Annotated in this window: 55 protein-coding genes, 1 pseudogene, 1 riboswitch and 1 other annotated feature (2 of these 58 running past the window's edge); of the genes and pseudogenes, 19 read left to right on the top strand and 37 right to left on the bottom strand. The window is 42.7% G+C overall.

The window, feature by feature from the left end; all coding sequences use genetic code 11:
• Window positions 1-538 carry the 5' portion of an ABC transporter ATP-binding protein gene (locus tag JK635_RS11795; protein WP_202654126.1) on the bottom strand. Its footprint begins 155 nt before the window's first position, so the window shows 538 of its 693 coding nt (coding positions 1-538); the start codon lies at window positions 536-538; its stop codon lies beyond the left edge, outside the window.
• A 184-nt stretch (window positions 539-722) separates the two neighbouring features.
• Between JK635_RS11795 and JK635_RS11790 the strand changes: the two genes are divergently transcribed.
• Entirely contained in the window at window positions 723-2,825 is a 2,103-nt protein-coding gene (locus JK635_RS11790) for a transglycosylase domain-containing protein (RefSeq protein WP_202654125.1), read from the top strand.
• Between the two features lie 55 nt (window positions 2,826-2,880).
• On the opposite strand, the gene JK635_RS11785 is transcribed toward JK635_RS11790, so the two are convergent.
• From JK635_RS11785 to JK635_RS11695, 19 genes and pseudogenes are all read right to left on the bottom strand, one after another.
• Entirely contained in the window at window positions 2,881-3,597 is a 717-nt protein-coding gene (locus tag JK635_RS11785) for a serpin family protein (protein WP_202654124.1), read from the bottom strand.
• Window positions 3,594-4,100 carry an ECF transporter S component gene (locus JK635_RS11780; RefSeq protein WP_202654123.1) on the bottom strand — a complete coding sequence of 169 codons (507 nt, stop codon included), beginning with the start codon at window positions 4,098-4,100 and terminating at the stop codon, window positions 3,594-3,596. Before JK635_RS11780 ends, JK635_RS11785 begins: the two co-directional genes overlap by 4 nt.
• 33 nt (window positions 4,101-4,133) lie before the next feature.
• The gene (locus JK635_RS11775; RefSeq protein WP_202654122.1) at window positions 4,134-4,559 is read right to left on the bottom strand and encodes a bifunctional adenosylcobinamide kinase/adenosylcobinamide-phosphate guanylyltransferase; all 426 of its coding nucleotides are present in this window, start codon (window positions 4,557-4,559) and stop codon (window positions 4,134-4,136) included.
• The gene (locus tag JK635_RS11770; RefSeq protein WP_202654121.1) at window positions 4,511-5,122 is read right to left on the bottom strand and encodes a histidine phosphatase family protein; all 612 of its coding nucleotides are present in this window, start codon (window positions 5,120-5,122) and stop codon (window positions 4,511-4,513) included. Before JK635_RS11770 ends, JK635_RS11775 begins: the two co-directional genes overlap by 49 nt.
• A complete protein-coding gene (cobS, locus tag JK635_RS11765) occupies window positions 5,080-5,847 on the bottom strand; it encodes an adenosylcobinamide-GDP ribazoletransferase (protein WP_202654346.1) in 768 nt (255 codons plus the stop codon). Before cobS ends, JK635_RS11770 begins: the two co-directional genes overlap by 43 nt.
• Window positions 5,848-5,958: 111 nt before the next feature.
• Complete coding sequence (locus tag JK635_RS11760; RefSeq protein ID WP_202654120.1) at window positions 5,959-6,546, bottom strand: bifunctional adenosylcobinamide kinase/adenosylcobinamide-phosphate guanylyltransferase; 588 nt, start codon at window positions 6,544-6,546, stop codon at window positions 5,959-5,961.
• Window positions 6,527-7,486 carry an adenosylcobinamide-phosphate synthase CbiB gene (gene cbiB / locus JK635_RS11755; RefSeq protein WP_202654119.1) on the bottom strand — a complete coding sequence of 320 codons (960 nt, stop codon included), beginning with the start codon at window positions 7,484-7,486 and terminating at the stop codon, window positions 6,527-6,529. The genes JK635_RS11760 and cbiB overlap by 20 nt, the downstream gene beginning before the upstream one ends.
• Complete coding sequence (locus JK635_RS11750) at window positions 7,468-8,949, bottom strand: adenosylcobinamide amidohydrolase (protein WP_202654345.1); 1,482 nt, start codon at window positions 8,947-8,949, stop codon at window positions 7,468-7,470. Before JK635_RS11750 ends, cbiB begins: the two co-directional genes overlap by 19 nt.
• Window positions 8,942-10,015 carry a FecCD family ABC transporter permease gene (locus tag JK635_RS11745; RefSeq protein ID WP_202654118.1) on the bottom strand — a complete coding sequence of 358 codons (1,074 nt, stop codon included), beginning with the start codon at window positions 10,013-10,015 and terminating at the stop codon, window positions 8,942-8,944. The genes JK635_RS11750 and JK635_RS11745 overlap by 8 nt, the downstream gene beginning before the upstream one ends.
• Window positions 9,981-10,946: an ABC transporter substrate-binding protein gene (locus JK635_RS11740; RefSeq protein ID WP_202654117.1), complete on the bottom strand. Its 966-nt coding sequence runs from the start codon at window positions 10,944-10,946 to the stop codon at window positions 9,981-9,983. Before JK635_RS11740 ends, JK635_RS11745 begins: the two co-directional genes overlap by 35 nt.
• Before the next feature lie 187 nt (window positions 10,947-11,133).
• Window positions 11,134-11,327, bottom strand: a riboswitch (cobalamin riboswitch).
• Between the two features lie 141 nt (window positions 11,328-11,468).
• Window positions 11,469-11,933 (bottom strand): GyrI-like domain-containing protein, encoded by a 465-nt coding sequence (locus JK635_RS11735; protein ID WP_202654116.1) that lies wholly within the window; start codon window positions 11,931-11,933, stop codon window positions 11,469-11,471.
• 241 nt (window positions 11,934-12,174) lie between these two features.
• Window positions 12,175-13,389: a CapA family protein gene (locus JK635_RS11730; protein WP_202654115.1), complete on the bottom strand. Its 1,215-nt coding sequence runs from the start codon at window positions 13,387-13,389 to the stop codon at window positions 12,175-12,177.
• A 71-nt stretch (window positions 13,390-13,460) separates the two neighbouring features.
• Window positions 13,461-14,314, bottom strand: a pseudogene (locus JK635_RS11725) (oxidoreductase).
• On the bottom strand, window positions 14,311-15,057 hold the full coding sequence (locus JK635_RS11720; RefSeq protein WP_202654114.1) for a Cof-type HAD-IIB family hydrolase: 747 nt from the start codon (window positions 15,055-15,057) through the stop codon (window positions 14,311-14,313). Before JK635_RS11720 ends, JK635_RS11725 begins: the two are co-directional and overlap by 4 nt.
• 170 nt (window positions 15,058-15,227) lie before the next feature.
• Window positions 15,228-15,530 carry an iron-sulfur cluster assembly accessory protein gene (locus tag JK635_RS11715; protein ID WP_202654113.1) on the bottom strand — a complete coding sequence of 101 codons (303 nt, stop codon included), beginning with the start codon at window positions 15,528-15,530 and terminating at the stop codon, window positions 15,228-15,230.
• Window positions 15,531-15,576: 46 nt separating this feature from the next.
• Window positions 15,577-16,278 carry a CDP-diacylglycerol--serine O-phosphatidyltransferase gene (gene pssA, locus JK635_RS11710; protein WP_202654112.1) on the bottom strand — a complete coding sequence of 234 codons (702 nt, stop codon included), beginning with the start codon at window positions 16,276-16,278 and terminating at the stop codon, window positions 15,577-15,579.
• Between the two features lie 7 nt (window positions 16,279-16,285).
• Complete coding sequence (locus JK635_RS11705) at window positions 16,286-16,966, bottom strand: phosphatase PAP2 family protein (RefSeq protein WP_202654111.1); 681 nt, start codon at window positions 16,964-16,966, stop codon at window positions 16,286-16,288.
• A gap of 274 nt (window positions 16,967-17,240) precedes the next feature.
• On the bottom strand, window positions 17,241-18,026 hold the full coding sequence (locus JK635_RS11700; RefSeq protein ID WP_202654110.1) for a TerC family protein: 786 nt from the start codon (window positions 18,024-18,026) through the stop codon (window positions 17,241-17,243).
• 269 nt (window positions 18,027-18,295) lie between these two features.
• Complete coding sequence (locus JK635_RS11695) at window positions 18,296-19,828, bottom strand: carboxypeptidase M32 (RefSeq protein WP_202654109.1); 1,533 nt, start codon at window positions 19,826-19,828, stop codon at window positions 18,296-18,298.
• A gap of 196 nt (window positions 19,829-20,024) precedes the next feature.
• On the opposite strand from JK635_RS11695, the gene JK635_RS11690 reads away from it, so the two are divergent.
• The 3 genes from JK635_RS11690 to JK635_RS11680 are packed head-to-tail and all read left to right on the top strand — an operon-like array spanning window position 20,025 to window position 23,682.
• Window positions 20,025-22,370, top strand: coding sequence for a xanthine dehydrogenase family protein molybdopterin-binding subunit (locus JK635_RS11690; RefSeq protein ID WP_202654108.1), 2,346 nt, complete (start codon window positions 20,025-20,027; stop codon window positions 22,368-22,370).
• Window positions 22,367-23,206 (top strand): FAD binding domain-containing protein, encoded by an 840-nt coding sequence (locus JK635_RS11685; RefSeq protein ID WP_202654107.1) that lies wholly within the window; start codon window positions 22,367-22,369, stop codon window positions 23,204-23,206. The genes JK635_RS11690 and JK635_RS11685 overlap by 4 nt, the downstream gene beginning before the upstream one ends.
• Window positions 23,203-23,682, top strand: a complete 480-nt coding sequence (locus tag JK635_RS11680) for a (2Fe-2S)-binding protein (protein ID WP_202654106.1) — start codon at window positions 23,203-23,205, stop codon at window positions 23,680-23,682. The genes JK635_RS11685 and JK635_RS11680 overlap by 4 nt, the downstream gene beginning before the upstream one ends.
• Before the next feature lie 65 nt (window positions 23,683-23,747).
• Here the strand turns inward: JK635_RS11680 and JK635_RS11675 are convergent, their stop codons facing one another.
• Entirely contained in the window at window positions 23,748-24,155 is a 408-nt protein-coding gene (locus JK635_RS11675; RefSeq protein WP_235888026.1) for a hypothetical protein, read from the bottom strand.
• A gap of 111 nt (window positions 24,156-24,266) precedes the next feature.
• On the opposite strand from JK635_RS11675, the gene JK635_RS11670 reads away from it, so the two are divergent.
• Window positions 24,267-26,342, top strand: coding sequence for a peptidoglycan D,D-transpeptidase FtsI family protein (locus JK635_RS11670; RefSeq protein ID WP_202654105.1), 2,076 nt, complete (start codon window positions 24,267-24,269; stop codon window positions 26,340-26,342).
• A 20-nt stretch (window positions 26,343-26,362) separates the two neighbouring features.
• Here JK635_RS11670 and JK635_RS11665 read toward each other — a convergent pair whose 3' ends face one another.
• Genes JK635_RS11665 through JK635_RS11655 form a run of 3 tightly spaced genes read right to left on the bottom strand, consistent with a single transcriptional unit; the run spans window position 26,363 to window position 30,006 of the window.
• A complete protein-coding gene (locus tag JK635_RS11665; RefSeq protein WP_202654343.1) occupies window positions 26,363-26,812 on the bottom strand; it encodes a (2Fe-2S)-binding protein in 450 nt (149 codons plus the stop codon).
• 37 nt (window positions 26,813-26,849) lie between these two features.
• On the bottom strand, window positions 26,850-27,689 hold the full coding sequence (locus tag JK635_RS11660) for an FAD binding domain-containing protein (protein WP_202654104.1): 840 nt from the start codon (window positions 27,687-27,689) through the stop codon (window positions 26,850-26,852).
• Complete coding sequence (locus tag JK635_RS11655) at window positions 27,676-30,006, bottom strand: xanthine dehydrogenase family protein molybdopterin-binding subunit (protein ID WP_202654103.1); 2,331 nt, start codon at window positions 30,004-30,006, stop codon at window positions 27,676-27,678. The genes JK635_RS11660 and JK635_RS11655 overlap by 14 nt, the downstream gene beginning before the upstream one ends.
• Window positions 30,007-30,368: 362 nt before the next feature.
• On the opposite strand from JK635_RS11655, the gene JK635_RS11650 reads away from it, so the two are divergent.
• Window positions 30,369-30,719, top strand: a complete 351-nt coding sequence (locus JK635_RS11650) for a hypothetical protein (protein WP_202654102.1) — start codon at window positions 30,369-30,371, stop codon at window positions 30,717-30,719.
• Here JK635_RS11650 and JK635_RS11645 read toward each other — a convergent pair.
• Window positions 30,712-31,335, bottom strand: coding sequence for a TVP38/TMEM64 family protein (locus JK635_RS11645; protein WP_202654101.1), 624 nt, complete (start codon window positions 31,333-31,335; stop codon window positions 30,712-30,714). The genes JK635_RS11650 and JK635_RS11645 overlap by 8 nt on opposite strands.
• Before the next feature lie 145 nt (window positions 31,336-31,480).
• Here JK635_RS11645 and JK635_RS11640 point away from each other — a divergent pair, with 145 nt between their 5' ends.
• Complete coding sequence (locus tag JK635_RS11640; protein ID WP_374049155.1) at window positions 31,481-32,644, top strand: TIGR04053 family radical SAM/SPASM domain-containing protein; 1,164 nt, start codon at window positions 31,481-31,483, stop codon at window positions 32,642-32,644.
• A gap of 222 nt (window positions 32,645-32,866) precedes the next feature.
• Here the strand turns inward: JK635_RS11640 and JK635_RS11635 are convergent, their stop codons facing one another.
• The 3 genes from JK635_RS11635 to JK635_RS11625 are packed head-to-tail and all read right to left on the bottom strand — an operon-like array spanning window position 32,867 to window position 36,392.
• Window positions 32,867-33,967 (bottom strand): Ger(x)C family spore germination protein, encoded by a 1,101-nt coding sequence (locus JK635_RS11635; protein WP_202654100.1) that lies wholly within the window; start codon window positions 33,965-33,967, stop codon window positions 32,867-32,869.
• Window positions 33,964-35,037: a GerAB/ArcD/ProY family transporter gene (locus tag JK635_RS11630; protein WP_202654099.1), complete on the bottom strand. Its 1,074-nt coding sequence runs from the start codon at window positions 35,035-35,037 to the stop codon at window positions 33,964-33,966. Before JK635_RS11630 ends, JK635_RS11635 begins: the two co-directional genes overlap by 4 nt.
• Before the next feature lie 20 nt (window positions 35,038-35,057).
• Complete coding sequence (locus tag JK635_RS11625; RefSeq protein ID WP_202654098.1) at window positions 35,058-36,392, bottom strand: spore germination protein; 1,335 nt, start codon at window positions 36,390-36,392, stop codon at window positions 35,058-35,060.
• Window positions 36,393-36,550: 158 nt separating this feature from the next.
• Between JK635_RS11625 and corA the strand changes: the two genes are divergently transcribed.
• Window positions 36,551-37,501: a magnesium/cobalt transporter CorA gene (corA, locus tag JK635_RS11620; RefSeq protein ID WP_202654097.1), complete on the top strand. Its 951-nt coding sequence runs from the start codon at window positions 36,551-36,553 to the stop codon at window positions 37,499-37,501.
• A 44-nt stretch (window positions 37,502-37,545) separates the two neighbouring features.
• Here corA and JK635_RS11615 read toward each other — a convergent pair whose 3' ends face one another.
• Entirely contained in the window at window positions 37,546-37,866 is a 321-nt protein-coding gene (locus JK635_RS11615) for a hypothetical protein (RefSeq protein ID WP_202654096.1), read from the bottom strand.
• A 228-nt stretch (window positions 37,867-38,094) separates the two neighbouring features.
• On the opposite strand from JK635_RS11615, the gene JK635_RS11610 reads away from it, so the two are divergent.
• From JK635_RS11610 to tatA, 7 genes are all read left to right on the top strand, one after another.
• Entirely contained in the window at window positions 38,095-39,144 is a 1,050-nt protein-coding gene (locus JK635_RS11610) for a M42 family metallopeptidase (protein WP_202654095.1), read from the top strand.
• Window positions 39,145-39,371: 227 nt separating this feature from the next.
• The gene (dltX, locus tag JK635_RS11605) at window positions 39,372-39,521 is read left to right on the top strand and encodes a teichoic acid D-Ala incorporation-associated protein DltX (RefSeq protein WP_202654094.1); all 150 of its coding nucleotides are present in this window, start codon (window positions 39,372-39,374) and stop codon (window positions 39,519-39,521) included.
• 15 nt (window positions 39,522-39,536) lie between these two features.
• Complete coding sequence (gene dltA / locus JK635_RS11600) at window positions 39,537-41,054, top strand: D-alanine--poly(phosphoribitol) ligase subunit DltA (RefSeq protein WP_202654093.1); 1,518 nt, start codon at window positions 39,537-39,539, stop codon at window positions 41,052-41,054.
• Window positions 41,051-42,217 carry a D-alanyl-lipoteichoic acid biosynthesis protein DltB gene (gene dltB, locus JK635_RS11595; RefSeq protein ID WP_202654092.1) on the top strand — a complete coding sequence of 389 codons (1,167 nt, stop codon included), beginning with the start codon at window positions 41,051-41,053 and terminating at the stop codon, window positions 42,215-42,217. The genes dltA and dltB overlap by 4 nt, the downstream gene beginning before the upstream one ends.
• A 5-nt stretch (window positions 42,218-42,222) precedes the next feature.
• A complete protein-coding gene (gene dltC / locus JK635_RS11590; protein WP_202654091.1) occupies window positions 42,223-42,459 on the top strand; it encodes a D-alanine--poly(phosphoribitol) ligase subunit 2 in 237 nt (78 codons plus the stop codon).
• Window positions 42,456-43,703: a D-alanyl-lipoteichoic acid biosynthesis protein DltD gene (dltD, locus tag JK635_RS11585; protein ID WP_202654090.1), complete on the top strand. Its 1,248-nt coding sequence runs from the start codon at window positions 42,456-42,458 to the stop codon at window positions 43,701-43,703. Before dltC ends, dltD begins: the two co-directional genes overlap by 4 nt.
• 120 nt (window positions 43,704-43,823) lie before the next feature.
• Window positions 43,824-44,039, top strand: coding sequence for a twin-arginine translocase TatA/TatE family subunit (gene tatA / locus JK635_RS11580; RefSeq protein WP_202654089.1), 216 nt, complete (start codon window positions 43,824-43,826; stop codon window positions 44,037-44,039).
• 49 nt (window positions 44,040-44,088) lie between these two features.
• Here the strand turns inward: tatA and JK635_RS24710 are convergent, their stop codons facing one another.
• From JK635_RS24710 to JK635_RS11560, 5 genes are all read right to left on the bottom strand, one after another.
• Window positions 44,089-44,214 (bottom strand): hypothetical protein, encoded by a 126-nt coding sequence (locus tag JK635_RS24710; RefSeq protein WP_306792938.1) that lies wholly within the window; start codon window positions 44,212-44,214, stop codon window positions 44,089-44,091.
• Window positions 44,215-44,321: 107 nt separating this feature from the next.
• The gene (locus JK635_RS11575; RefSeq protein WP_202654088.1) at window positions 44,322-44,840 is read right to left on the bottom strand and encodes a hypothetical protein; all 519 of its coding nucleotides are present in this window, start codon (window positions 44,838-44,840) and stop codon (window positions 44,322-44,324) included.
• Between the two features lie 133 nt (window positions 44,841-44,973).
• Window positions 44,974-45,954 carry an ABC transporter permease gene (locus JK635_RS11570; RefSeq protein ID WP_202654087.1) on the bottom strand — a complete coding sequence of 327 codons (981 nt, stop codon included), beginning with the start codon at window positions 45,952-45,954 and terminating at the stop codon, window positions 44,974-44,976.
• Window positions 45,947-46,861, bottom strand: a complete 915-nt coding sequence (locus JK635_RS11565; RefSeq protein ID WP_202654086.1) for an ABC transporter ATP-binding protein — start codon at window positions 46,859-46,861, stop codon at window positions 45,947-45,949. Before JK635_RS11565 ends, JK635_RS11570 begins: the two co-directional genes overlap by 8 nt.
• Window positions 46,862-46,874: 13 nt before the next feature.
• A complete protein-coding gene (locus JK635_RS11560; RefSeq protein WP_202654085.1) occupies window positions 46,875-47,651 on the bottom strand; it encodes an SGNH/GDSL hydrolase family protein in 777 nt (258 codons plus the stop codon).
• A 171-nt stretch (window positions 47,652-47,822) separates the two neighbouring features.
• Here JK635_RS11560 and JK635_RS11555 point away from each other — a divergent pair, with 171 nt between their 5' ends.
• The gene (locus JK635_RS11555) at window positions 47,823-48,407 is read left to right on the top strand and encodes a YdcF family protein (protein ID WP_202654084.1); all 585 of its coding nucleotides are present in this window, start codon (window positions 47,823-47,825) and stop codon (window positions 48,405-48,407) included.
• A 175-nt stretch (window positions 48,408-48,582) separates the two neighbouring features.
• Here JK635_RS11555 and proS read toward each other — a convergent pair whose 3' ends face one another.
• On the bottom strand, window positions 48,583-50,013 hold the full coding sequence (proS, locus tag JK635_RS11550; RefSeq protein ID WP_202654083.1) for a proline--tRNA ligase: 1,431 nt from the start codon (window positions 50,011-50,013) through the stop codon (window positions 48,583-48,585).
• A gap of 91 nt (window positions 50,014-50,104) precedes the next feature.
• Window positions 50,105-50,321: a binding site (T-box leader), on the bottom strand.
• Between the two features lie 222 nt (window positions 50,322-50,543).
• On the opposite strand from proS, the gene JK635_RS11545 reads away from it, so the two are divergent.
• Entirely contained in the window at window positions 50,544-51,005 is a 462-nt protein-coding gene (locus JK635_RS11545) for a MarR family winged helix-turn-helix transcriptional regulator (RefSeq protein ID WP_235888025.1), read from the top strand.
• A 3-nt stretch (window positions 51,006-51,008) separates the two neighbouring features.
• Window positions 51,009-54,197 carry an MMPL family transporter gene (locus tag JK635_RS11540; protein WP_202654081.1) on the top strand — a complete coding sequence of 1,063 codons (3,189 nt, stop codon included), beginning with the start codon at window positions 51,009-51,011 and terminating at the stop codon, window positions 54,195-54,197.
• Window positions 54,198-54,253: 56 nt separating this feature from the next.
• Here JK635_RS11540 and JK635_RS11535 read toward each other — a convergent pair whose 3' ends face one another.
• On the bottom strand, window positions 54,254-55,174 hold the full coding sequence (locus tag JK635_RS11535; protein ID WP_202654080.1) for a S66 peptidase family protein: 921 nt from the start codon (window positions 55,172-55,174) through the stop codon (window positions 54,254-54,256).
• Window positions 55,175-55,365: 191 nt separating this feature from the next.
• On the opposite strand from JK635_RS11535, the gene JK635_RS11530 reads away from it, so the two are divergent.
• Window positions 55,366-56,850 (top strand): TerD family protein, encoded by a 1,485-nt coding sequence (locus JK635_RS11530; RefSeq protein WP_202654079.1) that lies wholly within the window; start codon window positions 55,366-55,368, stop codon window positions 56,848-56,850.
• Window positions 56,851-56,898: 48 nt separating this feature from the next.
• Here the strand turns inward: JK635_RS11530 and selB are convergent, their stop codons facing one another.
• Window positions 56,899-57,671 carry the final stretch of a selenocysteine-specific translation elongation factor gene (gene selB, locus JK635_RS11525; RefSeq protein ID WP_202654078.1) on the bottom strand. The gene runs 1,108 nt beyond the window's last position, so only the last 773 of its 1,881 coding nucleotides appear in the window; its start codon lies beyond the right edge, outside the window — the gene reads right to left on this strand; its stop codon occupies window positions 56,899-56,901.

The raw sequence follows: 57,671 nt of genomic DNA, 5'->3' as shown, positions 1-57,671 counted from the left end.
TTTCACTATCGAGGCTGCCTGTCGGCTCGTCGGCAAGGATGATGGGCGGATTAACAATTAAAGCCCGGGCGATACTGACCCGCTGCTGCTGTCCACCCGAAAGTTCCCCCGGATAGTGATCCTGATAATCCAACAACCCAACTCTTTCCAGCATTTCCTCAGTTTGCTGCCTACGGTTTCGTTCGCTGACTCCTTTTAATAGTAACGGCAGCTCCACATTTTGAAAGGCCGTCATACTAGGTATTAATTGAAAGCTTTGAAAAATAAAGCCGAGATGATGAATCCGGAAATCAGCAAATTTAGCCTCATTTAAGTCGGAAACCTTCACGCCGTTCATCCAGATTTCCCCTTCTTTAGGACGAATAAACCCACTAATGAGGTTGAGCAGCGTCGATTTTCCCGAACCGCTGCGGCCGACAATCGTAACGATTTCCCCTTCATTTACGGTAAATGAAATATTTTTTAAAACTGGAATAATCGTTTGTCTTCCTTTCTTCCCAATAACAAATTCATGACTTAAATTTTTAATTGTAATCATGTCTACCTCCTGATTTTTCCTGATACACCCTTTTAGACGATCATAACCGCCATTTCACCTCCAGCTTTTTTGAAAATTTTCCTCAATGCCGTTTTGGTTTTGAAAGATGGTTTTGATTGGTCTTTTTCGTAAAGAAAATTTATAATATAGAAAGCAAAAATCCGTCTTAAGGTAAGGAGATACAATGGAAAAATTACGTCCGATATGGGAATTCATTGTTCGTTTTTGGAAAAAACGACATTTAACACAGATTCTATTATTAATTGTTCTGGTTGTTGTCTTAGTGACCATTCTTTATTTTGCCTGGCTGGCAACACGCGCCAATGTGCAATCATTAAAACAAGGCTTAAGCCAGCCCACGGTCATTTATGATAAAGACGGCGACGTCGCCACCAATGTTGCCACCAACAGAACGAAAGGCGTTAATATCGACAAACTGCCAAAATATATTCCTAATGCCGTTGTGGCCATCGAGGATGAGCGGTTCTACCAACATAATGGGTTTGATATCAAGGGAATGGCCCGTGCCTTTTTCGGAAACTTGTTTGCCGGTAGAATAACCGGCGGCGGCAGTACGATTACCCAGCAGTTGACAAAAAATGCTCTGTTATCACCGGAACGCACGTATAAACGGAAAGCGGAAGAATTATTTTTGGCGGTAAAAATTGAGAAGGTCTATAAAAAGAATGAAATTCTGCAAATGTATTTAAATCAGGTATATTTTGGCGGCGGTGCTTGGGGGATCGCCAATGCTTCAAAGAAATATTTTGATAAAGATATTCAAGATGTGACCATTAGTGAAGCAGCAATGCTAGCCGGCCTATTACACTCGCCAAACTATCTGAACCCTTATAATAACTATGATTTGGCAATGAAGCGCAGAAATGTCGTGCTGGCCAAAATGAAAGAGCTGGGCATGATTACAAATGCGCAATATAAAGAAGCCAAAAGCGAAAAAATCCGCTTAAAAGATGGTGGCGGCAGCTATATTAAACGCAAATATCCATACTATACAGATGCCGTTTTAAATGAGGCCATTTACAAATATGGACTGACCCAGGAGGAAATTTTAACACGCGGGTATCGGATTTACACAGAAATGGACCAAAACCTGCAGGCTGGTCTCGAAAATGTCTTCGCGAATAATTATTTATTCCCACGTGGAATGGGGGGACAAATTGTTCAGGGCGGTGCTGTCCTAATGGATCCTGCTACAGGAGGCGCACGTGCCCTTGTCGGCGGACGCGGTGACCATATATTCCGCGGCTTTAATCGGGCGACACAATTGCGGGCCCAGCCAGGCTCATCGATAAAACCGCTGGTTGTCTATACGGCGGCATTAGAAAATGGCTATAAATATTCGTCGATGCTTGAGGATAAGTCGATGACATTCGGTAAGTACAAGCCGGAAAACTTCTCAAGGACCTACCAAGGAAAGGTGCCGATGTACAAGGCGCTTGAGGAATCACTTAATATTCCGGCCGTTTGGCTGCTTGACCAGGTTGGCCTTAATAAAGGTCTTGCCAAATTGGATAAGTTCGGCATCCCAGTGGAAAAAAACGATAAAAACCTGGCAATTGCCCTCGGCGGCATGAGCAAAGGGGTATCTCCGATGCAAATGGCCAATGCCTTTTCTGTCTTTCCGAATGGCGGCGAACGACAGGAAAGCCATTTGATTACCAAAATTGTTGGACCGACAGGCAATGTGATTGCCGAACGGAAGCCTGTTACCACAAAGGTTACATCAACAAAAGTAGCAAATGAAATGACCTCAATGCTCCTGAATGTCGTGGAATCCGGGACCGGAAGACGGGCCCAAATTCCCGGCATCCAGCTTGCCGGAAAAACAGGCTCAACACAGCTGCCTTTTAGCGGCGTAACAGGAACAAAGGATCAATGGATGGTTGGCTACACCCCTAATCTTGTCGGAGCCATTTGGATTGGCTTCGATCAGACGGACCGCCAGCACTATTTGCCCAGTTCAAGTTCGGCAAACGTGGTGCCGATTTTTCGAGAAATCATGCGGACTTCCTCCGCCTATTTACCCAAGAAAGATTTTGATGTTGTCTCTGTTAATGCCCAGCTTGCCGGAAAAACAAATCAGGCCAACAGTTTTCAGAATCAGGCAAAAAAAATCAGCCAAGAATTAAATAAGAATGCCCAAGAGCTCGGAAACACGATTAAAGAACAAGCGCCAAAATGGAAGAAAGGGTTAGATAAAATAGTCTATACCATTGGCGAAGCTGTCGATTCCGTCGTGGAAAAAGTGAAGCAATTAAGCAAATAGCACGCCCAAAGGCGTGCTATTTCGTTTATTTTACCAAACTTTTTAAAAGATGGAATCAAGCCTCGTTAATGGTTATCGGATGGAGATAGTTTCCCGCAAGCTTTGCAAGTTCTTCAGCCTGTCCATCCCGATATGCAGCGAGAAAACATGTAGCCGGACCGGATGATTTATGCACATCAATAGCGGTTTTGACCCTTTCCGCTGTCAAACCAAGGTCGGGTAACATTTGCTGCAGCTCATAAAGGATCCCTTTGGAGCCGACCGGCCAGGTGATAACTCTATTTAGCTTACTTACCTTTTGAAAAATGGATAAAGGAACGACCTGATCTTCCTGTTCGATCACTTCATGACCAACTAAAGGAATCCCCACAACCGCCAAATTTACCCCCTCAGAATCGATTTCGTTACCTTTTTGAGTCATCCTTTTTCCTACCACCATTAGTCCGATTGCTGATTGGAGTAAGGAAAAGTTACTTTCCGTGCTGCCGGTAATCGAAACATCCTGTAGTCCCAGTTCTTCAAGGCCTTTGTTAATTCCTTTCACCAGTTGCTCCCAAGCTTCATTGCCGCAAAAATTTTGGAGCACAACCGAAATGACCTCGCCGCCGGCACTGATACATTCCATTGCGGCGACACGAAAAGAATAATAGGATACCGTTTCATATGGCACACGAACATGGTCATTTGCTTTCATCCCAATGGCACCGCTATTATCGCTGGCAATAATCAAGGTCGTCTGTTTATCCACGGGAATGGCGAGCGCATTTCTCATCGTCTTGCTTCTCCTTTAGTAAATCCGTGAGCCACAAACGGTACGAGACGCGGGATCAAAATCAGGGCAATCGCAGCATTCAAAATAGAACCAACCGCAAGCGATGGCAACATCGAAATATAAAATGCCTTACTAATAAGAAAAATAAATGGAAACGGAGCTGCAAACGTATTCAAAAGCACAAAAACAACACCCGCCAGAAGCTTATGGTTTTTGCCATACATACCCCCAAACAGCCAGCATAAAATCGCCATTTCTATGGCAATCACAAAGTGCAGCGGTCCTAATGGAAATCCGCCTAATAACGCAGATAATAAATGCCCCAATGCCCCAACGATTGCTCCAGGGACACCGCCCAACAATGCCGCGGCTAATAACGCCGGAAAAGCATCAAGAGCGACACTGCCAATAATTGCTGGAATCTTAATCGAAGCCCCAACCGCAGATAAAGCAATAAACATAGCGATCCAGCTGAGAAATTTCACAGTAAGCTTCTCTTTCATTTTTTGTTCCTCCAAACGAAACGTTGACCGTTTCTATTTAATAGTTTGATTGATACCGCACCAGATGACATCTACCGTTTTTGCCATGATAGCCAAATCCTGATAGGCCCAGCCTGTTACGTCACGCCAGCGCCTGTTTTCCTCTTCCATGGGAACGATCCCTTTTGTGATATCGGTACCAATGATGATTAATTGACGTTGGGAATTTGCTCTTTCCCAGGATTCCCATTGGGCCAATGTGTGCCGCCAAATATCGCGGCAAATGGCAGGATCAGATTGTGATGATAATTCCTTAAGCCACATCTCGATCCCCTCCAAAACGAGCAATTCGCTGTTAATATCAGTTAAATTAGTTGGCAATTGGGCATTTTCATAGGCGGACAGCCAGCAGGCATTCGCAAATCTCTCCTTTACCCATGACCTTTTACCGTTAAAGGCACCTCCTGTAACAAAGTGCATCGTTCACCCCTCCTTAACGCCTGTTTTGAAAAAATGAATTTAAACGCGACATCATGCGGTGTCTTCCAATTCCAAAATTCCTGTTGCTGCGGGGCATAATGAGCTAATAGATATTTAATAACGCCACCATGGGTCATGACCGCACAACTGTGAATACGATTGTTCAGGAGAAACTCAACAATCTTCTTCCAACCGGCTTCAATTCTATCGGCAAACTGCTGAAAAGACTCACCCTTTGGCGGGCTGGAATGATAGGGATTTGACAGCCATTGTTGATACAATCGATTATCATGCAACTGTTCATACGTCCTACCTTGCCATTCACCGAAGTTCATTTCTCTTAGTTCTTGAAGGAGGATGGGTGTCTTATCTGGAAATAATTGTTTTGCCATGGCGATACATCTGCCCAAATCACTGGAAAAATAAGCATCATATTCTTCATGTACCGCGCTCTCTTTCGCCTCCGCCGCTAATGGCGAATCATTCCATCCCAAGTAAGCCCTTCGTTTATTTTCTTCGGTTATACCGTGACGAAATAATGCAATAACCACACGGTCAGCCATAGAATCAACTCCGTCCCTTCCACCGTTGCGCCTAATACATCACCAGTAATCCCGCCAAACCATTTGCCGACCTTTAACCGTGCAAACAAATAACAGGCTGTCGCAGGCACAATTAGGATGGCAGCACGTGGAAACAAAATAGCTGCAGCCAATAAATAAACAGGATAAAGCCACAACGCTTTGGCAGTAGCAGCCTTTTGAAAAAGATACCCGAGACCTTCTGCTCTTGCCGGCCTGACGGTCAGCAGCAGAACACCCATTATGGTTTTACTTAAAAAAGGAATGATAGCAATCAATACATAAGTTAACAAGTGAGGGTTCAAGGTGATCTCATAAATAAACAAAAACCTGCAGCTTAATAGAATCATGACGGAAATAACACCAAAAGCTCCGATTCGCGGGTCCTTCATTATTTCAAGTCTTCTGGCTTGATCCTGATAGGAAAAATAGGCATCGCTGACATCCATCCAGGCATCGAGATGGATGCCACCTGTCAAAATAATCGTTACCAACCATAACAGGAAAGCAGCAGCCAAATGGGAAAAAGGTGTATTTTCAATCAGTATATATAATAGGAAGGAATAGATCATTCCCTGCCCTAATCCAAGCAGTGGAAAAGCTTGAATCGTTCGTTTCAGGTGGTCTTCATCCATCGGAAATTGTTTGCTGATTGGAATCGCTGTAAAAAATTGAACGCCTATCAAAAAGCCTCTGATAAATTTCATCATATCTTGCCTCACTAATCGGTGTTTGGTTCATTCACTAAGGTTACTTGATGTTGTTGCAACGACCACTCCAAGCGAATCTTTTAAGCTGCTCGTAAAGCATTGATCGATTCATTGTCGTACCGCTGATTTCATAATCAGCGGTACCCCTGCCTCAATTAAATAGGCCTGATCAGCAAGCTGAACTAATTGTTGGTGAATTTGCCCCAGCAAGTGCCCATATGTAAAAACAAGTTCGTTCGCAGAATACGGTTCGTATAATACTTCATTGCTGACGACAATCATCGCTTTTGCCCGGTTTTTTATCGCGCAGATCCCGCTGACAATCCTATCTTTTACCGTTGCTAAAAAAGCAGCATCCCAGGCTTGGTTTTTATAAAATAATTCATTATTCAAGAGGGTCGTTACACAATCCAACAGGATAATATCATGATCGTTTACTGACGAAGCAACGTCCCCAATATGGATAGCTTGCTCCAGCGTTTTCCATGGAAGTTCCGCTGTTTCGCGATCTCGTTGATGCTTGGTAATCCTGGCTGCCATTTCGGGATCGGTAGCGATGCCAGTGGCAAGATAGGTAAGCTGCCCGCCTGTTTCTACTGCCACTTTTTCGGCAAGTCTTTCGGCAAAGCTGCTTTTGCCGCTCCTTACTCCGCCAGTGATGAATATTAGTGAAGTATCAGGAAATAAAAAATTCAATGCTGCCACCTCCAAGCCATAATACTAGGATGAATAACAGAGCGGTTTTAGCCAGTATCGCATTTACCTTTAAAATATGATCGGCCTTAATCGGGGATAGTGGTTCCCCCATTTTTGCCCGATCTGACGCGTAACCCTTATAATAATTCTTTCCACCGAGCTGAATACCTAAGATGACGGCAACAGCCGCCTCCAGCCAGCCGCTGTTGGGACTTGGGTGTCTTTTGGCATCACGAAATAAAATCGACCACGCTTTCTTGTAACTCATGCTCTCGGGACGGTTGCCCAGCAGCATGATCATTCCAGTTAAACGGCTGGGAATCCAATTGAGAAGATCATCCCATTTCGCTGACGCCCAACCGAACTCTTTATAGCGCTCATTCATATGTCCCACCATGGAATCACATGTATTAGCCGCCCGGTAAACCATCGCCAGCGGGGCACCGCCAATCAACGCCCAAAATAACGGGGCTGTGACACCATCACTTGTATTTTCCGCAACCGTTTCGATCGCTCCCCTGGCGATTTCCGCTTCGTTCAGGTTGTCTGTATCCCGGCCGACAATATAGGAAAGTTTTTTCCGAGCTTCCGTGAGGTCGCCTGCTGTTAACGGCTGATACACCTCAATTGAGGCCTCCTTTAAGCTTTTTTCGGCAATAGTGGTGGCAATGATGACGGCTTCGACGATCATCCCGACAAGCGGATGGATTGTATAAGCGGCCAAAACCACAGATAAAGTAATGGTAAAACTTATCAATAAAACGCTACCAAGCATGGCTACACCTTTGCTTTTTTTCGCACGGCCCCGATTCCATCGTTTCTCCAAAAATGCAATCAATGTCCCCATCCAGCGGACCGGATGCGGCCAATTTGGAGGGTCACCAATCAGCTTGTCAATAACATAAGCAATCGTAATCGAAATTAGATGATAGCCGAACATGCTTTTTTCCTCTTTTGCGATTTTTGAATGGCTTTTATTGTACACTGATAAACTGCTTTACTAATCATTTTCCCTAAAGGGGTGATCGTTCCGGCAAAATCTAGTGCCATGCCGGTTTGCGTTGCTGCCACAAGAATGCTGTCGGTGGATGTGCCGGTTGCAATCGTTCCCGTCACTTCATCGACTACCTGTAAATCATGCAGTGCCTTCACTTTCGCTTCGGTTGCCGTCATAATACTTTGAATAAACGCTTCCTCGCTCAGGTCACCATTGACAAAAACCCATGTATTAATCGTCCCGGGCACGATTTCAAATGTGTGCAGCTCGCTTTTGGAGGCATCAACGGCATTTCCAACACCGGCGGTCACGACGGCAAAGAGAGAAAAGCCATCAGTTTCGAAAACTTGATATTCGACATCTTCAAGCGTTACGGCAGTCATCATTCCAACTGTTTCAGATGGTTCAAATCCGTTTTTCCGTAGGAAATCGGCCATATCTTGGCGAAAATCACTGCAGTTATAATCTTTATCAACATGACGGTTAACAAAAGCCTGATACCAGCCAGTTCCCGAACCAATCACACCTGAGGACATCGTTCTTAACGGCACAGGGGACTTCAAGAAGATTAATTCATCAGCTTGCTGTAACATACCTTCTTGAATGACAACCAGTTGTGCTGATTTTTGCCGTTCTGGCAGCAGCGCCATTTGTGGGGCGGCCACCTTTGGATGAGGGAATTTATGAATATTTGTTCGATAGACAGCGCGAATGGTTTCTTCTCTTAATACCTCATTAGGTTCGCGATTGACTTTGATAACGCCTTTTTCGAGCAAAAGCAAGCGGTCACAATAAAGACCAGCAAGGTTTAAATCATGGAAAATCGATATTACCGTTAAATGATTCTCGGTTGTCCATTGTTTGAGCAGGTCGAATAATTCCTTTTGGTAGGATAAATCCAGGTGGTTCGTGGGTTCATCTAACAATAAGATTTCCGGTTCCTGGGCCAATGCCTGGGCGAGAAACACCCTTTGTTTTTCACCGCCGGATAGTTCTTGGATGTTTTTGTTTTGTAACGTGGAGACGCCGATATGCTGCATCACTCTTTGAACAACCGCTTCATCCTCGTCCGACCATGTCTGAAACAAGCCTCGTTGGTGAGCATATCGTCCAAGCGAGACGGTTTCCTTTACCGTATAGGAGAAGGATTGCGAAGAATGCTGTGAAAGAACAGCGACCTTTTGCGCCAACTGTTTTGGACTGTATTCTTTGAGCCGTTTGTCATCAATCAAAATCTCTCCTGCTTGAAACGGCAGAATTCCGCTAAGCATTTTCAGCAGGGTTGTTTTACCGCTGCCATTTGGACCGAGGATTCCGAACAGTTCCCCTTTTTCTACTCCGAATGTAATATCTTTTAATACTGCTTTCCCTGAATAACCGCCTGATACATGTTGTACGCTAAGCATCATTTTTACCACTTCTTTCGATTCTTTTTCTCTGCAGTAAAATAACAGCAAACACCGGTGCACCAATTAATGAAGTAATGACGCCAATCGGCAATTCAGTTGGGGAGATAATTGTCCGCGAAACCAGATCAGCCAAGATTAAAAAGCCGCTGCCGATAAAAATCGATAATGGCAGCAAATGTTTATGGTCCGGTCCCCAAATAAGCCTCGTCAAATGTGGAATCACCAAGCCGACAAAACCGATGGTGCCTGACACCGCAACTGCCGCCCCAGTTAAAATCGAACCGGCCGAAAGGACAATTAGCTTTCGTTTTTGAACGTTCACTCCAAGATGGTGGGCCCGTTCTTCGCCAAAAGACATGGCATTAAGTTCCTTGGCATTGAAGATAAGGATGATCGAGCCAATGATAAAAAATGGCAGGATAATTTTAATATATACCCAGCCGCGCATCGAGACGCTGCCAAGTAACCAGCCGATAATTTGCCTCAGTTCATCGCCCGTTAAAGCAATCATCAACGATATCATGGCACCTAAAAACGAGCTAAAAATGATGCCGGTCAGAATGATCGTTTCTACCCGCATCGAGCGTTCAATTTTACGAGCAAACATCAGAACACAAAAAATCGTAATAAAGGAAAATACAATACTGAATAACGGCAAAGTAAAAGCACCAACAAAAGGAATGGTAAGGTTGAAAAATAAGGTGATGACGGCCCCTACCGATGCCCCGGACGAAACGCCTAGTGTATACGGGTCTGCCAACGGGTTTCGGAGCAGCCCTTGAAAGGCCGCCCCTGCAATCGCAAGGGAGGCGCCAACAAGACCCGATAAGATGACTCTCGGCAAACGGATATTCATGACAATGCTTGAATACATCGGATCGATATGTTCCGCTCTGAGCGTGCCAAATAAATTACCGGTGATGATTTTTATAATAATCGGGATTGGAACAGAGACAGTTCCAATGGCAATTCCTAATAAAATGGCAAGCAATAAGAAGATGCCGGCGAGTAAATAGGCTGTTATTTTATTATTTAAAAACTTCCGGATAGACAGCCTTGGCAAGATCCTCTACTCCTTCAATAATTCTTGGTCCTGTACGGGTTACTCGGTCTGAATCAACATCGTATACTTGTTTAGTTTTCACAGCTGTGACATTTTCCCAACCCTTACTCGCTAACACTTGCTGAACCGGATTTTTTACATAGTAACCATATGTTGTCAGAATGACATCCGGATTACGTTTAATCATGGCTTCCTGATCAATCTTCACCCAGCCGTCTTGATCACTTATAATGTTTTCCGCGTTAATCGCTTTTAACATTTCATTCATGAACGTTTTGTTGCCTGGTGAATAAATTTCTGGAGCGGGCGCAACTTCAACTAATACTTTTTTCTTCTCTTTGATTCCCGCTGCCTTTTCTTTGATCTTTGCCAGCTTATCTTTCATACTAGTCACCAGTTTGTCTGCTTTCGTGACTTCACCGGTTGCTTTACCAATCATGGTGATGGAATCAAAAACTTGTTCGAAGTTCTGCGCATCATTGACAACTAAAACGGCAATCCCGGCATCTTTCAATTGTTGAATACCATCTTTAAAATTGAGGGCTGTTGATGCATGTGCCAGCACCAAATCAGGCTTTAGAGAAATAATTTTCTCGACGTTAATTTCTTGACCGCCGATTTTCTCTTTTTTCGTCACTTCTTTTGGATAATTATCAAAATCAGAAACTCCGACAATCTTATCTCCTAGCCCTAAAGCATAGGAGATTTCCGTGTTGCTTGGGATTAAAGAGACAATTTTTTTCGGCTTTTTCTTGATAATAACATCATTTTTTAAACCATCTTTTACGGTCACCGGAAAGGAGACCTGCTCTGTTTTTTGATCATTATTCGCTTTATTGTCTTCTTTGCTTTGTTCTTTGTTTCCGGAACACCCCACAAGAACTCCTATAATCAATATGAATGCAAGTATTAATGAATATAGTTTTTTCATGTCTGTACCCACCTTCTAGTAATTGTGACAAGCGCTATTCGTACCTTACACCCTAATCAAGACTGCGTTTGCATCTCCACAAAAAAACATCCTCCTATCTGTGGAGGATGTTGGTATGATTAGATTCATTTACCAAAAATCAGTAAAAGCAGTCCAGTCTTCCACACCTCCCTATCCTCGTAGGTTTATTGGCGTAAGAAAATAGGCAGGTCTCCTGGCTTATGGTCATCGCTTCCTATGTCTTCCCATCAAATTGACAGTGACATGATATAGGCAGCTCCCATTTACAGTGGCGGGACCGCGTTGGTTTTTCACCAAACTTCCCTTTTAAGCAAAATCTTTTTGAAAGATTTTTTTAGCACCTATTTTTCGAATATTTCCTTGTCAACGTCATTATAGAAAAAGTCTGCTTGTTTGTATATGTTTTTTCGACTTTTTTTTCTTATTCACGTTAAGTTTCTAAATTTCGACACAATCTTTTCGATTCATTTATTCACTGTCTATTTTATATCAAACTCCATGTCAGTTATTTTTATACATCTTAATCGGTAGATAGATTTCAAACTGGAGGTTTCCTGCGGCATTTTGCTGTTTTGGGAAGATTTCAAGACTTAATGCCTGGTGATCCTGTTCATAACCATATTCCTCCATCCAATTGAACAGACGCAGGTATGTATTTTCAACCTCTTCCGGCCCTCCCAGATGGGTGGTGCGAACATAATATTTTCGTGGAATTGAAAATCCAACCATACCTTCTGGGACTTCTTTAACCTCTTCCACAGGTGTGGTTACATAATAGGTAAATTCCGATTCCCTGCTATGAAATGGGGCTATCAGTACCGGATCTTTTGTCTGAAAAGGCACTTCCTCAAGACGCTTCTCCATTATATCGAAAAGACGTGGGATGATTTTGGCTTGCGAATAAGTGCCATTCCATGAAATACCGACTACTTTTAACTCTTCTTTTTCTACTATTCTAAATTCCATTTTAACCTCCTCCTTTATAAAAATCTTATTCCTATTATTCTCTGAATATCCCATAAATTCCTGCAAACATTTTAAAATTTCCCTATTTTAAAAAAACTTTTTCCATACTCCGTTTAATTAAAATAGTTTTGGAAATAAATGTTTAACTTTGTTTCAACGCCCTCTTACATTATTTTCCTATATCTTTTTTCGACAAAAAACAGAGGATGAAGTGATCCTCTGTAAGCGGTACATATTACTGTCAATAGCCGATAATTGAGCCATTTTGAATTTGCAGCCTACCAAACGACAGACCTTGCAGCTCCCGCCAAACATAGTTTTTTTCAGCAGCTGTTTGCGGCACGATTCGATCCTGGTAAATTCGAAACGGGACAAAAGACATGCCAATTTTCTCATTTTCGATATTTAAGTGCAAAATACCCGTTTGCGCTGCGTTTCCTCTAACATAGTTTGGAAAAAGGAAGTTGCCTAACGAATAGGCTATCGGCTTTCCTTTATAATATTCAAACCCCTGGAGCACATGGGGGTGGCTGCCAATGACTCCGTCAGCTCCAGCGTCAATCATGTTCCTTGCCCAGTCTCGTTGGAACGGTTCCGGCGAACGATTCCGTTCAATTCCCCAATGAATGAAGACAAATAGCAGGTCAGCGGCCGCTTTTTCGTTTTGAATCGTTTCTTCCATCAAGTGAATGTCATAGCCACTTGCTAACCCTGGTTTTGTTGCTGTTGCGACCCATGAACCTTCGGGAAGAACCCGGGAAAACGCCAGAATTTTGACCGTTTTTCCTTTAATCATGTAGGTTCTTGCGGAGTATGCTTCCTGCTTGTTTAATCCACCGCCGACATAATCAAGTCTGTATTTTTTTAAATTGGCGATGGTATCGGCAAATCCGGATTGCCCAAAGTCCAACGAATGATTGTTGGCCAAGCTGACCAGCTGAAATCCGGCATTTTTTAATCCGGACAAAGCTTGCGGGTCAGACCGAAACGTATATTGTTTGTCTTGCTTATTGCCTCCGGTGGTGATCGACGTTTCCAGATTCACGACATTTACATCACTGGAAGCTAGCTCTGACTTAATGTTGACAAACGGATAGTCAGGCCCTTTTTGGCGCACAGTTTGTTTCACCGACCAATCAAACATAACATCACCAGCAAACGACAGCTTAATCGGTTCATTACTCACTGCGATAGTTTTCGGGTCAACCTCCGGTACAATTTGGTGACTCTCTCCTGCAGCATTTTCCAAGGCAAGACAAATCTTATAGCTACTGTCTTGATTGATCCATACTGGTTTGAAATACTTCCCAAATAACTTGGTTTCAATAAAATAATGAAAAAAAGAACTAGGTCTGATTTGAACATTTTCCTCTGCTCTAACTGTTTGGGTAAAAATTGCTTGATAAATCCAAGCAAAAAAAATGATGAAACTAATAACTTTATGTTTATTAATCATATCTTCCTACCTTGTTTCTATGATTCAGTTTAGTCGGGAATGCGGCGAGCTTGCGCAAAGTCTTGAAGCTGCTAGTTTTTTGTTTTGTTAACATTTTTCATCACTTGGGATTCCCATTTTTTCCAAGGGATTAAATTTTTTAAGCGAATCGTCAGTTTAACTCCTTTCCCGATTGGAAATCGAAAGTTCGGCTCCTTCATTGTGGAAATCTCCGCAACTTTTTGTGCTACTTCCCTTGGATCGCCAAATCCCCCTTCCCCTGCTAAAATATAGTCTTCCAGTTTTTTCATTAGTGTGAAATACGGGGATTCTTCCTGGGAAGGCGTCACCTGCCTGCCGGTTGACCAAATACTTGTTTTGTATGACCCTGGCTCTATCAAAATAACATCAACACCAAAAGGTTTCATTTCCAAACGCAGGCTTTCGCTCCAGCCCTCAAGCGCATGCTTTGAGGCACAATAGGGAGACAACCCCGGAAATGCCACGATGCCGCTAATGCTGCTCATATTAATAATCTTCCCACTGCCTTGCCTTCTCATGTAGGGAAGAACGGTTTTTGTCACGGCAATAACGCCAAATACATTTGTCTCAAATTGCTTGCGGTATTCCTCTAAAGGAAGCTCCTCGACAAAACCGCCAGCTGCGTATCCCGCATTATTAACAAGGACATCCACCCTGCCTAACGTTTTGAGAAAGGTGCTTAATTTTTCAATCGAAGTCTCGGATGTCAGGATGTCACATCTAGCTCGTGAATTGAAATATTCGCCTCGAGATTTTGGTTTTTAGCCTGTTTTAATAAATCGCTGCCTTTTTCGAGGTTTCGCATTGTCGCAATCACCTGAAAACCCGACCGGGCCAGCTCCAGAACAGTTAACAGCCCGAACCCGCTTGAAGAACCGGTCACGATCGCAATTGGTTGATTCATTTTAATACCCATTTACGAATGGCCTTTGCCACGCCATCCTCTTCATTGTCAGCAGTAACCCAATCTGCATGCTGCTTGACTGCTTCCTGGGCGTTACCCATCGCTACGCCAATGCCGGCTTCTTTAATCATCGCTAAATCATTCAAACTATCACCAACGGCCATGACCTGATTCATGGTAATTCCCAAGCGGTCACAGACCATTTCCAGCCCCTTTGCCTTATTAACTCCTTTGTCATTTACTTCGATATTATTTGGTGCAGAGTTACTTACTTCCAATTCTCCATTGGATTGAAGTTCGTGAAAGATCTTCTCCCTAATTACCTGGTCATTGATGATAAAGCCAAACTTCATCCATTCAAATGAATATAAGTCTTTCGGCATTTCATTATGCCAAGTGCGCTCCGTGTTAATCGCCCAAAAGGTGGTTTGGTATTGCTGGCTAAGCTGCCACATCCATTCAATTAGTTCTGTTTTCACCACTAACCTTTTTATCAGCTTGCGTTGTTCATCCCAAATTTCACTTCCATTTACGGTGACCAAATAGGAATTGAGTCCGAGTGAATCGGCATAATCATGACAAGTCTGGTAAGACCGCCCGGTGCTAAGAACCACTTTTACACCATTTTCTTGGGCCACTTTGATTGCAAGGCGGTTTGCCGGCGAGATTTGGTGAATGTTATTTAAAAGTGTTCCATCCATATCTAATGCAATGAGTTTTATTTCTCCGTTATTTACATTCATAGTACTCTCTCCTTTCTCTACTTTCATTAGGGTAACATTTTTAGCTCCTTCCAATCAAAGGTTTCAATCCATAAGTTTACATAATACTTTTATAGTAAATATAACTACGAAGACTCATTCCTATGGGCCAAAAAAACACCTAGGCAAGTTACGCCTAAGTGCTTCGCTCTTTAATGATGATGGTGGCTGCCTTTTGACGGATTCGTTATCACCCACTCCTCCTCTGGCACTTGAAAATACTGAATCCATATTCCATCCAGGTACTCATTTCCTTTTTCAAGAATAAACGAGATATCCTTATCGGTTTCAACGACCTCATCCTTATCTGTCGGGGTGTCCAGCCTCATATCATAATGGGCATGGTCTCCATGTACATTTGTCACATAAACGCGAAACATCTTGCCCTGGGCATCGTCTTGTTCTAACATTTTCTTTAATGCTTTAGCCGCATTCCGGTTAATCTTAACTTTCATTTTACATCATCCTTTTCGTCAACTTGTATGTGTCAGACCCCATTTTTCATTTTACACTGCTTTTGCGTTTGGATCTGACCAACTGGTAGCCAATAAATAGTATGTACAGCGGAATGGCAACATATATAAAATAGGGAAACCGATGTTGTTCTCTTTTGAAAACAATGTAGATTGCATAGCCTAAAAATAGGGTAATAATGATTCCATATTTCGGCAGCGGTACTTCTTTTAAGCTTGGTATTTTAATGGTACTTACCATTAAAATACAAATCACAAAAAAAGCGATCGGAAGAATAATGCTTGGCATCTTCCCGTGAAATAACGTTAAAAAGGTCAAGATCCCGCCGCCAGCAGTAATGGGCACTCCGGAAAAATATTTTAGCGATGATTTGACCGCGTTTATATTGAACCTTGCTAAACGATAGGCACCAAATAACGGAAAAAGACCAGCAATCGCCATCCCGAAAACACCGAACGCTGAAAAATAGGCATAATACGCCATCATTGCCGGGGCAACCCCAAAGGTAACGATATCTGCCAGAGAATCCAATTCCTTCCCGAGATCACTTTGCACTTGCAGCATCCTGGCAACCCGCCCATCCATACTATCAAGCATCATCCCAATTAAGATGAGAATCGCCGCATTTTTATAGTCCCCCACCGCTGAATACATGACGGACAAAAAACCAAAAAACAAATTAAAAAGGGTAAATAGATTCGGAATACTGTTCTTAATAATATGTATCACTCCTGTTTTAACGGTTTTCCCTGCTATTTTCCACCAGATTGTACTTTCTATTATACCGCTTTTCTTTGTAAAATTGGAAAAAGAATATCGCCATCGACACCCATACTCCACTTGCCAAATAACCGCCGATCACGTCACTGGGGTAATGGACCCCCAAATAGATTCGGCTTATTCCGATCGCCAAGATCATCACAGTACTGAAGAAAATTAAAACACCCCTCCCCAGTCTGCTAGAAATGTGACGCCAAAGCAAGAATGAAATCATCACATAAACGGTAAATGCATTCATCGCATGACCGCTTGGAAAGCTGTAGCCGCCAATTTCAATCAGACGATGAAAATCGGGCCGAACCCGGTGGAAAAATTGTTTCAGCAGCTGATTAATAATCCCGGACCCCATTAAAACCACAATAAACAGAACCACTTCTAGGCGATGCTGCAGGACCTTATATAAGAAAAAGACGAGAAGTAAACTGAGAATGATAACAAATTCCGTGGAGCCGATAAAAGTAAATAATTTCATCACCTTCGTTAATCCTGGTGACTCCAGTCCCTGAACTGCCGAAATAATTGTTCGGTCAAAACCGATAATTTGATGGTCCTTAACGAATAGCGACACCATGGCAAAGCCAATTATGCAAAGCACGCTGAGGACAAAGGCAATGGTAAGATATAGTCTCAACTTCATATAATATACCTCTCAAATAGTAAATAGAAATGATTTTACTCTGTCATTTCATGCCCTAAACAAATGAAAAGGCTGCTCCAAGTTACACAGCCCTTTCACTATTATTTCCACTTTTCCAATCATAACACATGTTTTATCTAATTAAGAAGTTCTGCGCCTTTTAAATAAGTATTTTTTCCTGAGACCTTTTTCTCCTTAATAAAAATCATTAAAACGGGAGTTATCCAGGAATCAGGGATCCTTTTTTTAAAAGATTGAATCCTGCCTGATCTTGTTAAGACGAGGAAGCTTTGGATGTTTTTTTATCTGTTCCGTCTTTAGAAAACAGCCAGCCAGCCGCAGCGATCCCCAGTAACACAAGATAAAAGCTTATTTTCCACTCCGTCGAGTGGGCAAACTCCTCACTAAGAACCGCTAGTTGAGGATGTGATAGTGTATAAACCGCCAGTTTTACTCCAACCCAGCCAACTATTGTAAAGGCAGCAATTTCCAGACCAGGCTTTTTTTCTAACAGCTTCACAAATATGTTCGCGGCAAATCGCATCAGCACCAAGCCAATGATGCCGCCGGCAAAAATAACCAGAAATTTGCCGCCATCAAGGCCGCCAATGTTAGGCAGTGCTGTGTTTGGCAGCACAACTGCCATCGCAACCGCGGCCAAAATCGAATCGACGGCAAACGCAATATCAGCAACTTCCACCTTTAAAACCGTCAGCCAAAATCCGCTTTTTCCAGTGGCTTTCTCCTTTGGAGTGTCTTCCTCAGCCTTCCCTTTTACTGACTTTCGAAAGATATGATTTCCTGCCATGAAAAGTAAATAAAGGGCACCGATTGCCTGTACCTGCCAGACATCAACGAGAAATGAAATGGCAAACAACGATACAAAGCGAAACACAAAAGCCCCTGCCAAACCGTAGAATAACGCCTTTTTCCGCTGTGTCTGCGGGAGCGGTTTTACCATGATCGCCAGCACCAGCGCATTATCGGCAGCCAATAGACCTTCCAAAGCGATCAAAATCAATAAAACAGAGCCGTACTCCAAAACAAGCGATAATTCCATTAAAACATCCTCCTCCATTTCGATTTTTTCTAAAATACTCCATGTAAAAAGGCCTTTACCATTACAGTAAAGGCCCCAATTAATCATAGAAAAGACCTTTACCATCAACAGTAAAGGTCTTGCTAACAACGTAATGTTGCCAATAAAGCCGGAGAAATGGACTTCTCGAGAATGACGACTTTATTGTACCAGCTACTCCCCTTTTAAGGAAATATTTTATTACTACCAATATATTATTTATCCATTATTTTGTCAATAGTTTAATTTCTTTATAGTTCATATATCTCAGCATATTTTTCCTCAAGATATTCTACCAGATAGTCTGCGTTTAACTCTTCACCGGTTACCTTGACAATTAAATCATTCGGCGTATAGAGCTTGCCATACTGATGGACATTTTCCTTTAACCAGCCTTGGATCACATCAAACCGGCCGCTTTCTATCAGTTTTGGAAAATCAGGCAACTGTTTTTGAATCGTTCTTAGAATTTGGGCGGCATAAAGATTTCCTAACGAATAAGATGGAAAATAACCAATATCGCCATAGGACCAATGGACATCCTGGAGCACTCCCTCAAGATCAGTTGCCGGAGTGACACCTAAATAATCATGCATTTTCTGATTCCAAATAATCGGAAGATCTTTTACCTCAATTTCGCCAGCAATTAAGGCCTTTTCAATTTCATAACGAAGCATGATATGTAAATTATAGGTTAATTCATCCGCTTCGATCCGAATTAACGACGGCTCCACCGTATTGACGGCCCGATAGAATTCATCCAACGAAACATTTTCTAATTGTTCCGGGAAAAATTTCTGCAATGTTGGATAAAAATAGCTCCAGAATTCTTTGCTGCGGCCAACCATATTTTCTAGAAATCGAGATTGTGACTCATGAATTCCAAAGGAGGCGCCGCTTTGTAAAACAGATTCCTCAAAATCCGGATTGATATGCTGTTCATACATCCCATGACCCGCTTCGTGAATCGTACTAAAAATCGCCGAGCAGACATTATCTTCGATATACTTGGTAGTTAAGCGAACATCCCCAATATTAATCGTTTGCTCAAATGGGTGGATGGTTTCATCAAGCCTTCCAGCCATCATATCAAAACCAATAATCGGCAGAATATAGCGGTTAAATTCCTTCTGCTTAGCAACAGAAAACGGCTGCGATAAAAAGTGATCATTAGGCCGTTTACCATTTTTCTGGATTCGGTTTAATAAATCAACACTGGTTTTTCTTAACTTTGCAAACAGCGGGTCGAGAATTTTCACCGTTAATCCCGGTTCAAATTCATCCAATAAAGCATCATACGGATGATCCTCATAACCATAAATTTCCGCAAATTTCCGCTTGTAGTCAACAATCTTTTCTAAATATGGCTGGAATTTAGCAAAGTCATTGGCCTCCCTTGCATCTTCCCAAGCATCATTTGCCTGCCCGGTTAGCATCGAATATTCCTGATACAAATCAGCGGGGATGCTCTTCGCTTTCTCGTAGTAACTTTTATACTCGCGGGCCTTTGCTATCGTTATTTGATCTAATTCCTCGACATACTCCGGAGAAGAAAGAACCGCTAAAAGCTCGCCCATTTCAGGAGACACTGAGAGCTTAAATACTTCGGTCCGTAAAGTTCCAACAGCTCTGGCAAACACACGCCGGCCTTTTTTCGGTGCCATCACCTTTTGGTCCCAATCAGCCAAACCAATGACACTGTAATAATGAGTGATTTTTTCATCGAGCGCTTTAAATTGCTCCAATGTTTTCTCTAAGGGTTGTTTCACCTTTTTCTGTTCCATTCTTAGACCCCCTAATGATGGTAGGATGCAATTAATCATCCGTATTCATTATAAAATAAATACTCAAAAAAGGGGAAAGATTTTGAAAGCAATTGAACCGCGGATTTTTGCATAAAATCCTTCTTGGTTTGGAAAAATTAAGCAGGAATATTCATTTCATGCGAATCAACATCACCCCTTTAGGAGGGATTTTAATATGTTGGAGAACCCCTGGCTGTCGATTGGAAAGCCGGAACAGCGGATTGATGCGGTGGAAAAAGCAGCAGGTACTGTTCGATATACAGCGGATTATTCTGTTCCCGGTTTACTGCATGCCAAATTGGCTACAAGTACACAAGCACATGCCAAAATCAAAGCGATTGATGTGAGCGAAGCCTGGAAAGTACCAGGTGTACGGGCCATTGTGACTGGAAAAATGTTCCCGTATCATATCGGCCCAATACTTGCTGACCGGCCGCCGCTTGCATTCGAAAAGGTCCGCTATTATGGTGAGCCATTGGCGATTGTTGTTGCCGATCAAGAATATATGGCAAAGCAGGCCGCCCAGCTCATTCATGTTAAATATGAACCGCTGCCGGTCGTCAATTCTGCCCGGGAAGCGTTTCAAACAGATGCCCCGTTAATCCATGAAAATTCCGGTAAGTATATGAAAATTATTAGTAATGTTTACCCTGTACAAGGCACAAACATCGGCAGTCATATTAAAATACGGAAAGGCGATTTTATTACAGCATGGGAAAATTGCGATATTAAAATTAAACAAACTTTTTCGTTCAATCTTTCCGACCATGCCGCTTTAGAACCAAGATGTACGAGGGTCGAAATTAACCCTGCCGGCAAAGTTGTCGTCCATTCGACCACGCAATCACCTTTTACCATTAAGAAAGTTTTGAATCAATTTTTTAATATCGATGTTGGCAACATCATTGTCCATGTACCGCTGATTGGCGGGGCATTTGGCGGCAAAGGCACCGTCCAGTTAGAACCGCTTGCTTACCTGGCTTCAAAAGCCGTTGGCGGAAGAATGGTAAAGTTGGAGTTTACCCGTGAAGAAGACCTTATTACCGCTCCTGGACATATTGGCCTGGAAGCGACAATTGCTCTGGGAGCCAATAAGGCCGGAAAGCTGATGGCCGGACAATACACATACCTGATCGATTCAGGCGCCTACACCGATCAAGCAGCTGGAATTACCAGGGCAATGGCGCTTGATTGTACGGGCCCGTATGATATTCCGAATGTATGGTGCGATTCATACTGTATGTATACAAATCATCCCTATGCCACCTCCTTCCGTGGATACGCTCATCCGGAGCTAACATTCGCGGTCGAACGAACGATGGACAAACTGGCCCATAAATTAAAGCTTGATCCCGTTGAACTTAGAAAAATCAATGCGATTAAGCCGGGAAACAGCAGCCCGACAAGTGCAGTGCTGAATGCCAATAACCTTGGAGACGTGGAGAAATGCATTGACCAGGCGAAAAAACTTATTGACTGGGATCAGGGAGAGCGGCTGGAAACGGCAGATGGTAAAGTAAAAGCTAAAGGAATCAGTACCTTTTGGAAAACATCAACAACTGCTACAAATGCCCAATCAGGTGCTGTGCTGAAGTTCGAAGCAGACGGCAGTGTGAATCTAAACTGCGCAGCGATTGAATTAGGACAAGGTTCGAAAACAATTCTTGCCCAAATGGTAGCGGAAAGATTGAAAATGGATATTAAAAAGGTACACGTGACGATGGAGGTCAATACCCAATCCGATCCGCATCAATGGCGGACAGTTGCCAGCAGCACGACCTTTTTAGCAGGCAGAGCGGTAATGAATGCCTGTGATGACGCAATTTCGCAGTTGAAAAGGACCGCCTCGATCGCGCTGCAATGTTCGATGGAGGATTTGGAGGTCGGCGGTGGACGTGTTTATTTGAAACCCAGCCCTGAATATGGGGTGAAAATTCAAGACATAGCCCTCGGGTATAAATATCCAAATGGTCACGCTGTAGAAGGCCAGGTAGTCGGACACGGAAGATACATTCAGCGCCATCTTACCCCAATGGACAAAGATACCGGTTTTGGCAAACCTGGTCCTTGGTGGTCTGTAGGGACACAGGCTGTAGAAGTCGAATGGGATCCAGCCGATTGCAGCTATAAAATTTTAAAAGCTGTTACGGTGCTCGACGGTGGAAAAATCATCAATCCAATGACCGCTACTCAGCAGATGCGCGGCGGAATGTATCTGGGCTTAAGTTTTGCCAGCCAAGAAGGATTTATTTTTGATCAAAATGGTACGGTGTTAAACCCGCAATTGCGAACCTATCAAATGGTCCGGTTTGGTGAACAACCGGCAGAGTATATTGTCGATTTTATTGAAACTCCGGCAGCGGATGGGCCATTTGGTGCCCGAGGAATCGGTGAATATGGGGTGATTGGGATGGCTGGGGCGCTGGCAAATGCACTTTCAACAGCGGCACAGGTCGAGTTAAACCATTTGCCGCTTTTACCGGAGCTCATTTGGAAGACCCGGAAGGAGAGTCAAGCATGATTCCCTTCGACTTTGAATATTATCGTCCCGAAAGCGTAACCGAAGCAGTTAAAACCTATGAAATCCTAGCAACACAAGATAAAAAAGTTTTGTTCTACAGCGGCGGTACTGAATTTATTACGTTTTCCCGGTTGAATCAGCTTGATGCCGAGGCGATTATTGACCTTAAAGGAATTCCTGATTGTCATCAGCTGGAACTTCAAGGAGAGCATTTGGTAATCGGCGCAGCTGTGTCCTTAAATAAAATCACCGAATCCCAATTGTTCCCGTTATTAGGGCAAACCGTCAGGAAAGTAGCCGACCATACTTCGAGAAATAAAATTACCATTGGCGGCAACATACTAAGCCGGTTCATCTATCGGGAGGGCGTTTTACCGCTGCTCCTCACTGAAGCCAAGGTAAAACTTGCCGGAAGTTCAGGAGAAAGGGTTGTCCCACTGAAGGTTGTATTTGATAAACAAATGAACATCAGCCCTGAGCAATTTCTCATTCATATACAGGTTCCTAAAGCCTTCCTGAATCTTCCATTTGTCAGTATTAAAAAAACGAGAATGTCAAAAGTTGGCTATCCGATTGTATCGATTGCTGCTTTAGTAAAAGATAAAAAAATCCGAGCTGCCCTTAGCGGTGTCTGTGAATATCCTTTTAGATCACCGGATATCGAAGCAGCGCTTAATGACACTTCCCTTTCCAAAGAAGAAAAGATTGATAAAGCGTTAGGGCAATTACCAGAAGCAATTATCGATGATCTGCAGGCATCACGTGACTATCGTGAATTTCTGTTAAAAAATACATTGCTCGAGACAATCGAGGCACTGGAGGCGACACAGACATGATAACAAATGGCACGGGAAAAACAGTGGTCAGGCTGCATGTAAACGGTGAAGCATCCGACGTGATGATCTGTTCTGCTGATACCCTGTTGCAAACATTGCGTGAGCAGCTTGGTTTAACGGGGGCAAAACGGGCTTGTGAAAACGGCGACTGTGGGGCATGTACGGTCCTAATAAACGGCGAACCCATGCATTCATGCCTTTGCCTGACAATTGAAACCATCAACCAGCCAATTACCACGATTGAAAGTCTTAGGGATTCTGCAATTCAACAGAAATTTATCGAAAAATGGGCTATCCAATGCGGTTTTTGTACGCCGGGGTTTATTTTAAACTGCCAGGCATTGTTGAATAAGCACCCAGACGCTGATGATGAAACCATTGAGGAATGGCTCCAATCCAACCTTTGCCGCTGTACCGGCTACCAGGAAATTAAAGAAGCAGTTAAGTCTCTGTTGCCCAAAGGGTCTGCCTCCTAAAAACGAGTGTCAGGCACCACATCATAGTGGCACCTGACAACAGGTTTAGCAGATCTAGTTTGCCATTATCCTTTTTTAAAGCTATTATTGCCGGCATTCAGGGATTCAATCAGGCTCAGTGTTTGGGCCGCCTGCTCAATTTGCTGCTGAACTTGCTCAAGCTGTTGCTGCTGTACCGTTGATGCTTGAGTAACGGCAATCCCCTGCATCTGATTTAACTGTTCGGTCACCTGCTGCAATTGTTGCTGTGCCTGCTGCAGCACTTGAGGAGACGCCAACGTGACATTTTGCTGAAGCGTTTGGGAAGCTTGATGCATCGTTTGCAGTGCCTGCTTCTTTTGTGCTTCAAAATCTTGTTCCATCATCGTCTGGTTCTCTTGCAGCTGCTGTTGCTGCTGCAGCATTTTTTGCTGGCCATAGCTTTGCGATTGCTGCTGGCTAGTGCTTTGAGCCCGCTGTTTCGTATTCATCATTTTCCTCCTTTCGGTTGTCCGATAACATTCATCACTGCACTAATAGTTTTTTAAAACTGGATAAGATTTATCCATGTGACTGAGGCATATCCATATAAGGAAGTGAACGATTTGGACAAACAGAAGAAGAAAACATCGCATTTTCCTTTTCGCTTAAATATTATGTTTTTTTGCGTATTTATCTTGTTTTCCATCTTAATACTTAGGCTCGGTTTTATCCAAATTGTCCATGGGGAAAATTTCAGAAAGGATTTGGAGAGGAAAGAAAATATTAGTGTCAGTAATCCAGTGCCCAGGGGGAGATTGTTTGACCGTCACTTTCGAGTCATCGTGGATAATGTCCCCAAAAACGCAATCACCTTTACGAATCAAGGGTTTAGTCAGAAAGAGATGTTAAAAACAGCCGAACGGCTGGCCACCTTGATTGAGAAACGCACGGACAAGGTCACGGAATTAGATAAGCGACATTTTTGGATCCTGAAAAATCCTGCCCTTGCCGATAAAAAAATTACCAAACAAGAAAGACAATTGTATGCTGCTAAAAAGCTTACCGATCGAGACCTGTATCGTTTAAAGCTAGAACGTATCAGCAATGCCGAACTAAAAAATTTTTCCCAAAAGGACTTGGAAGTGCTGGCGATTTATAAAGAATTTACCAATAGTTATAAATTTATCCCGCAAATTGTAAAAAACGAGAATGTGACCGACCAAGAATTGGCCATAATTAGTGAAAATCTCCATTCACTGCCGGGAGTAGATACAACCACTGACTGGGATCGTTCCTATCCATTCAATTCCACGCTGCGATCTGTTTTAGGGAATGTAACAAAGGCGGAAGAAGGCTTACCTGCAGAACAGCTGCAATATTATTTGGCGAGGGATTACCACCGCAACGATCGAGTTGGCAAAAGTCAATTAGAATGGCAATATGAAGAAATCCTTCGCGGACATAAAGCGAAAATAAAAAATTTTACCGATAAAACTGGGAATGTCATTGAGACTCAACCTATTTTTGATGGAAAAAATGGCAAGGACCTGGTGCTGACCATTGATATGGATTTGCAAAAAGCTGTTGACCAGATTCTCGAGGAAGAACTGTGGGCAATGAAGCGTCGGCCGGGAACTTATCTTAGCGACAGAGCCTATGTTGTTTTAATGGATCCTTATAGCGGCGATATTTTGGCCATGTCGGGGAAAAAATTAGTAAGAAATCAAAAAACCGGCCGACTTGAAATACAGGATGATGCATTAGGTACTTTTACAACCACCTATAGCGTCGGTTCGACCGTAAAAGGAGCAACCATTTTAGCCGGATATCAAACAGGGGCCATTTCACCAGGAACCATTTTTAATGATGCTGGAATAAAAATTAAAGACACACCGATTAAAAAATCATATATGTATTTAGGAAATTTAAATGATGTGACGGCATTAAAGAAGTCCTCCAACGTCTATATGTTTCATACAGCAATTCGAATTGGAAAGGGGCATTATGAATACGATAAGCCGCTTAATTTTACGAATAAAATGGCTTTTGAAACGGTTAGAAATTCATTTGCTTCCTTCGGTCTTGGCACGAGAACAGGCATTGATCTGCCAAATGAACAGACCGGCTTTAAGGGGTATAGCCGGCTTCCGGGCTATTTGCTTGACCTTGTGATTGGTCAGTATGATACTTATTCGGCGATGCAGCTGGCCCAATATGTATCAACGATTGCCAACGGCGGCTATCGGATGCAGCCACATGTTGTCAAAGAAATTCGCAGTCCGGCAAAAGACAAGGAAAAACTCGGGATGGTATTGCAAGAGGTCTCCCCGACTGTCCTCAATACCATTGATGTAAAAAAAGAATGGCTCGATCGGGTAAAGGTAGGATTTCGTAAGGTAATGCAGGAGCCTGGCGGGACAGCCTATAAATATTTTAAAGGGGCTAGATATGCTCCAGCCGGCAAGACAGGAACGGCAGAAGCGTTTTATGACGGTCCTTTAAGGTATCAATATGGTAAAGAGCCGCCGCCCGTGATGAATTTAAGCTTGGTTAGCTATGCTCCAAGCGCAAACCCGGAAGTTGCCATGGCTGTTCTGGTTCCCTGGGCCTATCAAGGAAAGAAAGATCATAAAGCAAATTTGAAAATTGGCCGCAGAGTGTTGGATACGTATTTTCAAATGAAACAGGGCCCGCTGTGATGAGCCCTGTTTTTAGAGTATTAATCCTTTCTCAACACTGATTTTACCGCCTTTTCAATTTCGATATAGCTGGTGCAGCGGCAAATATTTGATTCGAGCCACTCTTTAATCGTCTGACCATCGGCATCCGGATGCTGCTCGATTAAAGAATGACAGTTCATGATAAACCCCGGAGTACAATAACCGCATTGAAAGGCAAACTCCTCCACAAAAGCCTGTTGAATCGGAGTATTATGTAACCCTTCAATGGTGGTCACTTGTTTCCCTACCGCCTCAATTGCCAGCATTAAGCAAGACTTCATCGGCCAACCATCGACGTTGACGGTACAGGCCCCGCAGTCCCCATTTAAGCACCCCGGTTTTGACCCTGTCAGACCGAGCTTCTCCCTCAACACAAATAGAAGTGTATCCGCGGATCGAACTGTCAAATTGTGATCTTCCCCGTTAACATGTAAAGTTATCTGCTGCAAGGCCAAGTTAATTCACCTTCCTCTCCACCGCTAGCAATCAAACTCTCGACCCTTCTAATACAGAAAGCGCGTCGTACAACAAATTCCGTAATACGAAAATACGATATTCAGCCGAACCCTCAACATCGTCTAAAATTGGTTTGGGCAGCACGGAAAGTGCACCGGCAATTCGGGATTCTGCCGCCTGTCCCCACCTATTGAGATGCGCCTCAAGCTCCGCTGAACGAAATGGAAATGGACATAGACCACTGATTGCCACCCTTATCTCTTGACCAATTTTTAAAGCAGCTAGCGTTATTAGCGGATAGCCGGTATCCCATTGTTGGCGTCGTTTGACAGCATAAAACGGCGCTTCGATAAAGCGGCGGTCTGTAGCGGTCTGAACCAGCATTTCTCCACGTTTCAATTGCAATTGTCCTTGAAAAATTTCATGGATTTGCACCGTCTTGATCCCTTCAGGACCGACAATCATCAGCTGACTGTCGGCAAGCAAAAACGGCAAAACGGCCTCTCGGTAAAAAATCTGGGCGCAAATATTGCCGCCTAAAGTAATTTTACCGCGGGCGGTATGGTCAGCTACTTCACTAGCGACTTTCGTTAATAATGGAAATGGATTCGCTTCTTCAATTTGCGTTAACGAAAGCGCGCTGCCCAGCAGCAGTTGACTGCCTTCGGACTTGATGATCTTACATTCAGCAATCCCTTTAATATCAATAACGGCATCAACATAAGCTAAATCAATTCTTCCGAGGGTGATTAATTCGGTTCCTCCAGAAAAAAAGATGACCTGCTTTCCTTGGCCTGCCTGCTTTTGATATAGCTCAACAGCCTCTTGCAACGTTTCCGGACGGTAATAATCAAAGTCAAAGGGAAGCATGATGTTTGGCCTCCTTTGCCCGCCAAATTAACTCCGGAATGAGCGGCAAATGGTTAAGCTGTACACCGGCAGCCAATGATAAGGCATTTCCAAGAGCCCCCGGCATCCCCATTAACCCATGTTCTCCTGCCCCGCGTGCTCCATAAGGCGAATCAAGCTGTGGGGTTTCAACAAAGCCGACTACATATTCCGGATTTTCGCCATACCTCAGCGGTCGATAAGTCCGCAGTTGCGGGTTTAGTACCCGGCCGAGGTCATCAAAATAAAAGGTTTCCCGACCGGCGAAAGCCAATCCCATACTCATCGCTCCCATTACTTGACCCTCAGCAGCTTTTTGATTCATTACCCGGCCAATATCCAAAACCGTACATGCCTTCACCAGCCGATACGTATAATCTCTCCGGTCCAATTCAATTTCCACTCCATAGGCTGCCGGTGTCCATTCCGGACCCGGTTTTCCCTCACCTGTTTCCGGATCTAAACCGGTAAGATGCCGTAAGACAAAATTGCCGCGACCGATGATTTGACCGCCAATCGTATTCCCATTTGGATACTTGTAGCCATAGCAAATATCTTTAAAATGCAGCCCGATAACCGGATCGTCGCGAAGAAAGACACGGCTTCCGCCAACCTCCAAATCTTCCTCGGGGGCTCTTAAAACACATGCTGCCACTTCTTTCAACTGCCGAATGACATCTTCCGCTGCCTCTAAAACAGCTCTTCCTGCCATATAGGTTCCCCTACTCGCAACGGTCTTCCAATGCTCCGGTGTTGTCTGGGTATCCACCTCCATGCGGACATGAACTTTGTCCACATCCATTTTCAGTTTTTCAGCCAAGATTTGAGCCAAAATCGTTTTCGTTCCCGTTCCGATCTCCACTACCCCAGACATTAAATTAATACTGCCATCCCGATTAAACGTCAAAATAGCCCCGGAAGGAGCATTCGGGTCAATTGTCGATGTTTTCCAGCTGCAGCTCACCCCTTTTACTCGAATAAATCGATCATTGATAACCTTAATCGGTCCCTCGTCCCATTGGATTAATTCCCGCAATTTTTCAATGCATTTTCGTAAATCGCCAACATTGCTTTTCGTCAGCCTCACCCTCGTCGGTGTTGTATCACCGGGCATGATCGCATTCAGATATCGCAGCTGGAGCGGGTCGATATTTAATTTCTGAGCCAACAGGTCCATTGTCCGTTCAATCGCAAACGACAGTTCGGAATGACTAAACCCCCGGAATGGCGCGGCATAAGGATGATTCGTATACATGCAGTATGAATCGCACCAGACATTGGCGATATTGTAAGGGCCGGTACAATCAACAGTACCTGATCTGGTGACATCGATGGCTTTATCGGAATAAGCTCCGCCGTCCCACAAATAGCGTATTTCCGCCGCCTTTATCTTTCCATTTCGATCGGCACCCAATTTTACTGTCGCGTCAAGGCCGATATGGCACGGCGATGTTAAAATATCTTCTTCCCTTGTATTAAAAAGCTTTACTGGTTTCCCGCCCAATTCTTTTGAAGCCAAGTAAGCAAGCACCTCCAGTTGAACGGCAGCTTTTCCGCCATACGCTCCGCCAACAAGAGGAGTATGAACGATGATTTTCCCCATGTCCTCATCAAAGTAATCGGCAAGCAGCCGCTTCACCATGAATGGTGCCTGCGATGAAGTCATGATAATGATCGTGCCGTCGGGCTGGATCTCGGCCGTGGCACATCTCGTTTCCATTGCCGCGTGATCCGAAGGGGCAAAGGAAAAACTCGCCTCCACCACCGTTTCACTTTCCGCCCAGCCCTGTTCCATATCTCCTTTCCGAATTTTTATATGGGTGGCAATATTGGTACCTGGCACCGGAAGGGAGTCCTCTTCTTTTTTGTACTCTCCAAGGTGTTCATGAACAAGGGGTGCTCCTTTTTGAAAAGCTTGTGTCGGTGAATTTACCACCGGAAGCAATTCATATTTTACGTTTATGAGATCGGCGGCTGTCTTTGCTTGTGAAGGCGTATCAGCGACCACAACCGCCACTGGCTCGCCGTGATAGCGAACTTTGTCTACCGCTATCGGCGGCCGGTCCCGAATGGCCTCACCTGTAAGCGGATAACGCTTACCGGAGAGGATCGCTCTAACACCCGGAACCTGCCATGCTTTTGATGTATCGATGCCAGCAATTTTCGCATGTCCGTATGGGCTGATCACCATCTGTGCCGACAACATCCCTACGGATTGAAAGTCATTCGTGTATCTAGCCCGCCCGGATACTTTATCCCAAGCCTCTTTCCGAATAACACTTTTGCCAATTACCTCCATTTTCGATCCCTCCTGCCACATAGAATCGGTGGCGTAAGACAGCAGCTTAACAACCCTAAATACTAGACATTTGATTCCTAACACATTTATATTAAAGTGACTGCTATTCCTAGAATAATGATTTGCCAGCGGGATTGATTTTCTTAAACTATTAATGTTTCGTTAATAATTTGTTAATAATTACTTGTTATGATATAAACGTGGTTCAGAAAAGAACCTTTCAACCTCCACCCCCTTTATATAGATTTTTTTTTGAGAGCCCGGTAAATAACCGGGTATTTTTTTGTCAATGACCGCATGTATACTTCCTGCCATCCCTGTCAATAACAATAGCAACAATGATTTAAAAGAGGTGTTATTAATTGAAGGGGATCTATTATATCAATGATCGCATCCTGTTTAGTGGCCTCACAAAGGATGAAACCATCTCGCTGCAGCAGGAATCTATCGTGAAATATATCACGAACCAAAATATCAACATCGTCAAGCTTAATCCCTCCCAACTGACGGATTATTACACAAATCCGCACGCCCTTTTATATGACCTGAAAAAAGAAGATCAGCAATTGGATTGCTTCATTTCCTATTCTCAGCAAGTGATGGAGGATTATATTTACTCTTACCCAGCCAAATGGCTCATTTTAAAAAGCTTTTTTAAAAAGATGATCGTTATCGAAAACCAAAATGACTGGAACATGCAAAGAGTCATTTAATAGTTTTCCTACGGCGAAAAATAATCACAATATATATGAGGAATATGACCAGCAAATAGGTACCGTATAAGCCAAATGAAAACAGCTTGTTTTGCTGAAATGAAGCACCGGCAAATGACAAAATCAAGATATTGGGGATTTTGCCAATTACCGACGCAGTGAAAAAGATCACCCAGTTCACATGACTAATGCCGCAAATTATATTAATCACCGGAGATGGCATTATCGGAAAAATCCTGCAAGTTAAGATGGCAACAAAAGAATGACGGATGAGCCATTCTTCGTATTTTTGGACATTCGGGTATTGCTGCAGTTTTTTCTCGGCATAGTCCCTGAACCCATACCTGCTTAAATAATAAAACCCCATGGTCCCAACCATTGCGCCAGATAATGTTATTATCGCTCCCTGAGCGGCGCCGAAGACTGCTCCAATAACCCCTGCCAAAACGGGAAAAGGAACGAGCGGGAAAAAGACGCATATCGCCACAAACAGCATGCTAACCAAAATCGATCCCGTGCCACCCGCTTTTATTAACAGAAGTAATTCATCTTTTTGAAAAAAACCAATTATGATAATCAGCAAAAATACGCCGATACTGATCATTCTCTTCGACATTACGACTTCACCTAATTCTAATTTTTAATAATGAAAACTTAATAGAATGTAGATATATTGTAACATTCCTTGCATCCACGTGACGAAGACAAATTTATAATAAATATATAGTCACAATTTAGTTTAAAATGAGAAAAGCTTGGTGATGAATATGCAAGGAATTGGAAAAGGACATCCACATGGAATCGGCAAGGCCATCAATTATGACCAAAACCCTTTTATTGTCATATGGGAGGTCACGCGGGCTTGTCAACTGAAATGCGTGCACTGCCGTGCAGATGCGCAAACTACTCCGGATCCGCGGGAACTTACGCATGAGGAAGGCATTGAATTGATTGATCAAATTTATGAAATGGATAATCCGATGCTCGTGTTTACCGGCGGGGATTGCATGATGCGGGAAGACTTATTTGAATTAGCTGACTATGCGATTAAAAAAGGAATGCGTGTCTCGATGACCCCTAGTGCCACCCCGAACGTAACGATTGAGAAAATGAAACAAGCTAAAGAAGTCGGACTTTCCCGCTGGGGCTTCAGTCTCGATGGCCCTACACCGGAAATTCACGATTATTTCCGCGGTACCCCTGGTTCCTTCGAACTGACACTTGAGAAAATCAAATACTTAAATGAACTGGAAATGCCGCTGCAAATCAATACCGTGATTTCCCGTTACAATTATGATTCACTCGAAAAAATGTCCGAGCTTGTGGCTGAGCTTGGGGCAGTTATGTGGTACATCTTCCTGCTCGTTCCAACCGGGCGCGGACAATTGGATGCCTGTATCTCTCCGGTTGAACACGAAAAGGTGTTTCGCTGGCTGTATGAGCTAAGCAAAACAGCGCCATACGATATTAAAACAACTGCGGCGCAACACTACCGCCGGGTGGTACTGCAGCAAAAAATGCGCGATCATTTAATTGAAAAAGGTGAAATCCACTATGAGGATACGATTACAACTGATTTTGCTTCAATGCATGACGGGTTAAAGCGCGCTCCTAAAGGTGTGAATGATGGCAATGGCTTTATTTTTGTCTCACATATCGGCGAAATCATGCCCAGTGGTCTATTACCAATTGTTTGTGGAAATGTCCGAGAAACACCGCTTGCCAAAGTTTACCGGGAGTCAGAGGTATTAAAGCAGCTGCGGCGACCAGACAACTATAAAGGAAAATGCGGCATTTGCGAATACAACAAAATTTGCGGTGGTTCCCGCTCGCGAACATATGCTGTTACCGGCGACTATTTGGAAAGCGAACCATTTTGCATCTATATTCCGCAGGCAATGCGCCAAAGCACGGGATCGATTTGAATCATTAAAAGGCATGTCCTACTAAGGCATGCCTTTGCTTGTCCAGCTGCAGCGCCTAGCCAGTTTTCAACCCCGAAAGCTCCTCGAGTATCTTGCGCAAAGCGATAGCTTTAAGCAGCTCGAGGTCAAATAACCTTCGACCCAAAAAGTCAAAAAGCGGACTTTTAGGGTCGAAGAACATTTGCTTGTCGGGGCTATTCAAGGCGCTTACGCTTTTCTTTTTTACTCTATTAACCCGGTATCGGAAATTTGCACTTTTGTATGAACCTTAAAGTCAATGGTAGGATAAATCCTTTGCCACTCTTTCCAGTCATTATCATTAAAATGCCTTGACCGATAACGAAGGCCGAATCCTACAGGGTCCAAACCTGCTTTTTGGATTTTACGCAAGACCCTCAAAGCTTCTTTGGAAAATTGCTTACCGATGACCTTTTCATATTTCGATAATTGTTTATTGGCAATTCTTTTTGTTGTTTCTTCAAGAACTCCATCTACCGAGACATCGAATTGAATGTAGGGCCTTTTTCCTTTCGGTGTATAGATTTTATATTTTGATTTTACCTTTTCTGTATTCACAATCATGTTTGTTTGTCCCTTTTTCCCCCACAGTGAAGACTTTTCCTCACGATTCAGAAAGAAATTAAGCATCTTGGTCTCTTCCGGTTGAAGTTCCAGCAGCATTTTACTTTTGTTAAAAAGTCCAACGGTATTGATTTCCAGGAAATCCTTTTTGGCTTTGATGATCGGCAAAACAGGATCGATCCCCCGTTCAATTGCTCTAAATTTAAAATCATACATAAATTCCGATATCACATATGGTGTCTCGGAACCGTCCTTTCCTAAAGCGAGAAACAAAGCGTTTGATGGAAAGTACTCTGATGTTGGTTTGACCTTTAAAACAGCCAATGCACTTGGTTTCCCTACAGCTATCCAGGCAATGGACTGGACATCCCGCCTTCGAACGAACCAATAATTGACTCCGGCATTTCCTCTTCGTTTTACCAGCTCTTCCCCTAGCAAAATGACCTTCGTATGACTGAAGTCAATCTCTTTATCAACCTTTGTTTTGATAATTCGTACCGCTTCAGATATCGAGTTTGCCTCTTCGGACACAATTTGGTATTCTGCTGGACTTTCCCTGGTCGTTTTGGGAACAGCAAATTTCAGACTGACGAGATATTTTTTTGAACTGTTTTTAGCAAGATCAACTCCAATACTGACAACAAAAAAACGCTTGTCAATATCTTTAAATCCACAGCCACTTAGCAACATGAAGGTCAAAAATATATTGAACGATAATTTCCATTTAGAAGTTAACCTCAAGTTGTCCGCCTCCTTGCCCATAAGACAAATCCTGCAACAATCACTATTTCAACACCAAGACGGAAAATCATCCAATAAACAGTTAATCTATTTAATAGAAGCGAATTAAAATAAATCACGCCAAGAACCGCTAAAACGGTAAAGTAGCCAAGAATCAACCCATTCTTTTTTTTACTGATTTTTCCCTTAAACATTCCCTTTATTAATTCATAGGCAACATGCCAGTGAACGGATACACTAACAAGCGTGATACTCATATAAAACATTAAGAATAAAAAGATTGCTCTTTCGATTGGACTATAAACCAATCGAAGCGAGTCCGAGGTTGAGATCCACGGATAAAGATATTCCTGGGCCCCATCCGAACCGTGGAAACCAATTGGAATCAGAAAGGTGGTGAATAGATTAAACAGGCCTAAAAAAAGAATCGCTGTAAAGTTCCAAATTTTTAACTTTCCCCTGATTAAACGATTAAAAATGATCAGATTCATATAACCGGAAAAACAATAAGTTGCCGCGGCAACTGCTTTTAAACTTGGTCTCGTAAAAATATGTGTACCGACCTCAAGAATTGAATCCCAGCTTAAGTATTCATTTATAAACGCCTTAAAAATGATTAAGCTAATTAACGGAATATTTATCAGTAAAACAATTTCGAGGAAATACATGATTCTTTGCGTCGGCAGCTGAATAATCAGAAAAATGCCTGCTAAATAAATGCCGAGTAAGCCCAGCTTAGGCATTTCCGGATTGACAAACCTTGATAAAATATCAATAAATCCAATCAAAGTGATCAGGCCTGCTGTGAACCACATGAATTGAATCGTGCCAAAAAAAAGAATGGTTAACTTCCGATGCTTTCCCTGTTCTACTATTTCCGGCAGTCCCTGTTCCGGGAACTGATTCATCGCAGTGCTATAAAGATAGGTAAGAGCCATCCCAATCGGAACTGCAATGACAACCCCCATAACCGCACCTTCGTAGCGGTATTCAATTAAGATCTTGGGGACAAATATGATGACATTGACGAACATATTTAATAACACTAAATAGAGAAAATACCGATTCAACAGCCTCCCCCCTCTATCATTCATTGTTTTCCTGGTTTACTTTGAAGCGCTGACAAAAATGCCTCACCAAAACTATCCAGTTTAACCATGTAGGCAATAATCATAAAGAAACCAAGGACGACGCCAACAAGTCCGAAGAGCGTTGATAATAATAAAATAAAATACTTCAAAACTCTAATTGTGAAACTGAAGGCATTGATTGGGATAACAAAGTTGGAGATCGCCACAAATGATACAATGACAGTCATAATATTGCTGGCCAGTCCTGCTTCAGCGGCGGCTTGTCCCAATATTAGACCGCCAACGGTTGTTGCTGTTGGTCCAATCGCTTTAGGCAGCCTGATGCTTGCCTCAATCAAGAGTTCCATCATAAATAGCATTAATAGAACCTCAACAAAGGATGGGTACGGGATACCGGTCCTGCTGCCAGCAATTGACAATGCCAATTGAACACGAAAAACCTCTGGATTGTAGCTGCTAATAGCCACATAAAGACCGGGAAGAATCATACTAACATTAAAGGCCGTATAACGGAGTAGCTGTAAAAACTTTGCAATCCAATAGGATTGATAAATATCCTCCATTGAGGACATTAAATCCTTCATCACAGTTGGCAAGATAACAGCATATGGAGAACCCTGAACGAGAATAATGACCTTTCCATTGGATAAGTTTACGGCCACCCTGTCAGGTCTTTCGGTAACTAGCATCAACGGGAATAGTGCCCTGTTGGATTTCTTCAACGAATCAAACAGCTGCTCTCCCGTTTCCAACATATCAATATTTACTTCGCCCAAGAATTTTTTGATTCTCTTCACTGTTACAGGATCTGCAAACTTGGAATCATGAAGAATCATCACTTTCGTTTTCGAGAGTCTTCCCACCTCCGTCGATTCCACCATTAAAGACGTGTGTGGATAACGGTGGCGAATCAAGCCCAGATTTACTGGCAGGCTTTCACTAAAACCTGATTGCGGTCCCTGGATGGTGGTCTCGACGGTGGTATCCAAAACGGCATTATTTCGGTCCACTTTGCAATCAAACAAAAAAACATGATCCTGATAGAAAAGAACCGCTTCACCCCGCAATACATCATCAATCGCTTTCTGCTCATTTTCATACGCTTTTATCTGGGCATGGGATTGCAGATAGTTGAGGAAATCTTCAGGACTATCGGTTTCAAAAAAGGGTTTCACCACATTTTCATGCAAAACCACTTCATCCGAAATCGTTTTTATGTACAGTACTTCCAAATATTTTTCTTTCGTAAATTTCTCTTTAAAAACCAAATCCTCTGACGGCTGCAGCTTGCTTTTTAGACTTTCTCGAATCGCAATAACCTTGTTGGATGGCATATTTCTACCTCGCAGCTTACTACTTTATAATATCCAGAATCGATTCAATTGAATTTTAAAATTGTCTAGCTTTTCTTTTAATTTTTCGCAATGAATGGTATTTTATTCTAAGAGAAGAGGAGAATATGAAAGCAAACAGAGTTTGGTGAGGGGTTTTTATGTTTAGAACATTAGCAGTCAGTAAAAATCATGTTGTTGTAAAAGATGTTGAAATTTCCAAGCTGGTTGACGGGGATTTTCTATGGTATTGGATTGATTTTTATGAAGCAACGGAAGAAGAGATAGAACTTCTAAGTAATCCGCTTCATTTTCATCCGTTAGCTATCGAAGATTGTCGATATCATCTTCAAAGACCTAAGCTTGATTATTATGACGGCTATACCTTCTTTGTCACGCAAGCTCTTAACCAAGGAACCCTAGAAAGAGAAGAGGTTGATTTTTTTCTAAGTGATCATTATGTGGTAACCTATCATCATCGGCCCTCACAGGAAATTAATCAGGTGTGGACCCGCTTAAGCCAGTCAACTAATATTAAGAAATGGGATCCTTCCCATGTCCTATATGATGCGATCGATAAAATGGTTGACAATTATTTTCCTCCTGTGTATCAAATTGAAGACAAGTTAAATGAGATTGATGAAAATTCTAAAGGGAGGTCCATGGAGGCCTTACTGGAAGATTTATTTGATACACGGCACGATCTCCTTTCATTGCGGCATACGATCACCCCGATGCGCGATCTGATATATCGCATCCTCAACTCGCAGCGGATGACGTATATCCATGGAAAAAAAGAGTATTTCTCTGATATTCACGACCATTTACTGAAATTAACGGAAATGATCGAAGCGAATCGAGAGCTGACGACTGACATTCGCGATAGCTACATCTCGATCAATTCAAATCAAACGAACCATGTGATGAAAGTTTTAACGGTGATCACGACGATCTTTATGCCGCTAACTTTTATCGTTGGTCTTTACGGAATGAATTTTCACAATATGCCGGAGTTAAGCTGGAAGTACGGCTATTTCGCGACACTGATCATCATGTTTATAATTGCCATGGGAATGACCTGGTGGTTCTACAAAAAAGGCTGGTTTAAATAAGAAAAGCGCAAGGGGCTGGCATCATTGTGACAGCCCCTTTCTGCTTACTTCGGTTCTTGCCAATTTTCATAGACAACGGTACCACCGGTTAAATCGATGGTGTTGCGCTCCCCTTTGTAATACATTTTGCCGTCTTTTTCAAAGATTAAATGGTCATACGTATATACCTTCTGTCCATTCGGAAGGTCGATCACCACTTTCTCCCCTTGTTCCTCAACAGGTGCCTCTAGATCAGCGGGCCGCCGATCATACTGCCAGTAAGTGATTAAACACGCTGCTAATACAATTCCTATGACGATGAAAAAAAATCGACCCTTCCACGACTTTTGCTTCGGCTTCTGATGATATAACTCAAGCCTGGTCATTTTTTCTCCTCTCCTTGCCAACATTTTAAGTACTTCAAGCTATTTTTTAAAATAGTTCGAACACTCCCATTTATCTCCAAGTTATCAAAATTTTATAACCCTACAAAATCAAATCACTACCTATCCTATGCAGCAGCTAAAAAAAGTTGCTGCTTAATGCTTTCACAACATGAAATTTTTTGATTAGTTGTATAATAAGAAGGAATATATTCAGAGAGGAGTAGATATATGACTTACCCTAATACTAAGGAAACCATGAAATTATTAAAAGATTTAGTCTCCATCCCAAGTCCCTCCGGTAACACGAATGAAGTGATCAGCTTTGTGGAGAAATATCTCAGGGAACAACATATTAAAACGACAAGGAATCGCAAAGGCGGCTTAATTGCCACTATCGAAGGGAAAGACACCAGCAGGCATCGGATGTTAACGGCACATGTTGATACACTTGGGGCAATGGTAAAGGAGATTAAGAAGAGCGGACGATTAAAAATGGATTTAATTGGCGGTTTTAAGTATAACTCGATTGAAGGAGAATATTGCCAAATTGAAACAAGCAGCGGTAAAAAATATTCCGGTACGATTTTAATGCATCAAACATCCGTACACGTCTATAAAGATGCCGGTAAAAAAGAACGGAATCAAGAAAACATGGAAATCCGAATTGACGAGAAGGTACATAGTGAAGAAGAAGTGCGTGCCCTTGGAATCGAAGTAGGAGATTTTGTCTCTTTTGATCCCCGTGTCGAGCTAACACCAAGCGGCTACATAAAATCCCGTCATTTAGATGATAAAGCGAGCGTTGCGATTTTACTGCAATTAATGAAACAAATTAAAAGCGAAAATCTTACCTTGCCTTATACGACCCATTTCTTAATTTCCAACAATGAGGAGATTGGCTATGGCGGCAACTCCAATATTACTCCCGAAACAGTGGAATACCTGGCTGTTGATATGGGGGCAATGGGTGACGGACAGTCAACGGATGAATACACCGTCTCCATTTGTGTTAAAGATGCCAGCGGCCCCTATCATTATGGATTACGAAAACATTTAGTCCGTCTTGCGGAGGAAAATAATATCGGTTATAAATTGGATATATACCCTTATTATGGCTCTGATGCCTCCGCTGCAATCCGCTCGGGAGCAGATATTATTCATGGCTTAATCGGACCGGGTATTGATTCTTCCCATGCATTTGAGCGGACTCACCAATCTTCGATTGAAAATACTGCCAAACTTTTATATCACTACATTCAGTCCGAATTAATTCAATAAAGCCTTCTAATGCTCGATTTTTAAAAGACCGTTTGCAGACACAGACGGTCTTTTTCATGCTTTCTCAATCGTATTTTAAGGATTTTTTAATGTTTTTTTCGTTGCATTAGACACAAAATACCAGTATGATAGAAAAGTCAGTTTCAGGAAATTGATTGCCAAAAATATTCCATTGTACATTTATTCCGGTAATTCCATTAATCGGGAGGAATTAGGAGGCAGAATTCATGTTTAAAAGATTGAAAGTTTTCTTTTCCAACCAAAAGGTAAAGTGGCTGGGACAGTTTACCTATTATTTACTGATTCTCCTTTTATTATTTTTTATGTATGGGTTCAATAGCGCTAGCTCAGGCAACTATATTTACAACGATTTTTAAAGGGAGAGAATCACTATGAAACTATTACATTCGATAAAACGCTTCTCACTTTCAAATCCAGATCAACTTGCTTATATTTCGCCAACAGAAGAAATCACCTATGGAGAACTTTGGAGTCAATCTGAACAAATAGCAGCATTTTTAATACATTCGAACTTCGACAACCGCTTGCCGGTCATCGTTTATGGTCATATGAATGCCTCGATGGTCGTAACATTTCTTGGCTGTGTCAAAGCAGGATTTTCATATATTCCGATCGATCTTTCAATACCAATTGAAAGAATTTCTAGTATTCTTTCCAGCTCACAGGCTGAATTGGTGATCAATACGACCGATCAAGTTGCAGCATTTGATCCTTCCACTGTTCCTGTTTTTGAGTATAAAGCAATCATCACTGCTGAAGGTACTTGTGTGGAAATAAATGATACCCATTGGGTATCCGGAGATGACAATTTCTATATTATTTATACTTCGGGCAGTACGGGAAATCCTAAGGGTGTACAGATTTCTGCTAAAAATCTGGAAAGCTTTGTCGACTGGATGTTAGAAGACTTCCCAATCAAAGGCAGGCAGCGGTTTTTAAATCAAGCACCCTATTCCTTTGATTTATCCGTCATGGATCTATACCCTGCCCTGGTAAGCGGCGGGACTATTTTTGCCATAACAAAGGAGATGATCGCCAGACCTAAACTGTTATTCGAAGCTCTGGCTGTTTCAAATACAGAGGTTTGGACTTCAACCCCATCATTTGCACAAATGTGTTTGATGGATCCAACGTTTACCGAAGAATTATTGCCTAAACTGAGAGTGTTTTTATTTTGCGGTGAAATATTGCCGGTATCGATATGCCGCGGGCTGAAGGAACGGTTCCCGAAGGCGCAAATTTTCAATACGTATGGGCCGACGGAAGCAACCGTTGCCGTGACTTCGATTGAGGTAACCGAAGATATAATGGATTCCTATGAAAATCTCCCGATCGGTAAGCCAAAAGGCGATACCCGGATCGTCCTTGTCAACGAAAATGGTCGTCCAGTCCCGCCTGGGGAAAAAGGGGAAATCGTTATTGCCGGTCCCAGTGTCAGTAAAGGCTATTTGGGACAGCAAGAGCTTACCGATCGTTCATTTTTCCGTTATGATGGAATTCAAGCCTATCGGACCGGTGATGCGGCTTATGTCGATGAGCACGGTTTGCTTTTTTACAAAGGCAGGATTGATTTTCAAATCAAACTGCATGGATACCGGATGGAGTTGGAGGAGATCGAATACCATATTGCCAATTGCCGACATGTTAAATCAGCCGCGGTTATTCCCATTTACCAGAATGAAAAGGTGGAATATTTACTGGCGGCTATCATCCCGGAAAGCCATGAATTTGAAAAAGAATATCAATTAACCAGTGCCATTAAAAAGGAACTTAGTCAGGTCCTCCCTGCTTATATGATCCCAAGAAAGTTCTCTTATTACGAAGAACTTCCAATGACGGCTAACGGAAAAATGGACCGCAAAAAATTTAGGGAAATGGTAGAACAATGACACCTTATGGTTCTTTTACATTCTTTTTCATCTTAGTGATTCTTCTGGCGCCAACGGTGATTCTTGGATTAAGAGGAAGAAGATTTCACGCTTACAATATGTTTGTAACCGTTATTGCCCTTGGCATTATCTTCGCCTCATCACTGCAGCAGGCAGTTGCGTTAATCGGGTTTACGATATGGCAGGTAAGCTTAATAAAAAGCTATATTCATTATCGGAAAAAGAGGAACAGCGATCTTGTCTTTTATTTGGCGGTGGTTCTGTCGATTCTCCCATTGGCCATGTCGAAATTGCTGCCTTATTTTTCGACGATTACATTCATCGGTTTCCTTGGAATCTCTTATTTAACCTTCAAGGGAACACAATTGGTTATGGAAACTAGGGACGGCTTGATTAAAGAAGACCTGCCTATTACCCGCTTACTTTATTTTATTCTGTTTTTCCCAACGATCTCATCGGGGCCAATTGACCGTTACCGCCGTTTTGTAAAGGATTTGGACGCTCAGATTTCGGGAGAACAATATAAATTATACTTGTATGAGGGTATCAACAAGATTTTTCGCGGCTTTTTATACAAATACATTATCGGTTATTCGATCAATTACTATGTAATCAGCAAGTTAAAATTCATCGCCCATAGCCCGCTTGAGCACCATCTTTATTATATGTATGCCTACAGTCTCTATCTCTTTTTTGATTTTGCCGGCTATAGTGCATTTGCAATTGGTGTCAGTTATGTAATGGGAATCAAATCACCGGAAAACTTTAATAAGCCGTTTATCAGCCGGAATATTAAAGATTTCTGGAACCGTTGGCATATGAGTCTTTCCTTTTGGTTTAGGGATTATGTATATATGAGATTTATCTTTTGGATGACGAAGAAGAAATGGATTAAAAACCGCAACACCCTTTCTAATCTTGGCTATATCTTATTGTTTTTACTAATGGGCATTTGGCACGGTCTGGAAGCCCAATATATCATTTACGGCTTGTACCATGCCTTGTTAATGGTCGCATACAATGCATTCGAACGGTTTAATAAAAAACATAAATGGTGGCCGCAAAACAAATTCACACATGCGCTATCCGTTTTTATGACGTTCCATTTTATTTGCTTTGGGTTTTATATTTTTTCAGGACAATTATTTCATAAGGGAGTTTGATCGTAATGGATTTTAAAAATGAAGTGATTTCACTATTAGCGGAAATTTGTCAGGATGATGTGATAAAGGAAAATCCGGATATCGATTTATTTGAAGCCGGTTTACTGGACTCATTTGGAACTGTCGAATTTCTTGTCCAAGTGGAAGATCGTTTTGGTCTCCTTGTTCCGATTACTGAATTCGATCGAGATGTCTGGAACACGCCAAATAATATCGCGATGCAGCTGGCTGATTTAAGATGAAAAAGGCAGTATTCTCACCCTTGATCGCAGCTTTTCTGATTTTGGTTATTTTGGTTGCTATTCCAAATCAATGGGTTGAGCGTATAATTCCAAACAACAGGGTTATCGATGCTGCAACCGAATTAAACCCTTTTATGTTTCAAGGCAAATATGTTCAAGATAAAATGCTTGAGGCCAAGCACTATTTGCCGATTTATGGCTCCTCGGAACTTGCAAGGATGGACCCCTTTCATCCGTCTAATTATTTTCAGGAAACAGGGGCACCGTTTACCCCGTTTCTCATTGGCCGGGGAGGAACGACTTCCATTACGCACTTTTTGAATTTTGCTGAACATACCAAACAGCTGAATGGGAAAAAGATTGTTTTTATTATATCGCCGCAATGGTTCCAGCCAAAAGGGACAGATGAATCCCATTTTGTCCCTAATTACTCATCGTTGCAAGCCTATGATTTGGCGTTTAACAAAACGATTGACCCGAAACTAAAAAAAGAGGCGATCGAGCGGCTGTTAACGTACTCGCCAATTAAAAAAGACCCGATCCTATCAACAATGTATAAAGCGGAGATTTCAAAAAATCCTTGGACAAAAAGAAAAGCGGCCTTTGTTCGCCCGATCGCATTTCTCTATCGGGAAATTTTCCACAAGAAAGACCTTTATTATACGATTAAGGGCGGCCAACCACATAAAAGGATTATCAGTCCAAAGGTTAAAAATAAAACGTGGGAACAATTAGTTGCACAGGCCAACCATTATGGTAAAAAAAGAGCGACGAATAATCATTTTTACGTAACGAATAGTCAATATAAAAAAATACGAAAAATGGTGCCATTATTAAAGAATAAGAAAGCAGGCGCTTCGTATGGAAGGTCGATTGAATACCGTGATTTTCAAATGTTGCTGGATCTTCTGAAGGAATCCGGGGCAAAACCATTGTTTATCTCTATTCCAGTAAACGGAAAATGGTATGACTATACTGGATTTCCTAAAAAGGGCCGCACAGTATATTACCAACGGATCAAAAAACAAGTTGAGGCCGCCGGTTTTCCCATTGCTGATTTTTCAAATCATGAGTATGATCCTTACTTCATGAAAGACACGATTCATATTGGCTGGAAAGGCTGGGTCTACACCGATAAAGCAATTCAGGACTTTTATGAAGGAAAAAATTGGAGCTTGATATTGGATCAAAAAAAAGGTAAATGTAAATTCACCGACTGGCGAGTCCGTAAGGACGGTTCATGAGGCGTAGTTGAATTTATACTTCCTATTAGCTAAAAAACCATTCCATTTTCTAAACATAGTAGAATAATATTGGCTGAAGGATTATAATATACTCGAATGATATAAAGAGGAGATGGAATCATGCTTTCCAATATCGGCGTTCCAGGTTTAATACTAATTCTAGTCCTTGCATTAATCATCTTTGGCCCAAACAAATTGCCGGAAATCGGTAAAGCATTTGGCAAGTCACTGCGCGAATTTAAACGTGCAACCGATGGAATTACCGATGACATTAAAGCGGAACTAAAAGATGATATCCAAGAGGCAAAAAAGGAATCCATTAATGAAAAAAAATGAACGTGTAAAAACATCCCAGAATTCGTTTTCGGGGATGTTTTATTTACCATTATTTTCTTGCTTTCGCTGCCATTGACTGAAACTGGTTCATTAATTTTTTCCGTGATTTATCATTGCGAAGTAAATAGGCAGCGCCTAAGGCGACTGTCGTCATCATCAAATGTCTTCGATTCATTTATTAAACCTCCTCATCCTTACTCTTCCCCGAAGATCGGCTTTTTACAAATAGTTAAGATTAAAAAAGGCCAATCTTTCAAGTAATTGACCTTTCTCATTGGGTTCTTACTCTGCCAGCTTCTCTTTCATCTTGGCGTTATGAGCTTTGTAATGAGCCAATAGCTGATTCAGGATCGCTTTTGCCTGCTTGCTATCCTTATTTTCGACCGCTAATTGGAGACTCTGGAAAGATTTCCAATGGGCCATGCCCTTAGTCCCATGCATCTCTTTGATAAACTCTTCCTTGGTAATCTTCCCTTCCTCCAATTGCTTCTTCAATTCCTGCATTTTTGCCATTCTTCCCTTTTTCCATCGCTCGCGCTTTTCGGCATTTTTTGGACTCATCCACTGACCGCGAAGCTGTTTCTTTTCTTCCAGAACTTTCTCCCACTCCGCCTTTTTTTCCGGAGTGTACTGATCTACCCAAGACATCAGCAGTTGTTCCCGTCCAAGCATTTTTGCATGCCAATCATCATGCATTCTCTGATGATTACCATTGGTGTCAGGCACCGTCCCGTGTGCTTCGGCAAACCCTTGGGCTGCCAAGATCAATCCAACCGCTAGTAATAGTGCTTTTAATTTCATTCTTTCACCTTCCATTGTATTTTGGATATTTTTATTTCTTCACAAGAAATTATCATGCCCAATTCAATAAAAAAATTTCCTATTTTGGGAAAAATTTTTTCCATAGAAAAAAGACCCTTTAACAGGATCTTTTCTAATACACATCTTTTTTAGTAAACACAATGAAAGAAACACACAGCGCTGCCAGCCACCAAACGAGCAGCACGAGCATCGAAAAGGCGAGGGTCATTCCTTCAATCGGCGGGGCTGTTCCTTTCATATAATCCGTTAATCTTAAGTTGACCATAAAAAAATATTTCGCTGATTCCCAAGAGGAAATCATATTATTGAGAATTGCCCCTGAAATCAGGGCAGCTAACATAACCCCCATACCTGCCGCTGTACTGCGAATCAGCACCGACAGCATGAATGATAAAGTCCCAACGACAATGGCCACAAACCAGACAAGTCCAAAATCCATCAGCAAAAACTTCCACAAACTCAGTAATTTGACCTGGGACGTATTTAACCCTTCATCCGTTACATTAAACCCGGTTAAAATCGGCGCCCCCCAGCCTTTGTATCCAAAAACGACCCCGGAGATCGCATAGGATAAAAAGCCGGCAATGGCTATGATGAGGGATACTGCCAGACAGAGAGTTATGTATTTACTCAATAGCACCTTCCACCTTTTAACCGGTCTTGTCAACAGAAGTTTGACCGTACCAAGGCTATGCTCTGAGGAGACCAGGTCGCTGGCAATCACCATGACCATTAACGGAATAAACAAATCAATTGAGTTTTCAAGAAAAATGCGCATGAAAGTCGGTGCTCCCGGCTCCGCGGGATTAATGTCATGATCCAAATAATATTGTTGCTGCTGGAGCGAAATTTGCAGCTGTTTTTTCCATTCGTCGGAAATCCTGCTGCTGGAGAGCCGATTGGTTGTATCAACGATTTGTTGTTGCAGGATTGTGCGCCAATCGCTTGTTCCTAATTTTTCCCTTTGCGTTTGCACTTGTTTGTATTGCGCATAAGTAAATAAGATAACCAGAACGCCAATTATGAGGGCGATCACCAGTAACCGTTTCTTGGCAACCAGCTTCATCATTTCATTTTGAATCAATTTATTCAATGGTTTCACCCCCGGTCAGTTCGAGGAACAGATCTTCCAGCACCGGCATTTTTCGATTCATCTCCAACACGGAAACACCTGAGTCAACCAGCTGCTTGTTCCATTCCGGTATCTTTTCCTTGTTATACTCCGTCCAGATGGTTCCATCGTCTTTTTCCTCTATTTTTGTAAGAGCCTGTAAAATTTGTTTTCCTGTTTCATACGGTTCGAGTCGCCAAACCATTTTTTCCCGATTCGACAATAACCTTAGAACCGTATCGGTGCGAATAATTGTCCCCTTTGCAATAATTGCCACCCGATCGCATAAAAGCTGAATTTCACTCAACAAATGGCTGGATACGAGAACGCTTAAACCCTCATGTTCCGCAAGAAAGCGGATAAATTCCCGCATTTCGCGAATTCCGGCCGGATCCAATCCATTTGTCGGTTCATCCAGGATGAGTACTTTCGGATTTCCTAACAGGGCCTGGGCAATGCCAAGCCGCTGCCTCATTCCCAGTGAATAGGTTTTAACTTTATCATGAATTCTTTCTGTTAATCCGACCAGTTCTGTGACTTCTTTAATCCGTTCATCACCAACGCCATCTAACATGCGGGCAAAATGGAGCAGATTATGATAGCCCGAAAGAAAGGGATACAATTCCGGATTTTCCACGATACAGCCAAGGTTCTTTAAAGCAGCTTGAAAGTTTTCTTCTAAATTATAGCCGCATATGTGAATACTGCCCGACGTCGGTTTGATTAAGCCGACTAGCATCCGGATTGTTGTTGTTTTCCCGGCACCGTTAGGACCAAGAAAGCCAAACACCTCACCTTCACGCAAATCAAAGGTTAACCCTTTAATAATTTCTTTTCTCCCGATTACTTTTCTTAAATTTTTCACGGATAATGTAATATTTTTTTCCATCAATCCTATCTCCTTACCAGGTAAGCAATGAAGCAACACGTTCTGCGATCAGCCGGTACCCTTTTGTATTGGGATGAAATTTATCGGAATACAAATAGTCATTTACCTTCAATTCAAATAAATCGAAGGTTGGAACAAAGACAATTTTAGGAAACGCTGCACTTACCTCGGCACTGTCATAATTCCAGTGGCGGATCACCTTCGACATTTCTTTCCCTTGGTCCATTTCGCTAAACGGATTGTATAAGCCAATAAAAAACACGTTGGCATGGTCGTTGTGCTTGCGAATTTGTTGAAAAATAAATTTTAAATTATTGAGGTATTTTTTTTCAATCGCAGCAATATCGCCGCTTTGAAAATCAATTAACCCTTGTCCGCCCCGGAACAAATCGTTCCCGCCGATGGTCAGCAAAATAACGTCTGCTTTTTCGAGCTGCCGCTGGACCTCCATTTGCTGGACTTGTTTTTTCAACTGGTCTGACCTTTGACCATTAATCCCGAGGTTTGTCAGCTGGACCGGGCGCTTTGTTTTTTGCTTGATTTCATCCACTAAATCCCCAACATATCCCTTACCCGTCTCATCGCCGGTTCCTCTTGTCAATGAATCACCCAAGGCCACAATCGTTAACCCCTTCTGGTTTTCCGTCTTTGTGACTACTTTCGTTCGCTGTGGTGCCTGATCCGGTTTTCCGGCATAATATTCCTTTACGGCCCAGCCGAGCCCCGCAGCCCAAAGCAGACAGAAGAAAACCGCGAGAATCGTAATGAAACGGATGACATTCTTACTCAAAAAGCTCAATCCCTTCTTGCTTTTTCTAACTTTTATTTAATCATAAATAGGTCCAGATTCAAACTTTTGACGATTACAAAAATAAATAAACTCCTGAATTATTTAACATTTTCTAGTAAATTATGGTATTATCAAACTGATAAAAACAAAGGACAGGAAATGAGAAAATAAATGAAAAAAAGGAAAAGAATCATGATTATGGTTGCAGTCCTGGTGGTATTAGGAGTAGTGTATGTAGGCTTCCTCCAATATAAAATTAGTCAATTCAGCAGAATGGATGCTCCCAAAAACGCCGACTATTTAATTATCTTGGGGGCAAGGGTGAAGGGAACTGATCCTTCACTGGCTTTAGCCGCGAGAATCGACGCCGCTTCCGGCTATTTACGGAAAAATACGGGGACGATTGTCATTGCTTCGGGGGGAAAAGGTCCCGGGGAAGATATTTCAGAAGCTGAATCGATTAAGCGCGAATTAGTTGCTAAGGGAATTAATGAGTCGAGAATTATTTTGGAGGATCGCTCCACTGATACCTATGAAAATATTCGCTTTTCGAAGAAACTAATTCCTTCAAGCGCGAAGCTCGGCCTGATTGTTTCAAATAATTTTCACATGTACCGTGCCCTTTCCATTGCACATGACCAAGGGCTTGCAGTCCAAGGTCTCCCTGCTGAAACACCTTCGATGGCAGTGGTGAAGTCCTATAGCCGGGAGTATTTGGCGATTACGAAATACTATTTAATAAAGTATATTTTTTAACAGCACGACTAATTTATTCCCCGGAAAGTTGAGATATATTTAAAAAACTGCAGATGTCCTGCTGAAAGTTGCAGATATATTGTATAAAGTGCTAAACCTTACAGATTATTCTCGCAAAAAGAGAATCGAGTTTTAAATTGAAAAGGCTCTTCCCTTCTTGGAAGAGCCTTGCCAATTAATATGCTTTCGCCCAATAAACCATCTGTTTTGCTTCTTTGCCGCAGCAGACGCATTTGTCGGACAGGTGTTCTTGTTCAAATGGGATACAGCGGGAGGTCGCACCGGTTTCTTCTTTGATTTTTTCCTCGCAGGCGAGATCACCGCACCACATTGCTTTTATAAAACCTGGTTTGGTTTCTAGGATTTCATTTAATTCAGCCAAAGTTGTCGCAACCGAAGTTCGTTCTTCGCGATGTTTTAAGGCTTTATTATAAAGGTTGGACTGGATGTCTTCCAATAACTCCGCCAGCTTCGTTTCTAATTGATCAATTGGCACCACTACTTTTTCCAATGTATCTCTTCTTACTAACACCACTTGGTTATTTTCAATGTCCTTTGGCCCCACTTCCAGACGCACCGGGATACCCTTCATTTCATATTCATTGAATTTCCAGCCTGGTTTTTTGTCGCTGGCATCAATACCTACACGGGCAATTTTAGCTAATGAATCCTTCAACTCGTAGGCAAAATCCAACACGCCTTCTTTATGCTGCGCGATTGGCACGATCATTACCTGAGTTGGTGCTGCTTTTGGTGGAATCACAAGACCGCGGTCATCGCCGTGAACCATGATCAAGGCCCCGATTACCCTAGTGGTAAAGCCCCATGAGGTTTGATGGACATACTGCTGTTTACCGTCCTTATCAAGGTACTGAATTCCAAATGCTTTGGCAAAGCCTGTGCCAAAATGGTGTGAGGTCCCGGATTGCAATGCTTTGCCGTCATGCATTAAGCTTTCAACGGTAAAGGTCGCTTTTGCCCCAGCAAATTTTTCTTTTTCGGTCTTTTGCCCTTTTACAACCGGGATAGCCAGAACGTTTTCCAAAACATCAGCATACACATTCAGCATTCTGATTGTTTCTTCCATCGCATCTTCGTCAGTGGCGTGGGCAGTATGCCCTTCCTGCCATAAGAATTCTAATGTCCGTAAGAATGGACGGGTTGTTTTTTCCCAGCGAACCACGTTAGCCCATTGATTATAAAGCTTTGGCAAGTCACGATAAGAATGAATGATATGTTTATAATGCTCACAGAAAAGCACCTCTGAGGTTGGCCGAACGACCAGTCTCTCTGTAAGTTCTTCAGAACCGCCATGTGTCACCCAGGCAACTTCAGGAGCGAAGCCTTCAACGTGATCTTTCTCTTTTTGCAACAGGCTCTCGGGAATAAACAAAGGCATATACACATTCTCATGCCCTGTTTCCTTAATCCGGCGGTCCAGTTCGTTTTTAATATTGTCCCATAAGGCAAAACCGTACGGGCGGAGAATCATTGAACCGCGCACACTAGAGTAATCGATTAGATCTGCTTTGGTGACCACGTCTGTATACCACTGGGCGAAATCTTCATCCATGCTGGTTACGTCTTTTACAAATTCCTTTGCCATTATTACACCTCATTTTATTTATTTTTCAGCTTCAACACCGTTAAACGTGCGTTTCCGCATTTTTTTAAAGATAAAAAGACCTTGATCCTCAAAAAGGGACCAAGGCCTGGCGGTACCACCCTACATTTACAAAGCAGCTGCTTTGTACTCTTTCCATGATAACGGAATTGATCCGCTTGTATCTTCAGGTCGATCCGATACAGAACTCGTGAGGCAGGTTCAAATGTCCGTCTTAAGAAACCTCGCACCACCGGTCTCCTCTCTTGGTAAGACTGCCACATTTTACTAGTCCCCGTCATTGTTTCGACTATGTATTTTGAAAAAATTATATATTTCCCAATCGAAAAAGTCAATTCCATCGTGGAATAATTTTCATTTCCTGCTAAAATGCAATGGATTGAGTTATGTTGCGCTCGCCTTTTTTCGACAGCTTTTCTTATTGACACCTTTCCTTAAACCGTTATATAGTTAAAGACGTGAATAGTTCAACAACTTAACTATTTTTTTAAAAAATGGTGGTGAATAAAAATTTGCAGGATAGCTTAATACAGGAATTAATTAACCGTTATGTAACCATATCCTTTCAGGTGCACAAGAAAGCTGAGTCTTTAATTAAGGAACAGATTGGCAATGATTTAACCAATGACCAGCATTACATATTAAGGTATATTGATCAATCAGAAAGCTGCACCCCAACGGAATTGGCTGATGTTTTTGAGGTAAATAAAAGTGCCATCACGGCCATTGTCAACCGGATGGCAGACAAGGGGTTAATTGAACGAACCCGCGATCTAAACGACCGCCGAGTGGTCTATTTAACCTTGACTCCAGAAGGTAAGGAACTCTACCAAAAGGCGCAGGAAAAAATTCACCTCTTGGTTGAATCGATTATTACCCAATTTGAAGAACCGGAAATTAAGGCCTTTATCAACACATATGAAAAACTGGCGAAAGTCTTAAACAACAAGAAAAAGGAAGAACTGGGGGAATAAAAATTGCGTGCGATCATTAAAGGAAAATGGGTCATTTTAATCGCCTGGATAGCCATCATTGTCGGCCTTTTCATGGTGGCGCCAAATATGGAAAACCTTGTTCGTGAAAAGGGACAAATTACGGTACCGAAGGGATATTCTTCCACCCAAGCAGCACAAATTCTTAAAGATGTTCAATCAAATGAAAATCGAGGCACAGATTTACAAACGGCACTCGTCTTCCATAGCGATAAAAGATTAACAAAGGAAGATTTTGATGCTGCCGAACAGGCGATCAACAAGCTTGAGCAGCACAAAGAGAAGCTTGGCATTACCGACTTGGTTACTCACTTTAAGCAAAAAGAACTGAAGAATCAACTGGTTTCAAAAGACGGCAAAACCATTCTCGTGTCCTTAAAAGTGACCCCAAATGGACGGGATGGAAAAGAGATTTCGACAGATCTTTATAAAGCCATTGATAACGTCAAATTGGACCACTATTATACGGGCAACTGGGTGATTGGCGAGGATCTTGTCACCAATTCCCAGGAAGGCTTGAAAAAAACAGAAGGAATAACGGTCGTTTTCATCCTTGCAGTGCTTTTACTTGTATTTAGATCAGCGATAGCGCCGCTGATTCCGTTAATTACTGTCGGCTTTAGCTATCTCACTGCCCAATCAATTGTCGCGATATTAGTAGATAAAATTGATTTTCCATTGTCAACCTTTACCCAGATTTTCTTGGTGGCCGTCCTCTTCGGTATTGGCACGGACTACTGCATATTATTGCTGAGCCGTTTTAAAGAGGAATTGGCGCAAAAAGATGATGTAACCGAGGCGATTGTCGCTACTTATCGCACTGCCGGTAAAACGGTAATCTTCAGCGGTATTGCCGTATTAATTGGCTTTGCCTCGATTGGACTCTCAACCTTCCAGCTTTACAAATCTGCCGCAGCCGTTGCTGTAGGGGTGGCCATTCTTTTGCTCGCTCTTGGCACGATTGTCCCCTTTTTCATGGCCGTGCTCGGTAAAAAGCTGTTTTGGCCGTCAAAAGGAAAAATCGAGCATAGCGACAGCAAGCTTTGGGGCAACATGGGAAGTTTTTCGCTGAAACGTCCATTAATCGCCTTTATCATCGTCGCGATTATTGCCGTACCGTCCTTATTTACTTACAGAGACCAGCTATCTTTTAACTCGCTTGAAGAAATCAGCGATAAATATGGATCCATTAAAGGCTTTGATATCATCGCGGATTCATTTGGTCCAGGGGAATCGATGCCGACCCAGGTTGTCATTAAGAACGACGATCAACTGAATACATCCGAGTATATTGCTTTGACTGAGAAAATCAGCCAAGAATTAAAAAAAGTCGAGGATGTTAAAGCCGTCCGCTCTGTGACGATGCCAACCGGAAAGCCGATTGATGATTTCTATCTGTCTAAACAAGTTGGTACGGTTGGCGATGGCATAGGCAAAGGCAATGACGGGATTAAAAAAATCAGTGACGGACTTACAAAGGCCGGAGACCAAATGACAGCCAATCAGCCAAAAATGGAAGAGGCCACCAATGGTATCAATAAATTAATCAAAGGTACCTCCGACCTGAAAACGGGAATGGATTCAATCCAAACGGGCTTAAGCCAGATTGCCAAAGGTCTGAAAGACGGCTCACTCGGAGCACGTGATGCCCGCAAAGGTTTAGAAGAAATTACCGCCCAATCCGAGAAACTGTTGGCTGGATATCAACAACTGTTATCAGGCTACGAAAAAGCAGGAAAAGGCCTAAGCAGTTTAAAAGGCCATTACGATGATGTGGCCAAAAACCTGACTCTGTTACATCAAAGCTTAGCAGCGTTAGATCCACATTTCGCCAGATTTGAAGAAACGCTTAAAAAGACTAATCCGCAACTTTTAGCTAATCCAGACTATCAAGCTATTAAAATGACCCTCCAAGGGGTAAAAGGTGTGCCTGGAATTCCCGATTCCCCTGGTGCGGTTGCTGGGACCAAAGCGTTAGCCGATGGACTGCTACAATTAAACGCCGGATTGCAGGGGGCACAGGACGGACTCGGTGTTGCCAATACTAATTTTGCAAAGGCCATTGCCGGACAGAAACAATTGATCAACGGGATGAAACAGCTGATAAGCGGTATGAAGCAGCTCGAGCAGGGTATGAATAAAATGGAAAACGGCCAGGGACAAATCGTTTCTAAGCTACCGCAGTTCTCCAATGGCTTGGATGGTCTGAAAAATGGCCAACAGCAGGTACTGACCGGTTTTCAAACGATGGGCGGGCAAATTACCCAGCTTTCTGATGGTTTGACGCAAAGTGCCGATGGTTTAAACAAGGTGTCCAAAGGACTCAATTCTGCCCAAGACTATCTTTCTACGGTTTCAAAGCAAAAACAGAATGGTTTTTACATTCCGCAGGATGTCTTGGACAGCAAAGATTTTGCCAAGGTTCTTGATACCTACCTGTCGAAAGACCGGAAAGTGATGACCATAGATATTGTCTTTAATAAAAATCCTTATTCCAATGAAACAATTGACCGAATACCGGAAATTAAGGATACGGTAAAACGAGTGGTAAAAAATACGAAACTGGAGAATGCGAAAGTCGCCGTTGGCGGCGTCTCCAGTATGAACAATGACCTGGGAACAATTTCTGAGGGAGATTACTCACGAACTGTGGTATTAATGCTTACAGGAATTGCCTTGATCCTGGCTATCCTGCTCCGTTCGTTTATCATGCCGCTTTATTTAATCGGTTCGTTGATCCTAACCTACTATACTTCAATGTCTATTGCGGAAATGATCTTTATCAACTGGTTGGGCTACACAGGAATAAGCTGGGCCGTTCCATTTTTTGCCTTCGTTATTTTAATTGCACTCGGCATTGACTACAGTATTTTCTTGATGGACCGATTTAACGAGTATCAGCATCTGCCGGTTCGAGAAGCAATTTTGGAATCGATGAAGAAGATGGGAACCGTTATTATTTCGGCAGCGGTGATCTTAGGCGGTACATTTGCCGCCATGATGCCATCGGGCGTTCTATCATTGCTTGAAATTGCTACGATTCTATTAATTGGTCTGGCCCTATACGCCCTCGTCGTCCTTCCCTTATTCGTACCCGTCATGGTGCGGACCTTCGGCGAAGCGAACTGGTGGCCTTTTAAGAAAAATCCATATACTACAGACCATGCTGAATAATATACGAGCACACTGGATTCTCAATTCAGTGTGCTTTCTTTATGATATAAAGACCTTTATTTGATTCCAGGCTCGATGATTATGCTTTTTTCAACTGTGTCAAGCGTCGCCTGAGCACCCAATGGAATAGCAATATGTGGATTGCAATGGCCAATTTGCAAGCCCTTGATTGCCGGTTTCTTGGCCAGCTTGAGATAATGGTCGATCACCTCATCCGATGTTAACGATAAATTTTTCGGAAGACATTCATGAAAATCACCGATTAGTATTCCTGCGGTTGCCGAAAGCTTTCCAGCCATGTACAATTGATTCAACATCCTATCAATCACCCGCGGTTCTTCATTTACCTCTTCGATAAATAACAGTTTATCTTTCGTATCAATTTCAAATCGGGTTCCAAGCGTGCTCACTAGCAGGGATAAATTCCCGCCAACAAGCGGACCACTAGCCGGCCCATTCACCAATACTTCTAACGGCGATAGTTCCTCGGTATAAGACAACGGCAGCGGCTGAAATAATTGAAAAAAACTAACCTTTGATAATGGATGGGTATCTTCTCTTCCAATATCCGACCCCAGCATCGGCCCATGGAAGGTGACAAGTCCCGCCTCCTGCCTGAGGGCAGTATGTAAAAAGGTAATATCACTGTACCCCCAAAAGATTTTCGGGTTATTTTGAATCATTTTATAATCAATCTTTGCAGCAATTCTTGCGGTACCATAACCTCCACAAGCACAAATAATCGCTTTGACTTCTTTATCCAAAAACATCTGGTGCAGATCCTCCAGCCGCTCTTGATCGCTCCCGGCCAAATAGCCATTTCTTTTGGCAACATTCTTCCCCACTTTAACCGTTAACCCCAGCTTGGTTAAAAACTGAATTCCTCGTCCCAGGTTTTCCAAATTTGGCGGACTTGCCGGTGCGACCACACCGACTGTATCACCTTGTTTTAACTGAAATGGTTTCATGTATGCCATGTTCCTCCCCCCTTCTTCTACATTATGATTAGACTTAGCATTGCCATGCATTTTTTAACAATTGAATTATCCGAAATATTTAAATTACCATCGAATTAAGTGAAACTTTTTCCCTTTACTACCGTACATATATAAAGAACAATTTCTCATTGTTAAGACTGTAAATGATATCTCGAAAGGAGAGGAAATTATTGGGCGTAACACTCAGTAAGGGGCAAAAGGTTGACCTGACAAAAGCTCATCCAGGTCTGCAAAATGTAGTAGTCGGGCTTGGCTGGAACAGCAATCTTGGATCAAATTACGATTTGGATGCCTCTGCTTTTTTATTGGCTTCAAACAGCAAGGTTCACAGCGATCAGGACTTTGTTTTTTACAATAATCCATCAGGGGGTAATGGGTCGATCCTATATAGTGGAGATAATCGCACGGGCTCTGGAGTACAAGATGCGGAACAAATCCGAATTGATTTAGTTCGGGTACCGGCCCATATCCAGCGGATCGCCTTTACGATTACGATTCATGATGCCCAGGCAAAGCGGCAAAATTTTGGACAAGTAGCCGATTCCTATGTGCGAATTTTTAACGAACAAACCAATGAGGAGCTCTTACGCTACAATTTGGGGATGGATTTTACGGTGGAAACGGCCATCGTCGCTGCGGAAATATACCGCTATAACGGCGATTGGAAATTTAATGCGATTGGCAGTGGATTTCAGGGTGGATTAGCAGCACTATGCCGAAACTTTGGAGTTACCGTGGATGATTCACCGGTTGTCTCTTCATCAACACCATCCACTCAGCAGCCCGGTAACCAACAAAACCATACGAGCCATTCTTCCTGGCCGCAACATGGCAATTCCTTTCATTCTTATCAGCCATCCCAGACTCGTTATGATCCTTACCGGCAAAGCCAAGTTAACCAGCCTGCCTATCAGCAGCCCGTACACCCTCAACCGGAGCCTTTATATCAGCAGCCGTCCTATGGGTACCCGACATCTTCAACGGTTCCCACTCCTGCCGCAAACACCTATCGTACATATGGTGGAGACGATATTATTTGCCCCCGCTGCCATTCTTCCAATGTCCGCACCGGAAAGAAGGGCTTTGGACTGGGCAAAGCAGCGATCGGCGGCTTAATTCTCGGACCGGTTGGCCTACTTGGTGGTTTCATCGGACACAATCAACTAAAGTTTACCTGTAATAACTGCGGTAGCACCTGGTCTCCCTCGCAGACAGATTATGCCGAATGGGCCAATAATCAAAAAAGGAAAGCACAAGAATTATTTAACCGCTATAAAAGCCAGGATGTACTGGATGCTGTTGTAGCCGCTTGTGCCTTGGTGGCGATGGCTGATGGCTATTTGGACACTTCCGAACGGCAAAAGATGGTTGAATTTGTCCACCAAAGCGAAGAATTACGCGTTTTTGAAACAACGAAGGTCATTCAACGCTTCAATCTTTTTGTTTCGCGTCTCGAAAATGACCGCGTGATCGGCCGCGCTGAGGCTTTTCGTGCCCTTGGAAAAATGAGAACAAAACCGGAAGTGGCCCGCTTGGTTGCCCGTTACTGCATCGCCATCGGTTACGCGGATGGGAACTTTGACCACAATGAAAAGCAAACGGTCGTAGAGATTTGTCACGAACTCGGTTTAAACCCGGCGGAGTTCTTATCCTAAAAATGAGAAAGCCCTCGATCCCCATGTTTTTAGGAATCGGGGCTTTGATTACTTCCACACCCGTTGATTTTCGACTCTTTTCGTTAAGCCCAAGGCATCCAATTTTTCCAGAAAAGGAATCATATATTTGCGGGACAGGCCAAGCACTTCCTTTGCCTCGCCAACTTCAAACTCAGAACCGGTACCACTTCTTAATTTTTCCACTGCTTCATGAAAGACGGTTCCATAATAGGCTACCTGCTCATCCAGCATGACAATAAGCCCTTGTTCCTCAAGAAATCGCTTTAAGTCCATAGCCACAGAGTCAGGAATACCGGCGGAGGAAAAATAATCCTTCAGAGAACGCGTCTTCAACTGATCCCTTTGCAATTCCGCAAGTAGATTCTCGGTCCGCTTTGCCCAGTTTTTCGGCACATGAGGTACAAAATCAGCTAACGAAACAAATTGCTCTTTTCGGTTAAAAACATGGTTAGCAATCCTATTTTCAATGACAAAGTCCAGTAATCCCTTTGGGTATCTCTTTTGCATGGCTTGTAAAAGCTCTGCTTTATTCTCTCCGGCCTTCATCGGGTGCTGCAAATGATACTCTTGCAGACGATCGATCAAATCCTCTTCAATTTCTCGAATAAATAATGTTAGGGTATATTCTTTTCCATTGTACAAAACAAACTCTTCATCCCTCAGCTGCTCCTTCAATACCGCTTCATCCAGCGACGTCTGCTTTAGCAGCTCTGACAGCGTCAGGCTTTTTGCTTCCATTAATGCTGCGGTAATCCGCTCCTTAGGTGACCCTGCCTGTTTCTTTTTCAAATCTTCAATGG

Source organism: Neobacillus paridis (assembly GCF_016765675.1).
Taxonomy (GTDB): Bacteria; Bacillota; Bacilli; order Bacillales; family Cytobacillaceae; genus Neobacillus; species Neobacillus paridis.
The sequence above is the reverse complement of the archived record's forward strand: the minus strand, read 5'-3'. Positions and strand labels throughout refer to the sequence as shown.

Coding starts and splice junctions, on each gene's coding strand:
- JK635_RS11680 (WP_202654106.1), top strand. CDS start 23,203: ATGATAACAAATGGCACGGGAAAAACAGTGGTCAGGCTGCATGTAAAC.
- dltB (WP_202654092.1), top strand. CDS start 41,051: ATGACACCTTATGGTTCTTTTACATTCTTTTTCATCTTAGTGATTCTT.
- JK635_RS11610 (WP_202654095.1), top strand. CDS start 38,095: ATGACTTACCCTAATACTAAGGAAACCATGAAATTATTAAAAGATTTA.
- JK635_RS11535 (WP_202654080.1), bottom strand. CDS start 55,174: ATGGCATACATGAAACCATTTCAGTTAAAACAAGGTGATACAGTCGGT.
- JK635_RS11690 (WP_202654108.1), top strand. CDS start 20,025: ATGTTGGAGAACCCCTGGCTGTCGATTGGAAAGCCGGAACAGCGGATT.
- tatA (WP_202654089.1), top strand. CDS start 43,824: ATGCTTTCCAATATCGGCGTTCCAGGTTTAATACTAATTCTAGTCCTT.
- cobS (WP_202654346.1), bottom strand. CDS start 5,847: ATGAAATTTATCAGAGGCTTTTTGATAGGCGTTCAATTTTTTACAGCG.
- JK635_RS11660 (WP_202654104.1), bottom strand. CDS start 27,689: ATGCTTCCCTTTGACTTTGATTATTACCGTCCGGAAACGTTGCAAGAG.
- dltD (WP_202654090.1), top strand. CDS start 42,456: ATGAAAAAGGCAGTATTCTCACCCTTGATCGCAGCTTTTCTGATTTTG.
- JK635_RS11715 (WP_202654113.1), bottom strand. CDS start 15,530: ATGAAAGTTAAGATTAACCGGAATGCGGCTAAAGCATTAAAGAAAATG.
- JK635_RS11705 (WP_202654111.1), bottom strand. CDS start 16,966: ATGAAGTTGAGACTATATCTTACCATTGCCTTTGTCCTCAGCGTGCTT.
- JK635_RS24710 (WP_306792938.1), bottom strand. CDS start 44,214: ATGAATCGAAGACATTTGATGATGACGACAGTCGCCTTAGGCGCTGCC.
- JK635_RS11720 (WP_202654114.1), bottom strand. CDS start 15,057: ATGAATGTAAATAACGGAGAAATAAAACTCATTGCATTAGATATGGAT.
- JK635_RS11675 (WP_235888026.1), bottom strand. CDS start 24,155: ATGATGAATACGAAACAGCGGGCTCAAAGCACTAGCCAGCAGCAATCG.
- JK635_RS11565 (WP_202654086.1), bottom strand. CDS start 46,861: ATGGAAAAAAATATTACATTATCCGTGAAAAATTTAAGAAAAGTAATC.
- cbiB (WP_202654119.1), bottom strand. CDS start 7,486: ATGTTCGGCTATCATCTAATTTCGATTACGATTGCTTATGTTATTGAC.
- JK635_RS11555 (WP_202654084.1), top strand. CDS start 47,823: ATGAAAAAAAGGAAAAGAATCATGATTATGGTTGCAGTCCTGGTGGTA.
- JK635_RS11735 (WP_202654116.1), bottom strand. CDS start 11,933: ATGGAATTTAGAATAGTAGAAAAAGAAGAGTTAAAAGTAGTCGGTATT.
- JK635_RS11640 (WP_374049155.1), top strand. CDS start 31,481: ATGAATATGCAAGGAATTGGAAAAGGACATCCACATGGAATCGGCAAG.
- JK635_RS11615 (WP_202654096.1), bottom strand. CDS start 37,866: ATGACCAGGCTTGAGTTATATCATCAGAAGCCGAAGCAAAAGTCGTGG.
- proS (WP_202654083.1), bottom strand. CDS start 50,013: ATGGCAAAGGAATTTGTAAAAGACGTAACCAGCATGGATGAAGATTTC.
- JK635_RS11695 (WP_202654109.1), bottom strand. CDS start 19,828: ATGGAACAGAAAAAGGTGAAACAACCCTTAGAGAAAACATTGGAGCAA.
- JK635_RS11785 (WP_202654124.1), bottom strand. CDS start 3,597: ATGAGAAATGCGCTCGCCATTCCCGTGGATAAACAGACGACCTTGATT.
- JK635_RS11655 (WP_202654103.1), bottom strand. CDS start 30,006: ATGGAGGTAATTGGCAAAAGTGTTATTCGGAAAGAGGCTTGGGATAAA.
- dltC (WP_202654091.1), top strand. CDS start 42,223: ATGGATTTTAAAAATGAAGTGATTTCACTATTAGCGGAAATTTGTCAG.
- JK635_RS11645 (WP_202654101.1), bottom strand. CDS start 31,335: ATGTCGAAGAGAATGATCAGTATCGGCGTATTTTTGCTGATTATCATA.
- JK635_RS11775 (WP_202654122.1), bottom strand. CDS start 4,559: ATGCACTTTGTTACAGGAGGTGCCTTTAACGGTAAAAGGTCATGGGTA.
- corA (WP_202654097.1), top strand. CDS start 36,551: ATGTTTAGAACATTAGCAGTCAGTAAAAATCATGTTGTTGTAAAAGAT.
- JK635_RS11625 (WP_202654098.1), bottom strand. CDS start 36,392: ATGCCATCCAACAAGGTTATTGCGATTCGAGAAAGTCTAAAAAGCAAG.
- JK635_RS11700 (WP_202654110.1), bottom strand. CDS start 18,026: ATGGAATTATCGCTTGTTTTGGAGTACGGCTCTGTTTTATTGATTTTG.
- JK635_RS11685 (WP_202654107.1), top strand. CDS start 22,367: ATGATTCCCTTCGACTTTGAATATTATCGTCCCGAAAGCGTAACCGAA.
- JK635_RS11750 (WP_202654345.1), bottom strand. CDS start 8,949: ATGCTTAGCGTACAACATGTATCAGGCGGTTATTCAGGGAAAGCAGTA.
- JK635_RS11730 (WP_202654115.1), bottom strand. CDS start 13,389: ATGATTAATAAACATAAAGTTATTAGTTTCATCATTTTTTTTGCTTGG.
- dltX (WP_202654094.1), top strand. CDS start 39,372: ATGTTTAAAAGATTGAAAGTTTTCTTTTCCAACCAAAAGGTAAAGTGG.
- JK635_RS11770 (WP_202654121.1), bottom strand. CDS start 5,122: ATGGCTGACCGTGTGGTTATTGCATTATTTCGTCACGGTATAACCGAA.
- JK635_RS11790 (WP_202654125.1), top strand. CDS start 723: ATGGAAAAATTACGTCCGATATGGGAATTCATTGTTCGTTTTTGGAAA.
- JK635_RS11575 (WP_202654088.1), bottom strand. CDS start 44,840: ATGAAATTAAAAGCACTATTACTAGCGGTTGGATTGATCTTGGCAGCC.
- JK635_RS11780 (WP_202654123.1), bottom strand. CDS start 4,100: ATGAAAGAGAAGCTTACTGTGAAATTTCTCAGCTGGATCGCTATGTTT.
- dltA (WP_202654093.1), top strand. CDS start 39,537: ATGAAACTATTACATTCGATAAAACGCTTCTCACTTTCAAATCCAGAT.
- JK635_RS11740 (WP_202654117.1), bottom strand. CDS start 10,946: ATGAAAAAACTATATTCATTAATACTTGCATTCATATTGATTATAGGA.